Raw genomic sequence first — 56,305 nt, 5'->3', positions numbered from 1 at the left:
ACCTCCTGCTCCGGCTGCGCCGCGTCTACGCCGCACTGGAGGAGGTCGTCGCCGAGCACCGCGCCGACGCGATCGTCGCCGCCGTCCACGACTCCGCGCTCGACCGGCTCGCCGCGATCGACGCCGACCTCGCCCACTGGGCCCCCGGTGTCGACCCCGCGCAGGTGGACTCCCCCGCCGCGACGGCGTACGTCGAGCGGATCCGCTCCGCCGGCGCCTGGGGCGGGCTGCTGCTCGCACACCACTACACGCGCTACCTCGGCGACCTCTCCGGCGGCCAGGTGATCGGCCGGGTGCTGCAGCGCACCTTCGACCTGCCCGAGGACACCGGCGTGAGCTTCTACGAGTTCGCCGAGATCCCGAAGCCGAAGCCCTACAAGGACGCCTACCGCGCCCGCCTCGACGCCCTCGACCTCACCCCCGAGGAGGTCACCCGGATCGTCGACGAGGTGCGCGCGGTCTTCAGCCTCAACCAGGCGCTGTTCGACGAGCTCGGCGGGCAGATCGAGCGCTACCGCGCCGCCTGACCCCACTCCGACCGGCCGCTTCGCGCCGTTGGGCGGACCTGGCTAGCCTCTGGCCCCATGGTGGGGTTCGGGGGCACCGGGGTCATGCTGCTCGGGATCGGGGTCGCGGCACTCGGCTGCGGGCTCCTCGCCCTGGTCCTGGTCCGCCCGCTCGGCTGGGTGTCGGCGGTCGCGATCGCGGGCCTCCTCTGGTCCGTCGCGGTGATCGCCCTGGTCACCCTGGTGCCGACGTCGGCGGACACCGGCATCGTCCCCGCCGAAGGCCGACTGACGACCTGCTCCTGGGACATCGGCGGTCCGGCGCCCGACGGCTTCTGGATCTTCGAGTCCGGCCAGCGCACGCTCAACACCGCACTGTTCGTACCCTCCGGGACCTTCCTGGTCCTCGCCGTCGCCCGCTGGCGGGCGGGCTGGCTGCTCGGCCCCCTCGGCCTGGTGGGGCTGGCCGGCTACTCCGCGCTGATCGAGGCCACCCAGCTCGAGCTCGCCCGGATCGACCGGGCCTGCGACGTCACCGACATCATCGACAACACGACCGGGGCGGTGTTCGGCGCCGCCGTCGGCGTCGTCCTGGTGCTGGCCCTGCGCCCCTGGCGACACCGGCAGCGCAAACGGTCCGCCCGTCTCGACTGATCGACAGCGATCCGATCAAGCAGGTTGATCGGATCGCTGTCGATCACGCCCGCTCGGTGAGGGCCACCGCCAGCCCGGCACGGCAGCCGGCCATCATCCGACCGTGGTTCCACAGCATCAGCGGCCGGGCGACGTACGACGCCAGGGCGAGCGTGCCGCGGACCGACACCTCCTGCGCGAAGTCCAGCCGGGTGCCCCGGCCGGCGGCGGTCAGCGTGAACCGCGCGAACCCGTCGAGGTCGCCGCCGATCGCCACCTCGACGACCGGCGGGGTGCGCGAGACGGCGTCGAGCACCAGGTCGAGCGCGAACGGCAAGGTGGACCGACAGCACACCCACGCGGTGTCGGGGCCGAGCCGCGCGACGGCCCGCACCTGCGGCCACCAGCAGGGGTAGTGCTCGAGATCGACCAGCGTCGCCGCGACCGCGCCGAGCGGGGCGTCGACCACCCAGGCGTCGGAGAAGGCGAACGACCGGCGCACCGCTCCATCATGCCCCGAGCAACACTGGGGGCATGCCGAGCACCGGACAGACCATCGCCGACGCGGCCGCCGCCCTGGGCCTCACCGCCGACACGCTGCGCTACTACGAGAAGGACGGGCTGCTGCTGCGCCCGGTCCCCCGCGACGCCAGCGGTCACCGGCGCTACGAGATCACGGACCTGCGCTGGATCGAGCTGGTGACCCGGCTGCGCTCGACGGGCATGCCGATCCGCGACGTGCGCCGCTACGCCGAGCTGGTGCGCGCCGGCGAGGGCAACGAGCCGGAGCGGCTGGCCCTGCTGCAGGCCCACCGTGAGGAGGTGCTGCGCCAGCTGAGCGAGGTGACCGCGCATCTCGGCGCGATCGAGTACAAGATCGGGATCTACGAGGACCGGCTGGCCCAGCTGGAGCGGATCGCCTGACCGGACTTGACCTGGAGCGCACTCCAGGGTCTTCGATGAGGACATGACGAACCCGACCCGCACCCTCGGTACGACGTCCCCGCTGACCGTCTCCGCCCTCGGCCTCGGCTGCATGGGCATGTCCGACTTCTACGGCACCCCCGACGAGGCCGGCGGCATCGCGACCATCCACCGCGCCCTCGAGCTCGGGGTGACCTTCCTCGACACCGCCGACATGTACGGCCCCTTCACCAACGAACAGCTCGTCGGCAAGGCCATCGCCTCCGGCCCGCACCGCCGCGACGAGATCCAGCTGGCGACGAAGTTCGGCGTCCAGCGCGATCCCGACGGCACCCGGCGCGGCATCAACGGCCGCCCCGAGTACGTCCGCTCCGCCTGCGACGCCTCGCTCCAGCGGCTGGGCGTCGACCACATCGACCTCTATTACCAGCACCGCGTCGACCCCGACGTTCCGATCGAGGAGACCGTCGGCGCCATGAAGGAGCTCGTGGAGACCGGCAAGGTGCGCCACCTCGGGCTGTCGGAGGCCTCGGCCGAGACCATCCGCCGCGCGCACGCGGTGCACCCGATCACCGCACTGCAGACCGAGTACTCCCTGTTCAGCAGGGACCTCGAGGACGAGATCCTGCCGACCCTGCGCGAGCTCGGCATCGGCCTGGTCGCCTACTCGCCGCTGGGCCGCGGGATCCTGACCGGCACGGTCGGCGCGCAGGGCTGGGAGTCGACCGACAGCCGCGCGACGGGCTACTTCCCGCGGTTCCAGGGCGACAATCTCGCCACCAACCTGTCGCTGGTCGATCGGGTCCGCGCGCTCGCCGACCAGCACGGCTGCACGCCCGGTCAGCTGGCGCTGGCCTGGGTCCTCGCGCAGGGCGAGGATGTGGCGCCGATCCCCGGCACCAAGCGGGTCGCCTATCTCGAGGAGAACGCCGACGCCCGCGCGGTCACCCTGAGCTCCGACGACCTCGCCGCCCTGACCACCGCGGTCCCGCGCGACGCCGTCGCCGGCGAGCGGTACGGCGACATGAGCACGGTCAACGGCTGAGCCCCGCTACCGTGGGCCGGTGACCACGCCTGACACCGACGTCCTGCTCGCCCGGGCCCAGTCCTGGCTCGCCGAGGATCCCGACCCGCAGACCCGCGACGAGCTCGTCCGGGTGATCGCCACGGTCGAGGCGGGCGACGCGGGCGCGCGCGCCGACCTCGCCGACCGCTTCCGCGGCACCCTCGAGTTCGGTACGGCAGGCCTGCGCGGGGCCCTCGGTGCCGGTCCCAACCGGATGAACCGGATCGTCGTGATCCGGGCGGCGGCCGGGCTGGCGGCGTACCTCCGCGACACGGGGACCGCCGCCGGCACCCCCGTCGTCATCGGGTACGACGCCCGCCACAACTCCGACGTGTTCGCGCGGGACACCGCCGAGGTGATGGCGGGCGCCGGCCTCAAGCCGCTGCTGCTCCCCCGGCCGCTGCCGACGCCGCTGCTGGCGTTCGCGATCCGGGAGCTCGGCTGCGCGGCCGGCGTGATGGTCACCGCGAGCCACAACCCGCCGCAGGACAACGGCTACAAGGTCTACCTCGGCGACGGCAGCCAGATCGTGCCGCCGGCGGACAGCGAGATCGCGGCACGGATCGCGGCCGTCGGCAGTCTCGAGTCCGTGCCACGCCCGCCGCTGGAGACCACCGGCGGTCGGGTCCTCGACGACGGCATCGTCGACGCCTACCTCGACACCGTCGCCGCGATCGCCGGCGACGGCCCGCGGGACCTCACGATCGTCTACACGCCGCTGCACGGCGTCGGCGGCGGCGCGCTGCCGACGGTGCTGGAGAACGCCGGCTTCGCCGCGCCGCAGGTGGTGGCCGAGCAGGAGGAGCCGGACCCGGACTTCCCGACCGTCGCCTTCCCGAACCCCGAGGAGCCGGGGGCGATCGACCGGGCGGTCGCGCTCGCCCGGCGCACCGGGGCCGACCTCGTGATCGCCAACGACCCCGACGCCGACCGGTGCGCGGCCGCCGTACCCGACGCGGCGACGGAGGGCGGCTGGCGGATGCTGCGCGGCGACGAGGTCGGCGCGCTGCTGGCCGACCACCTGCTCCGTGCCGGGCGCTCCGGCGTCTACGCCACCTCGATCGTGTCGTCCTCACTGCTCGGCACGATGGCGCGCGCGGCGGGTCAGCGGTACGCCGAGACGCTCACCGGGTTCAAGTGGATCGGCCGGCTGCCCGAGCTGGTCTTCGGCTACGAGGAGGCCCTCGGCTACTGCGTCGACCCGGCACATGTCTCCGACAAGGACGGCGTCTCCGCCGCGCTGCTGCTGTGCGAGGTCGCGGCCGAGGCGAAGGCCGCGGGTCGGAGCCTGCTCGACCTGCTCGACGACATCGCCGTCGCCCACGGGCTGCACGCGACCGACCAGCTCTCGGTCCGGGTCACCGACCTCGGCGAGATCGCCGCCGCCATGGAGCGGCTGCGCGGCACCCCGCCCGCGACCCTGGGCGGATCAGCGGTCAGCGCCGCCGACGACCTGAGCGCCGGCTCCGCCGACCTGCCGCCCACCGACGGCCTGCGCTATCGCACCGAGGACGGCAGCCGGGTCGTCGTCCGGCCGAGCGGCACCGAGCCCAAGCTCAAGTGCTATCTCGAGGTGGTCGTCCCCGTCCTCGGCGGGGACGTCGCCGTCGCGCGCGCCGAGGCCGCCACCCGGCTCACCGCACTGCGCGCCGACATCGCGGCGGCCGCGGGGATCTGAGCGTCGTCCCCGTCAGCTGACGGAGACGGCGTCGACCACGAACACCAGCGTCTCGTTCGGCTCGATGCCCTGACCGCCCTGGCCGTAGCCCAGGTCCGGCGGGACGACGAGCAGGCGGCGGGTGCCCTGCTGGATGCCGATCAGGCCCTGGTTCCAGCCGTCGATGACCGGGGCGTTGCCGAGGTCCTCCAGCGGGAAGGTCTGACCACGCTCGAAGGAGCTGTCGAGGACCTGCTTGTCGGACCAGGTCACCAGGTGGTAGTTGGTCTCGACCGTGTCCCCGGCCTCCGCGGCCGGGCCGCTGCCGGTCACGAGGTCCTTGGAGAGCAGGGTGCTCGGCGGCGTGCAGTCGTCGGGGACGGTGATCGTCGGCGCGCTGCCGAACTCGCCCTCGACCGCGATGTCGTCGACGGTGCACTCCTCGCCCGCGACCGGAGCGTCCGAGGTCGGAGCGTCGCTCGTCGGGGCGGCCGACGAGGAGTCGGATGCCTTGTCCTCTCCCGAGTCGCCGCACGCGCTGGTGGCGAGCACGGACAGGGACACGACGGCGGCGGCGACGAGCCGGGCTGGGGTCTGCATGCCGTGCAGCCTACGAACCGTCCGAAAGGGTCAGCCGACGAGGGCCAGCACGACCGTCGCGACGAGGAGGACGACGAGGGCGCCGATCTCGGGCCAGGCCCAGGCGTGCCGGACCTCGCGCGCCCCGTCCAGGCCCGTGCGCGCGGCCAGATCCTGCCCGGCCACCATCCGCCGGCGCAGCTTGTCCTCGATCAGCCACGCCGTGGACCGCTTCTCCAGGGGCGCGTCGTCGGCGGCGGACTCGTCGCGGCGGATCGTCCGGCGGCTGCGGCCGAAGCCGCTGCCGACGTACCGCGTCTCGCCGACCTGGACGACGGTCACCTGGCCGATCTCCACCGACGTGATCAGCGCGAACGGGACCCAACGGGTGTGCAGGGCGTTGCGCAGCTCCAGCTCGTCGTGGTGCAGCCGCAGCGCGGGCCGGATCAGGATCACCCAGATCAGCACGCCGAGCAGCAGGCAGAACGGGTAGGCCCACGGCGCGAAGCCCGCCTCCGGATCGAGCAGCCCGTAGCCGATCGCGACCACCACCAGCACCAGACCGATCACACCGACGGTCAGGCCGCCCGAGCTGTAGCGCTCGGCCTTCTCGACACCTTCGTTCTGCACGCTCCCAACCCTATGCTGGGCAGATGTCGACCACCGCCCCCACCGATCCCGCTCCGGGACTCGCGGCGTACTCCGAGGTGACCGCCGGTGAGGCCTCGCTGCGCCGGTTCCTGCACGGCCTGCCCGGCGTCGACCAGGTCGGTGCCGAGGCCCGCGCCGCCGGGCTCGGGACCCGCTCGATCAAGACGACCGCCAAGGCGTGGGCGCTCGACCTCGCGATCCGGATGGTCGACCTGACGACCCTGGAGGGCCAGGACACCCCCGGCAAGGTGCGGGCCCTGGCCAACAAGGCGCTGCGGCCCGACCCGGCCGACCCGAGCTGCCCCTCCGTCGCGGCCGTGTGCGTCTACGGCGACCTGGTCGGCGAGGTGAAGGCGATCGTCGGGTCCGCGGTCAACGTCGCCGCGGTCGCCACCGCGTTCCCGAGCGGCCGGGCGTCGATGGACGTCAAGCTCGCCGACACCCGCGACGCCGTCGCCAACGGGGCCGACGAGATCGACATGGTGATCGATCGGGGCGCGTTCCTCGCCGGGCGCTACCTCCAGGTCTTCGAGGAGATCGTCGCGACCCGCGAGGCCTGCGCCCGTCCCGACGGGTCCCACGCCCACCTCAAGGTGATCTTCGAGACCGGCGAGCTGCAGACCTACGACAACGTGCGCCGCGCGTCCTGGCTGGCGATGCTGGCCGGCGCCGACTTCATCAAGACCTCGACCGGCAAGGTGCAGCCGGCGGCGACCCTGCCGGTCACGCTGGTGATGCTCGAGGCGGTGCGCGACTTCCGTGAGGCGACCGGCGTCCAGATCGGCGTCAAGCCGGCCGGCGGCATCCGCACCGCCAAGGACGCGATCAAGTACCTCGTCATGGTCAACGAGATCGCCGGCGACGACTGGCTCGACCCGGACTGGTTCCGCTTCGGCGCCTCGACGCTGCTCAACGACCTGCTGATGCAGCGCACGAAGATGACCACCGGCCGCTACAGCGGTCCCGACTACTTCACCCTGGACTGAGGGGTCACGACATGGCCTTCGAATACGCACCGGCTCCCGAGTCGCGGAGCATCGTCGACATCAAGCCCTCCTACGGACTGTTCATCGACGGCGAGTTCGTCGACGGGCGCGGCTCGTCGTTCAAGACGGTCAACCCGGCCACCGAGGAGACCCTCGCCGAGGTCGCGGAGGCGTCCGACGCCGACGTCGATCTCGCGGTGAAGGCGGCCCGGCGCGCGTTCCGCGGGTGGTCGCGGATGTCGGGCCGGGAGCGGGCGAAGTACCTCTTCCGGATCGCCCGGATCATCCAGGAGCGCGGGCGTGAGCTCGCCGTCCTCGAGTCGATCGACAACGGCAAGCCGATCAAGGAGAGCCGCGACGTCGACGTCCCGGTCGTCGCCGCGCACTTCTTCTACTACGCCGGGTGGGCCGACAAGCTGGAGTACGCCGGCCTCGGACCGAACCCCCAGCCCCTCGGTGTCGCCGGCCAGGTGATCCCGTGGAACTTCCCGCTGCTCATGCTGGCGTGGAAGGTCGCCCCGGCGCTGGCCTGCGGCAACACGGTCGTCCTCAAGCCCGCCGAGACCACGCCGCTGACCGCGCTGCTGTTCGCGGAGATCTGCCAGCAGGCCGACCTGCCGCCCGGTGTCGTCAACATCGTGACGGGCGCGGGCGGCACCGGCCAGGCCGTCGTGTCCCACCCCGACGTCGACAAGGTCGCGTTCACCGGCTCCACCGCGGTCGGCAAGGCCATCGCCCGCGCCATCGCGGGCACGGACAAGAAGGCCACGCTCGAGCTGGGCGGCAAGGCCGCCAATATCGTCTTCGACGACGCCCCCATCGACCAGGCGGTCGAGGGCATCGTCGGCGGCATCTTCTTCAACCAGGGCCACGTCTGCTGCGCCGGGTCGCGCCTGCTGGTGCAGGAGTCGGTGGCCGACGAGGTGCTCGCCCGGCTCAAGCGCCGGATGGGCACGCTGCGCGTCGGCGACCCGCTCGACAAGAACACCGACATCGGAGCCATCAACTCCCGCGAGCAGCTCGACCGGATCCGCGAGCTCTCCGCCGTCGGTGAGGCCGAGGGCGCCGAGCGCTGGGCGCCGGAGTGCGACCTGCCCGCCTCCGGCTTCTGGTTCCCGCCGACGATCTTCACCGGCGTCACCCAGGCCCACCGGATCGCCCGCGAGGAGGTCTTCGGCCCGGTGCTGTCGGTGCTGACCTTCCGCACGCCCGCCGAGGCCGTGGAGAAGGCCAACAACACGCCGTACGGCCTCTCGGCGGGGGTGTGGACCGAGAAGGGCTCCCGGATCCTACACATGGCCTCACAGCTGCGGGCCGGCGTGGTGTGGGCCAACACGTTCAACAAGTTCGACCCGGCCAGCCCGTTCGGCGGCTACAAGGAGTCCGGCTACGGCCGCGAGGGCGGGCGCCAGGGCCTCGCCGCCTACCTGAAGGGGGCCGAGGCCTGATGGCTCGGATCGACGTGCGCAAGACCTACAAGCTCTACATCGGCGGCGCCTTCCCGCGCTCGGAGTCGGGCCACTCCTACGAGGTCGCCGACAGCAAGGGGAAGTTCGTGGCCAACGCCGCCCTCGCCTCGCGCAAGGACGTCCGCGACGCCGTCGTCGCGGCTCGCAAGGCCTTCGGTCCCTGGGCGGCGCGGACGGCCTACAACCGCGGCCAGATCCTGTACCGGATCGCGGAGGTCATGGAGGACCGCCGCCCGCAGTTCGAGGAGGCGGTCAAGCAGTCCGAGGGTGGCACCGCTGTCGCCGCTCGGGGCCAGGTCGACGCCGCCGTCGACCGCCTCGTCTGGTACGCCGGCTGGGCCGACAAGCTCGCCCAGGTGATCGGGAACGCCAACCCTGTCGCCGGCCCGTTCTTCAACCACACCGCGCCCGAGCCCACCGGCGTCGTGGGCGTGCTCGCGCCGCAGTCGTCCTCCCTGCTGGGCCTGGTGTCCGTGGTGGCGCCCGTCGTCGTGACCGGCAATGTCGCGGTGGTCGTCTCGTCCTTCGCACGCCCACTGCCCGCGGTCACCTTCGCCGAGGTGCTCGCCACCTCCGACGTGCCCGGCGGTGTCGTCAACATCCTCACCGGCGACGCGGCGGTGCTGGGACCGTGGCTGGCATCGCACATGGATGTCAACGCGATCGACCTGTGCGGGATCGCCGGCGCCGACGGATCCGGCGAGCTGGCGACCTCCCTGGAGGTCGCGGCGGCCGACAACCTCAAGCGGGTACGCCGCGCGCCGGATGCCGAGCCGGACTGGTCGGTCGAGCCCGGCCTGTCCCCCATGACCGCCTTCGTCGAGCACAAGACGGTGTGGCACCCGATCGGGATCTGAGCCGGCGCGCGCACCGATGGCGACCGGTGACTTCGAGCTGACCCTCGAGGAGCTGCGTGAGGTCGCGCGCTTCGCGCTGAGCGCGGCGCAGCCCGTCCTGCCGGTCTTCGAGGAGGCCCGACCGGACGATCCCTCGCCACCGGGCCACGGCCGACGCCCCCACCGAGCCGGCCCGCCTCGCCGCCCAGGCCGCGGGCGACGCCGCCTCCGCGGCATACCTGCACCCGCTCGCTCGGGCCCACCAGATCGGGCACATCCTGCGAGCCTCGGCCAATGCAGCCCGGGTCGCCGAGCTCGCCGCCGGTGACGATCCGGCTGTCGGGCTCGCCTCGATCGACGCCGCGCGTGCTCGGGCGACGCCGGTACTCGTCGACGTGCTGGGGCGCTACCCGGCCGCCCCGATGGGGCGGAGCCGGCCGGCGGTGCTGATGGCAGCGCTCGACGCGGCACTGCGGGACTCCGCCCGCTGACCGGCGGTCTGGCCCGTAGCGGTCCCTTGCTCCTGCTGTCCGGGACTGTCCTTGGGCTTGGGTTTGGTGGCCGGTTGCGTTCCGAAAGGCAGCGACGAGAGCGTTGAGGAGGTGGCTGGGTTCGGCGGTCGGGTTGCGGTTCGCGGGTCGGCTGGTCGGGCACTTCTGTCACCGATCGTGACGTTGATTGTCCACACCCCCGGGATCGGGTTTCGCCTGTCCACAGGCGGGTTTGCGACACTTTGAAGTGTCGTGGGTGGGTGGGAGAATCCAGTCATGGATCTCGCCACCGACGCCCGTTCGACAGCAGTGTTGCTGTCGCGTGTCGGTGAGCGGATCCGGTCCCGCGAGACGTTGATCGTCGAGGAGTGGGAGGACATCACCGCCTGGGCCAGCGACCACGTGATCGCCGGGCCCAAAGGGGGCGCGACCATCACCGAGGGCTACCTCGACACCGGGGTCCCGATCGCCGGGCCCGGTGCACCGTTGGTGTCGGAGTTCGCGTTGATGGAACTCGTCGCGGTCCTCGGACGCTCCCCGGACGGTGGGAAGGCGTACGTCGGGCGAGTGATCGAGTGCGCCTGGCGACTCCCGAACGTCTACAACGCCGTCACCTCGGGCCGGTTGGCGCCGTGGCGGGCCGAACGGATCGCCGACCTCACCCACCCCCTCTCGGCTGAGGCAGCGGCGTTCGTGGACCGGCAACTCTGGGATGCCTCCGGCGTCGGGTGGGCCCAACTCGAACGCCTGGTCGCCGAAGCGATCATCCGGTTCGACCCCGACAAGGCCGAGACCGAACGGAAGGCCGCAGCTGATGGTCGGCACTTCGACATCAGCGACACCGACGAGCACGGCCTGGTCCACCTCGACGGCCTCCTCGACGCCGCCGACGGGCACGACCTGAACCTGGCGGTGTCTCGACGGGCCGAGGCCCTCGGGCGGCTGGGCGACGAGTCGTCGCTGGACGTGCGGCGCTCGAAGGCCGCCGCCGAGCTCGCGAGGCAGGACCTCGCCCTCGACCTGCTGATCCCCGACCCCGACACCGGAGAAGTCGTGGACACGGTCCCGGGACGCAAGGTGGTCCTCAATGTCCACGTCACCGACACCACTTTGACCGGCCAGGACCCGTTCGCGAACCCGGTCGGCCGGTGGGAGGAAGGCCGCTGCCCGATCACCTCCGCGCAGATCCGGGAATGGCTCCGCGCCCGGCACACCACCATCATCGTGCGACCCGTGATCGACCTGGCCGACCATGTCCCCGTCGGGTCCTATGAGATCCCCGACCGCCACCGCACCCGGGTGATCCTGCGGGACCAGACGTGTCGGTTCCCGCACTGCACCCGACCCGCCCAAGCCTGCGACCTCGACCACCACCGCCCCCACGCCGAGGGCGGTCCCACCTGTCCGTGCAACGAGGTCGCGTTGTGCCGGCGGCACCATCGTGCGAAGACCCACTCCACCTGGCGCTACGACATCCCGATGCCGGCGACCTATGTGTGGACCAGCCCCAACGGCCACCGGTTCCGGGTCGACCACCGCGGCACCCACCCCCTCCGCACCACCACAGGGCGGGCGAGTGACGCCGACCCACCCGACGAGTAGCCACCCCGCCCCACACCCCGCGAGCCTCCGAGATCGCGGGGGCACAGGCATGCCCGACGCGTGAGATACGCTGCGCGACGCCGTCGCGGGACAGGTTGGGGCGAATTCCCAGACCTGTGTGCGGAGAATCGCGAGTATTTGTCGGTCGTGACACAAAGTGCCCGCAGCACGGCGAGCTTTCCGGCGAGGACCCCGGCGACCCGCGTCGTGCCCGGTCAACATGAGGATCCGCTGCCGACCGGCGCGGATCCCCCAGGAAGGCCGAACGTCCATGAAGCGCAAGCACCTCACCGTCGCGGCCGCGTTCCTCGCGGTCCTCTCCTTCGCCCTGCCCGCCCAGGCGGCGGGCCCGATCAACGACGTGGTCGTCGATCCCGGGCCGAGCACCCGTCCCTACCAGGACTACGCCATGACAGCCGTCAACGCCAGCGCCGTGATCGCCACCATCGGAGCCGTGACCCTCAGCTGCACCAGCGCCAGTGGCGGTGGCCTGTTCCACAGCAGACTGTCGACCGCCGGCCCGTTCCCTCGGTACCTCACCCTCAACAGCCTCGCCGTGTTCGGCTGCCTCGACCCGCTCGGCAGGCCCATCACGATCACGCAGAACTGCGCCATCACGGTCAGCGCCCGTCCGGCCACCCAGACGGTCAGTGCCGGTCTCACCGACACCAACGTGACCGGCGTCCTCGACGCAGGCCCCATCGGTGGGCCCTGCGTCTCCGCGTCCGGGGCCTGCTTCTTCGACATCTACGGCCAGACCGCGGCCAGCTTCGACGAGACCGTCAAGCTCGGCGGCGTCCAGGAGCTGACCATCGGCGGCAGTGGTCTCGCCGTCAGAAACGTGGGCGGCTGCCTCGGCATGATCAACGACGGCGATGCGATCACGCTCTCGATCGCCTTCGACGTCGACATCACCCAAGCCGGCCTGGGTGGCCCGATCGACTTCCGCGACTGACCTACTGCGGCAGCGTCGCCCGCAGCACCCGCAGCGTGTTGCCGCCCATGATCGCCGCGATCGCCGCGTCGTCGTACCCACGGTCGACGAGCTCCTGGGTGATCGCGGCGAGGTGGGTGGTGTCCCAGCCGACGGTGGTGGCGCCGTCGTAGTCGCTGCCGAGGGCGGCGGTCGCGATCCCGCCGACCTGGACGACGTGGTCGATGGCGTCGACGACGGCGGCGGTGCTCAGGGTGCAGACGGCGGCGTCCCAGTAGCCGACGCCGACGACGCCGCCGGTCGCGGCCACGCCGCGGATCTCGTCGTCGGTGAGGTTGCGGTTGACGTCGCAGGTGGCCTGGACGCCGCCGTGGCTGAGCACGACCGGCTTGGTGGCCAGCGCCAGCATCTCGGCGACCGCGTCGTGGCTGGCATGGGCGATGTCGACGACGATGCCGCGACGCTCCATCTCCCGGAACACGCGACGTCCCAGGTCGGTGAGCCCGCCCTTCTCCTCGCCGTGCATGGAGCCCGCGACCTCGTTGTCGAAGAAGTGGGTGAAGCCGGCCATCCGCATGCCCGCGTCGTAGAGCCGGTCGAGGTTGTCGAAGTCGCCCTCGAGGTTCTGCAGGCCCTCCACGGAGAACAGCGCGCCGGTGACCTGCCTGCCGCCCTCGCGGTCCTCGATCAGGCCGTCGAGGTCGCGACGGGTGCGGATCAGGCGGAGCGAGCCGCGCGACTCGCGGGCCGCCTTCTGGAGCTTCTCGGCGTGGTAGAGCGAGCGCTGCAGCAGGGAGGTCCAGGTCCGTGGCGGCTGGAGCTGGGCGAAGGTGAGCAGCGTGATGTTGTCGCTGTCGGCGGAGTTGCTGTCGTAGTTCTGCCCCTTGGGGGACTTCGACACCGACGAGAGGACCTGCAGCGCGACGTTCCCGTCCTCCATCCGCGGCAGGTCCAGGTGGCCGCGACCGGAGCGGTCCAGCAGGTCGCGGTCCCACATCAGGGTGTCGGCATGCATGTCGACGATCTGCAGTGAGTCGTGCAGCCGCTGCGTCTCGGGGGTCACCGAGGGTAGCTGCGCCGGGGCGACCTTGTTCATGCCGCTCTCGACGATCCGCGGCGCGAACGTGAAGAACCCGATCGCGGCGACGAGCACCACGGCCAGCAGCGACAGCACCGTGACCTTGAGCCAGCGGCGCGGACGCCGTCCTCCCTCTCCCATGGGGCGAACCTACTGCGCCGTCTCGCACGCCCGCGGCCGGTACGGCAGACTCGACCCCCATGACCGCCGCCCGCGCCCGCGTGATCGTGCTCGCCGGCCCGTCCGGCTCCGGCAAGTCCCGGCTGGCGGGACGGCTCGCGAAGGCCTACGGCTGGCCGACGCTGCGGCTCGACGACTTCTACCGCGACGGCGACGAGCCGGAGCTGCCGCTCATCGCCGAGGGCGCGAACGCCGGGTTGGTCGACTGGGACCATCCCGGCAGTTGGAACCACGAGGACGCCTTCGCGGCGCTGCGCGAGCTCTGCGCGACCGGCAGCGCCGAGGTGCCGGTGTACTCCATCTCCGCCAGCCGCCGCACCGGCACCCAGCGCCTCGACCTGGGCACCGCCCGGCGATTCTGCGCGGAGGGGATCTTCGCGACCGAGATCGTCGAGGAGTGCCGGCGCGCGGGCATCCTCGCGGCGGCGTACTGCGTCACGCATCATCCCGCGGTCACCTTCTGGCGCCGGCTGACCCGCGACCTGCGGGAGCACCGCAAGCCGCCCCTGGTGCTGGTACGCCGCGGCCTGGCGCTGGCCCGCGCGCAGCGGCAGATCGTCCGGCGCGCGACCGCGGTGGGCTGCCGGGTGGCGACCGGCGACCGGGCGTTCGCCGAGATCCGCGACCGGCGCGACCAGGAGGGCGACCATGCGGTGGCCCGCTGATCTCGCGCCGGACCTGCTCCGCCAGCCCGACGCCCGCAGCTGCGGCGCCGCGAGCGTCCTGGGCGCCCGCGCCCTGCTGACCTCCTGGCGGCCGGAGAGCCCCACCGAGGACATCCTCGGCGAGCACCGGATGCTCACCTCGTCCCGCAGCCCCCGCGACCGCTTCCAGATGCCCTGGCCGCGGGCGCTCGGCACCCCGCCCTGGGCGGTCGCCAACGCGCTGCGCGCCCTGACCGACGAGCACATCGCGACGGTGTTCGTGCGCCCCCGTCCCGTGATCGGGTACGACGTCCTGCGCGAGCAGTTGCGCAGCCGGCCGGTCGGCGTCTACCTCGGCAGCCGGTGGCTGCCTCGGCACGTGGTGCTCGCGGTGGGCGCGGTCGAGGGCGGCGTCGAGGTGTTCGACCCGGCCCAGGGCCGGCTGGTCACCGTCCGGGAGCAGCATTGGACCGAGCAACGGGTCGACGTCGCGGGCTGGTCCCACGCCTGGTTCGTCGTGTGACCCCTCAGCGACCGGCCTGCTCGGCGTACCACGGCTTGATCGTCTCGGTGATCAGCCGGTAGCGCTCGTCGTAGGGGATGAAGGCCGACTTCATCGCGTTGACCGTGAGCCACTCCATCTCGGCCCAGCCGTAGCCGAAGGTCTCGGCGAGCAGCCCGAACTCCCGGCTCAGCGAGGTGCGGCTCATCAGCCGGTTGTCGGTGTTGACGGTGACCCGGAACCGCAGCGAGGCGAGCAGCCGGATCGGGTGCTCGGCGAGCGAGGGCGCCGCGCCGGTCTGCACATTGGACGACGGGCACATCTCCAGCGGGATCCGCTTGTCCCGGACGTACGACGCCAGCCGGCCCAGCCGCGCCACCCCGGCCTCGTCCACGGTGATGTCGTCGACGATCCGCACGCCGTGACCGAGCCGGTCGGCCCCGCACCACTGCACGGCCTCCCAGATCGACGGGAGGCCGAAGCCCTCGCCGGCGTGGATGGTGAAGTGGGAGTTCTCGCGCTGGAGGTACTCAAACGCGTCGATGAACCGGGTGGGCGGGTAGCCCGCCTCCGGCCCGGCGATGTCGAAGCCGACGACGCCACGGTCACGCCACTCGATGGCCAGCTGGGCGATCTCCATGGCGCGGGCGGCCTGGCGCATCGCGGTGAGCAGGTGCCGGACGATGATCCGGCTCCCGGCCGCCGCGGCCGCGGCCATGCCCTCCTCGAAGCCCTGCTGGACGGCGGCGACGACCTCCTCGAGCCCGAGTCCGGACTCGACGTGCAGCTCGGGGGCGTAGCGGATCTCGGCGTAGACCACGCCGTCGGCGGCCAGGTCCTCGACGCACTCACGGGCGACCCGGGTGAGCGCCGCGGCGGTCTGCATGACGCCGACGGTGTGGGCGAAGGTCTCCAGGTAGCGCTCAAGGGAGCCCGAGTCGGCGGCCTCGGCGAACCAGCGTGCGAGCGCCCCGGCGTCGGTCTCGGGCAGGGCGTGGTCGATGCCGGCCGCCAGCTCGACGATGGTGGCGGGACGCAGCCCGCCGTCGAGGTGGTCGTGGAGCAGCACCTTGGGCGCCGCCCGCAGCAGGTCCTCCGGCAGGCCACGTGTAGGTTCCATGACCGAATACTAGAGAGCATCAGGAGCAGAGCTTGCGGACCTTCACCACCTTCGACGAGCTGATCGCCGCCAACGGGGAGGTCCTCGGCACGGGCGACTGGGTCGAGATCACCCAGGAGCGGGTCGACGGGTTCGCCGAGGCGACCGGTGACCACCAGTGGATCCACGTCGACGTCGAGAAGGCGAAGGACGGCCCGTTCGGGGGCACCATCGCGCACGGCTACCTCACCTTGTCGCTGATCCCGTGGCTCGGTCAGTCGATCTTCGGCCTCGAGACGCCGGGCGCCAAACTGAACTACGGCGTCAACAAGGTGCGCTTCCCCCACCCGGTCCTCGTCGGGCGCCGGATCCGGCTCACGGTCACCCTGGCCGACGTCGCCGAGCTGCCCAGCGGCTACCAGGTCACGCTCAAGCACGTCATCGAGATCGACGGCGAGGACAAGCCCGCCGCCGTGGCCGAGACCGTCGTGCTGCTCCTGCCCTGATCGAGGCACATCTCTTGGCAGAACCTGCCATTCTCGGGGCTTGCTCTCGTCAATAGTGTCGGCTCCATGACCGCGCCTCTCGACGACGTACTGGTCCTCGACCTCACCCGCGCCCTCGCCGGCCCCCATGCGGCGATGATGCTCGGCGACCTCGGAGCCCGGGTGATCAAGGTCGAGAGCCCCACGGGCGACGACACCCGGACCTGGGGACCGCCGTTCGTGGACCCGGCGGAGGGCGAGCGCGAGTCGACGTACTTCCTCTCGGCGAACCGCAACAAGGAGTCGATCACCCTCGACCTCAAGGACCCCGCCGACCAGGACGTCCTGGCCCGGCTCGTCGAGCGCGCCGACGTGCTGATGGAGAACTTCCGGGTCGGGGTCCTCGATCGGCTCGGCTTCCCGATCGAGCGGCTGCACGCCCTCAACCCGCGGCTGATCGTCCTGCAGATCACCGGCTTCGGCCACGACGGTCCCGAGGCCAAGCGGTCCGGCTTCGACCAGATCGCCCAGGGCGAGGGCGGCCTGATGTCGCTGACCGGCCTCTCCGAGCCCACCAAGGTCGGCGTGCCGATCGCCGACCTGCTGGCCGGCATGAACGGCGCGTACGGCGTGGTGTCGGCCCTCTACGAGCGCGAGCGCACCGGCCGCGGCCGCGTGGTGCACACCTCGCTGCTCGCCGGCATGGTCGGCGTCCACGCCTTCCAGGGCACCAAGTGGACGGTCGCCAAGGAGGTGCCCGGCCTGGCCGGCGGACACCACCCCTCGATCGCGCCCTACGGCATGTTCGCGACCAAGACCGCGCCCGTGCAGATCGCCTGCGGCTCGGAGAAGCTCTGGCAGACCTTCGCCACCGAGTTCGGCATCGACCCGGCCGCGCCGGGTTTCGCGACCAACCCCGAGCGGGTGACCAACCGCGACGCGACGATCGCACTCGTCGAGGGCGTGCTCGCCGACCTCACCGCCGAGGAGGCCCTGGCCCGGCTCGACGGCGCGGGCGTGCCGGCGGGCAAGGTGCGCACCCTCGACGACGTCTACGCCTGGGAGCAGACGCTCTCGCAGGGCCTGCTCATCGACGTCGAGCACACGACCCTCGGCAACATCCAGCTCCCCGGGCCGACGCTGCGCTTCGACGACAACGCGTACGCCGGCGGCCGTGAGCAGCACGTCGCGCCGCCCACGCTCGGGCAGCACAACGACGAGATCCGGGCCTGGCTCGACACCGACCAGGGCTGATCCGGACCGGACAGCCGACCCGTCAGGGTGTCCAGCCCTGGTCGTGGGCGAGCCGACGGACCACCCGCAGGACCGCGGCGACGGCCGGCGAGTCCCGGAGGCTGTCCTCGCGGTAGGTGAGGAACCACGGCACCGAGCGGGCCGGTGACATCGGCCGCCAGACCAGCCCGTCGAGGTGGTCGCGACCGACCGACTCGAGCGTGAGCATCACGGTGTCGGCGTCGTGCAGGATGTCGCTGCCCGTGCTCAGCCCGAAGACCACCTCCTTGGACCACCGCGCCGTGACGCCGTGGTCGTCGAGGTAGGACGTCACCCAGGCGTCCCAGGAGCTCATCTCGGGGTCGATGGAGAGGATCGGGTGGTCGGCCAGCTGCGCGGGCCCGACGACGTCGACGCCGGCCAGCGGGTGCCGCTCGCCGACCAGGACGCCGATCCGCTCGTCGCGGACCTTGACGCTCTGCAGCCCGGCGCGGCGGATCGAGCCGGCGACCGCGAGGGTCAGCTCGCCGTTGAGCAGGTTCTCGGCGACGTCGCGCCGCGGCAGCGTGGTCTGGTGGATCGCCGCGCCGGGGACGTGTGCCCGGGCGGCGGCGAGGATCCGGCGGGGAGTGATCAGCGACGACTCGCTGACGTGGACCCGCAGCACCTCGGGGAGCCCGCCCGCGACCCGGGTGCGCACGATCGCCTGCTGCACCGAGGCGAGGAGGTCGCGCGCCTCGGCGGCGAGGACGTCGCCGGCCGGCGTCGGGGCGAGGTGCCGGCTGGTCCGCTCGAAGAGGCGCACGCCCAGTCGGCGCTCGATGCGCTGCAGCGACTGGCTCAGCGCCGGCTGCGCCATGTGCAGCCGGGCCGCGGCCCGGGTGATGCTCCGCTCCTGGGCGATCATCTCGACATACTCGAGATCCCGCAGCGTCAGATCCATCATCTGAACATGCTAGATCGACGATGATCTTGGACGTGGGCAGACCGTCGCTCCGCGCACCACGATGGAGGCTCCCGACGAGAAGGAGCACCCCGTGCGCGTAGGGCTCACCCTGGAGATGAAGGCGTCGCCGTACCGGAAGCAGTCCTGGACCGACCTGTGGGAGGACTGTCTGTGGACCTTCACCGAGGCCGAGCGCCTCGGGTTCGACTCGCTGCTGGTGCAGGAGCACTTCTTCAGCGCCGACGGCTACGCGCCCTCGGTGCCGATCTTCCTGTCCCAGCTGATCAGCCGGACCACGACGGCCCGGATCGGCTCCTACATCTACGTCGCCCCGCTGCACCACCCCCTGGCCCTGGCCCAGGAGACCGCGGTGCTCGACCAGCTGTCGGGCGGCCGTCTCGACGTCGGCATCGGCATCGGGCACCGGATCGCCGAGTACGCCGCCTTCGGGCTCGACCCGCGCACCCGGCCCTCCCGCATGGAGGAGGCGATCGAGCTGCTCAAGCTGGGCTGGTCGGGCGAGGAGATCGAGTACGACGGCCGGTACCACCGCATCCCCGGCCTCCAGGTGCAGCCGACCCCGGCCCAGGAGCCGCACCCGCCGCTGTGGGTGGCCGCCACCACGGTCGCCGCGGCGGCCCGGGCCGGCCGGCACGGCGCGAACCTCGCCGGCGCTTCCGTCGACCCCGAGGTGCACGCGGCCTACCACGCCGCGCTCGCGGAGGCCGGCCACGCGCCCGGCTCGACCCGGGTCTCGAACCCGTGGAGCATCACCGTCACCGACGAGGACCCGGAGCAGGTCTGGGAGCGCAACCAGCACCTCTACTTCGAACGCTGGGACTACTACCGCCGCATCCGCAGCGAGTTCGGCGACCCGGACCTGGACTACGGCCTCGCGCCCGCGCACGACACCTACCGCGCCAACGAGCTGATCGGCGACCCGGAGACCGTGCTCGCCGTGCTCGAGCCGTTCGTCAAGGACCTCGGCCTGACCGATCTCGTGCTGTTCGGCCCGCACCCCGGCATCGACCTGCGCGGCGAGGGCATCGAGAGCCTGCGCCGGTTCGCGGCCGACGTGCTCCCGACGCTCCAGTCCTGGTGACCGCGCTCCCCGGCCGGGTGCTGGTCACCGGCGCGGCCGGCGACGTCGGCGCGGCACTGGTGCACCTGCTGGCCCGGGACGGCACCGCGGTGGTCGCGGCCGACCAGCGGCTCGACCGGCTCGACGAGGTCGTCGCCGCGGCGCCGGGTCCGGTCGCGGCGCTGCCGCTCGACCTGACCCGGGACGCCTCGATCCGCGCGGCGGCCGCGGCGGTGTCGGACGGGTCGGGCGGGTCGAGCTCCGCTCCGCTGAGCCTGGTGCACTGCGCCGGGGTCACCCGGCTGGCGCCGTTCGCCGACTCCGACCCCGCCGACTGGGACCTGATGTACCGGGTCAACCAGCGCGGTCCCCTGCTGTTGACCCAGCTGCTGCTACCGGCCCTCACCGCGGCACCGGGCGCGGTCGTCTTCGTCGCCTCCGACTCGGCGCGGGCGGGCGCCGGCCACGAGGTGGCGTACGCCGGCACCAAAGCCGCGCTGCTGGGCGCGGCGAAGAGCCTGGCCCGGGAGCTCGCCCGCCATCGGACCCGGGTCAACGTGGTCAGCCCCGGCCCGCTCGAGGGCACCATGTCGGCTGCCGCGACCGCCGGCGACCCGGCGTACCTCGACCGCCTGCTACGCGGCATCCCGCTCCGCCGGCTCGGCGCCCCCATCGAGGTGGCGGCCTGCATCGCCTGGCTGCTCGGCCCCGGCGCCGGCTACGTCACCGGTCAGACGATCAGCGTCTCCGGCGGCATCACCATGCACTGAACCGTCCCCGCACGCCCCATCCACGAGGAGGAACCATGAGAGTCGTCGACTCCCACATGCACCTGATCGACATCACCGCGCACGACTGGTACCCCGGCCTGTCGGCCTGGGCGGAGAGCCTGCAGAAGCCCGATCTGTACCGCGACTTCTCGCTGGACGCCTACCGCGCGGCGGCCGGGGAGCTGGTCGTCGACGCCTTCGTCCACGTCTCCGCGACCACGAAGCCGGGCGCCCACCTGGCCGAGGCGGCCTGGTTGGACGAGACGGCCGACGCGCACGGCCTCGACCTCGCCGTGGTCGGCACCGTCGACCCCGGGGGCAGCGCCGCCGACATCCGGGCGGAGCTGGAGGCCCAGGCCGCGAGCCCCCGCTTCCGCGGGGTCCGCGTGCTCTACGGCTTCGACCCCGACTCCCCCGCCGCCGACACGGTGCTCGGCTGGCTCGACGAACGGGGCCTGGTCTTCGACCTGGTGATCAACCCCGAGGCGATGACGCCCTGGCTGCGGCGGCTCGAGCGCTTCCCGGAGCTGTCGGTGGTGCTCGAGCACACCGGCTGGCCCAGCAGCATCGACGCCACCGGCCGCGCCGAGTGGCAGGAGGCGGTCCGGGCCTTCGCCGCGGCGACCTCGGCGCCGTGCAAGCTGTCCGGACTCGGCATGGCCACCCTGGACGTCACCGAGCCGAGCCTGCGCCCGTGGCTGGAGTTCGCCGTCGACCAGCTCGGCTGGGAGCGCGTGATGTTCGGGTCGAACATGCCGATCGAGACGATGGGCGGCTCGTTCGCGCAGCTCGTCGCCTCGCTGCGGGCGGTCGTCGGCGAGGCGTCCCCCGCCGACCAGGCGCGGTTCTGGGGCGAGAACGCCGCCGCGGCGTACCGGATCTAGCCGAGGATCCCACGCTCGTAGGCCACCGCGACGGCGGCAGCACGGTCGGCGACGCCGAGCTTCTCGTAGACGTGGGCGAGATGGGTCTTCACCGTCGCCTCACTGACGAACAGCTCGCGGGCGATCGCCCGGTTGGCGGTGCCCCGGGCGACCAGAGTCAGCACCTCCCGTTCGCGCGCGCTGAGCGCCGCGGTCCGCGCGGGCCGGCGCACGTGCGAGGCGAGCCGGGTGGCGACCGCCGGCGAGAGCACCGTCTCCCCCGCCGCCGTGGCCCGCACCCCCGCGACCAGGGTCTCGACCGGCGCGTCCTTGAGGAGGTAGCCGGTGGCGCCCGCCTCGATCGCGGCGACCGTGTCGGAGTCCGTGTCGTAGGTGGTGAGCACGAGCACGGCGGCGGACAGGTGCCGCCGCCGCATCTCGCGGACCGCGTCGACACCGCTGCCGCCCGGCATCCGCAGGTCGAGGACGACGACGTCGGGCCGCAGGGACGCGGTGAGCTCCACGGCCGCCGGCCCGTCGCCGGCCTGGCCGACGACCTCGAAGTCCGACACGGCCGCGAGGGTGGCGGCGACCCCGTCGCGGACGACCGGGTGGTCGTCGACGACCAGGATCCGGATCACGCCGCGCCCCTCTCGAGTGCGGGCAGCCGGACGGACACGGCTGTGCCGCCGCCGGGCTCGGCCTCCACGTCGAGGAAGCCGGCGAGCCGCTCGGCCCGCTGGCGCATCCCGCGCAGGCCGAACGACGTCGGCCCGGAGGGGGTCCCGGGGTCGAAGCCGGCGCCGTCGTCGCGTACGTCGAGCACGATCTCGTCGTCGAAGTAGCTCAGCGTGACCGCGACCCGGCGGGCGCCGGCATGCTGGGCGACATTGGACAGCGCCTCCTGGGCGATCCGCAACACGGTGGCCTCCAGCTCGGCGTGCAGCGGTCGCACCTCACCGGTGACGACGGCGTCGGCGACCACGGGCGCGTCGGCGGGACGGTGGGCTGCCCAGTCCTCGACGAGGAGCGCGACGGCGTCGGCGAGCGGGCGCTCCGCGAGTGGGGCGGGCACCAGGTCCAGCATCGAGCGCCGGGCCTCGACCAGCGCGTCGCGGGCCAACGCGGCCGCCCGGTCGACCCGGCGGCGGCCGGCCGCGGGATCCTCGTCCTCCCGGGCCGCCTGCAACTGCGCGACCACGCCGGCGAGGGCCTGCGCGATGGTGTCGTGGATCTCCCGGGCCAGGCGCTGCCGCTCGTCCTGGACGCCGGCAGCTCGGGCCTGGGCGACGACGGTCTCCTGGAGCTCCGTGTTCTCCGCGAGGGCCCGCTCCAGGCTGGCGTTAACCCGCTCCAGCTCGACGATCGCCTCCTTGCGCTCGATGCTCGTGCGCTCGGCATGCACGGCGTAGCGCCCCATCAGGTAGGCCAGGCCGAAGTTCACGAGGACCAGGAGGACGAAGAACACCGTCTGCTGGGTCGAGCTCCACGGCGCGCCACCGGACTGGCCGAGTGCCATCGTCACGGCGGTCGCACCGATCCCGAGCCACAGCCCGCGACGGGGGAAGACCTCGACGGCATCGGCGAAGCCGATCCAGGCGAAGATGCAGAACAACGGGTCGAGCAGGGTCAGCCCGAGCGCCAGCAGCCCGCGGACGGCGTACGACAGCAGGGTGGGCGCACGGTGCAGCCACCACAGGAGCCAGCCGGTCGTCAGCACCAGCAGCACCAGCAGGGGGACCAGGTCCGGCCAGGACGTGGCCCCGCCCCGGGCGGGACCGGTGGCCAGGGCCACCGCGGCGGCCACGCCGAGCAGACCCAGCGGCAGGTAGCCGAGCCGGCGCTCCCAGCTCCCCTCCGGCACGACGCTCACACCACCCACCCTCTCACCGTCCCGGCCCCGCCGCTCACTCCCAGCGGAAGGTCCGCACCGAGACGAGCCACAGCACACCCGCCCACGCCGCGACGACGAGCAGGTGCCGCAGGTCGGGGAAGTCGCCCGCCATCGCCTCGGCGAGCGCCTCCGAGGCGGCGCCGAGCGGGGTCAGCACGACGATCTCCCGCAGCGCGTCCGGCATCACCTGCACCGGCAGCCACACGCCGGCGGTGAACAGCATCGGGAAGAAGACGACGGTGCCGACCGCCGTGCCGACCCGGCTGTTGGGCACCAGCGAGGTGATGACCGCGCCGACCGAGAACGCCGCCACGAGCGCGAGCGCGTAGGCCGCGAGGTAGCCGAGCGGCGACTCCGGCAACGGGGTGTCGTAGGCGACCCGCCCGATCGTGAGCACCAGCGCCGAGGCGCCGACGACCGCGGCGGCGTGCAGCAGCGCCTGGGCGAGCAGGACGGCGCCGGGGCCGACGGGTGTGGTCCGCAGCCGGCGCAGCACGCCCGCCTCGCGGTAGGCGAAGACCGCCGCGGGCATCGCCATCACGGCGGCCATGCACATCGACATGAGGATCGCGATCGACACGTAGAGGTCGATGGTGCGCAGCCCGCCGGTCCCGTCCACCGGATCGCTGAAGCTCGGGACGGAGCCGAGGAGGGCCACGAGCGCGGCTGGGAACACGACCGTCCAGAAGACCGCGCCGATCTCGCGGCCGAACAGGCGCGCCTCGGTGCGGATCACGGCGGCGGTGGCGGTGACGGTGGCCATCAGACGTTCTCCTCGATCGGGCCGGCGGTGAGATCCAGGTAGGCGGTGTCGAGCGAGCCCGCCTCGACCCGCAGCGCGTGCGGGACGACGCGCTGCCGCTCGAGTGCGGGCAGCAGGACCAGTACGGTGTCGTCGGCTCCGGTGACGACCACGCGACCGCCGTCCGCGTGCACGGAGGCGACGCCCGGCAGCTCGCGCAGCGCCTCCAGGTCGAGGGGGGCGGAGGGCCGGAAGGTCGTCGTGGTGGCCGCTCCCGCGGCGGCGACCAGGCCGACCGGGGTGTCCAGGGCCCGGATCCGGCCGCCGTCGACGATGGCGATCCGATCGCAGAGCTCCTGGGCCTCCTCCATCGCGTGGGTGACCAGCAGCACCGTCGTCCCCGCGGCCCGTACGTCGCGCACGAGCTGCCACACGTCGCGGCGCGCTCGCGGGTCGAGCCCGGTGCTCAGCTCGTCCAGGACGACCACCCGCGGTCGCCCGACCAGTGCCAGCGCGATCGAGAGGCGCTGCTGCTGGCCGCCGCTGAGCTTGGCGTAGCGCCGCGGGAGCAGCTCGGTCAGCCCGAGCCGCTCGGCGAGGCCGGACCAGGCGACGGGGTCGTCGTAGAGCGCCGACCACAGCTCCAGCGCCTCGCGAACGGTGATCTTGGCCTGGAGCCGGCTCTCCTGGAGCTGGATGCCGAGGACCCGGGTGAGGGCGGCACGGTCGGTCCACGGATCGATGCCGTGCACCCGGACGCTGCCCTCGTCACCGGTCCGCAGACCGGCCACGCACTCGACGGTCGTGGTCTTGCCGGCGCCGTTCGGGCCGAGGATCCCGAAGATCTCGCCCTCCTCGACGCGCAGGCTGATCCCGTCGACCGCCACCTTGTCGCCGTAGCGCTTGCGCAGGTCGTCGACGATCACCGCGGGAGAAGTCATGGTCCCAGCCTGGCCCGGGCGCGCCGGGCGCACATCGGACAGCGGGCGGCGCGGGCATCATCCGATCGGATGATGCCGGGCTCAGGTGTCGGCGACGGCCAGGCGGGCCTTGAGCAGCGGGATCGCCGGGTGGCGCAGCCGGCCGTGGCGGCCCAGCTCGGCGAGGCAGGCCTCCAGCACGGCGGTGTCGTACGGCGCCAGCTCGCTGTAGTGCAGGACGGCGTCGGGCTGCGGATCGGCCAGCAGCGCCTCGCGGACCGCGACCGCGACGTACTCGCCCATCTCGACGAGCGCCGGGCTCTCGGTGCCGGGGAGCAGGTCCCCGCCGTAGGCCTCGACGGCGGCGGCGACCTCACCGCGGCGCAGCAGCGCGATCACATGGTCGACGTCGGTGGCGATCGGCATGAGCAGCCGGTAGGGGCGCGACGCGAGCTGACCCGCCAGCGCCTGCCGCAGGTGGGACACCTCTGCCTTGAGCGTGGAGAAGGTGACCGCGTGGTCGCCGTAGAGCATCGCGTGCAGCTGGTCGAGGGAGAGCCCGTCGGGGTGCAGCGCGAGCAGCGAGAGGATCTCGGTCTGGCGCCGGTTGAGCAGCAGCCGCTGTCCGTCGACCCGCGCCTCGGCGGTGCCGAGCAGGCTCAGCACCAGGCCCGGCTCGGCGATCTCCTCCGGCGACTCGTCGACGTACTGGTGGGTGCGCGGCAGGGCCTGCTCCACCAGCCGGGCGAGCACGCGGGCGGTCGCGAGGCCGATCGGGTGGGTGCGGTCCCAGGTGGTCGAGATGTCGAGGACGCCGAGCTTGGTGCCGCTGACCGGGTCGTGCACCGGGGCGGCCCAGCAGACCCAGTTGTGCACGATCGGGGCATAGTGCTCGGCGCTGAACACCATCGACGGCCGGTCCAGCCGGTTGGCGAGGTCGAGGGCGTTGGTGCCGATGGACCGGTCGTCCCAGCGCCCGCCGGGCACGAAGTTGACACTCTCCGCCTTGCGCCGCATCACCCGGCCGCCGTAGGTCCACAGCACGCGGGTGTCGGGGTCGGTGACGGCGAGGACCAGGTCGCCGTCCTCGGCGGTGCGGCGCAGCTCGTCCTCGACCCGCTCGACGGCGATCTGCAGGGGCGAGCCCTGCCAGAAGGAGCGGGTCTCGGACTCGTCGGCGAGCGGTGCCCGGCCGAGGTCGCGGGCGACCGAGGCACCGGAGCGGGTCCAGCTGTCGAGGATCTCGGGCCGGACGGTCGTCAGCGCGCCGTCGCCCTCCTCGACCCAGGTGGTCCAGGCGGCCAGGGCCAGCCGCCGACGCTGGTCGAGCTCGTCCATGACCGCACCCTACCCCGCGGGTGTGAGGCGGATCACGCGTGGATGCGACCGGATCGGGCGGCCAGCGGCTCCCCCGACCCACCCCAGCGGCCGGCGACGATCTCCGCGGCGATGCTGATCGCCGTCTCCTCGGGCGTGCGGGCGCCGAGGTCGAGCCCGATCGGGCTGTGCAGCAGCGCCAGCTCCGCCTCGGTGAGACCGGCCTCGCGCAGCCGGTCCATCCGGTCGTCGTGGGTGCGCCGGGAGCCCATCGCGCCGACGTACCCGACCTCGGGCAGCCGGAGCGCGACCTCGAGGAGGGGGACGTCGAACTTGGGGTCATGGGTGAGCACCGTGATCACGGTGCGCGTGTCGACCCGACCGGCCTCCTGCTCGGCGGCGAGGTAGCGGTGCGGCCACTCCACGACGACCTCGTCGGCGCCCGGGAAGCGGCTGGTCGTCGCGAACACGGGCCGGGCGTCGCAGACGGTGACGTGGTAGCCGAGGAAGCCCCCGACCCGCGCGACGGCGGCGGCGAAGTCGATGGCGCCGAAGACCAGCATCCGCGGGGCCGGCGCGAAGGCCCATACGAAGACCCGCATGCCCTCGCCGCGACGCTCCCCGTCGGGGCCGTAGGACAGCGTGCCGTTGTGGCCGGCCGCGAGCAGGCCGAGCGCGTCGTCGCGCACCGCGTCGTCGATGCGTGGGCTGCCGAGGCTGCCCGTGCGGTGCGCGTCGTCGGGACGGATGACGGTGCGCCGGCCGACGTACGCCGGGTCGGGGTGGTCGACCACGGTCGCGACGGCCACGGGCCGGCCGGCCTCGATGTCGGCGGCGATCTCGCCCAGCTCGGGGAAGGTCGCGCGGCTCACCTTCTCGACGTAGACGTCGAGGATCCCGCCGCAGGTGAGGCCGACGGCGAAGGCGTCGTCGTCGGAGACGCCGTAGCGCTGCAGGATCGGTGTGCCGGAGGTCGTCACCTCCTGGGCGAGGTCGTAGACCGCGCCCTCGACGCAGCCGCCGGAGACCGAGCCGACGGCGGACGCGTCCGGGCCGACCAGCATCGAGGCACCCGGCGGCCGCGGCGCGGAGCGGAAGGTCGCGACGACCGTGCCCATGCCGATGGTCTCCCCGGCCTCCCACCAGGCGAGCAGCTGCGGCAGCACCTCACGCATCACGCATCATCTCCCAACCTCCTCGAGCAGTGCGCCGAACGTCGCCAGGGAGTGCCCGGCCAGGAACGCGTCGACGTGGGGCAGCACCGCGACGATGCCCTGCTGCACCGGGGCGTAGCCGTCCTTGCCGCGGTGCGGGTTGACCCAGACGACCTTGTGGGCGAGCCGGTGCAGCCGGTCGACCTGCTCTTCCAGCAGTGCGGTGTCGCCACGCTCCCAGCCGTCACTGAAGATCACCACGACCGCACCGCGGGCCATGCCGCGGCGGCCGTGGCGGTCGACGAAGGCGCGCAGGGTCTCGCCCAGCCGGGTGCCGCCGGACCAGTCGGGCACGACATCTCCGGCTGCAGCGATCGCCCGGTCGGGGTCGCGCCGCTTGAGGGCACGGGTGAGGTGCGTGAGCCGGGTGCCGAGGCTGAACACCTCCACGCCGGGTCCGGCGTTGACGACCCGGTGCGCGAGGCGCAGCAGTGCGTCGGCGTACCCGCTCATCGAGCCGGACACGTCGACGAGCAGCACCACCCGGCGCGGCCGGGTGGTGCGCCGGCGGCGGTGGATCTCGGCCGGCTCGCCCATCCGGCGCAGGCTCGACCGCAGGGTCCGGGAGGCGTCGACGTCGCCCCGACGGTGTGGCGTACGGCGCGCGGTCGGTCGCGTCGGCAGCCGGACCGGGAGGCCGGCGAACATGGACGCGAGCCGGGCCCGCTCAGCCGGCTCCAGGGTCGCGACGTCACGGTGCCGCAGCACCTCCGCGGTGCTGGCGGCCGCCCGGACCGGGTCGTCGTCGGGGTCCGGTCCGCCCGCCCCGGCATCCTGGTCGTCGGGCAGCAGCGTGGCCACCGCCTTGGGCTGGGTGGCCCGGGGCCGGCTGACCGGCGTGCTGAGGTCGCGCTGGAACCACTCCTCGAAGATCCGGTCGTGGCGCTCGAGGTCCTCCGGGGTCGCGCAGAGCGTGGCCCGGCCCGCCGCCCGGGTGGCCGACCGGTCGCCGAGGCCGACCAGCGCGACGGCGTCGAGGTAGGCCCGGGTGCGGTCCTGGGTCACCGGCACGCCGGCCGCGCGCAGGGCGGTGGCGAAGCCCAGCAGGACCTCGTCGGGCTGGTGCAGCAGGTCGGTCGCCAGGGTGGTCATCTCGCCAGCATCCGGTCGAGCGCGGCGCGCACCCGCTCGGCGTCGTCGCGGTACTTCACGAGCGCACCGAGGGTCCGCGCCGCCGTCTCGACGTCGAGGTCGGCGGTGCCGAGATGGTGCAGGGCCCGTGCCCAGTCGAGCGTCTCGGCGACACCCGGCGGCTTGAGGAGGTCGGCGTCGGAGCGCAGCTGCTGGACGACCTCGACCACCTGGCGGGCCAGGGTCGCGCTCACCTCGGGCGCCCGGGAACGGACGATGGCGACCTCACGCTCCAGGCCGGGGTGGTCGATCCAGTGGTAGAGACAGCGCCGCTTCAGCGCGTCGTGCAGCTCGCGGGTGCGGTTGGACGTCAGCACCACGGTCGGCGGCGTCGCCGCCTGCACGGTCCCGAGCTCGGGGATGGTCACCTGGAAGGTCGAGAGCACCTCCAGCAGGAACGCCTCGAACTCGTCGTCGGCCCGGTCCACCTCGTCGATGAGCAGCACTGCCGGGCTCTGCTGCAGCGCGGCCAGCACCGGCCGCGCGAGCAGGAACCGCTCGTCGTACAGGCTCTTCTCGGCCTCCTCCACCCCCTCGACACCGCCCTTGGCGCCGTCGGAGAGGGCCTCGAGCGCGCGCAGGTGCAGGATCTGGCGCGGGAAGTCCCAGTCGTAGAGCGCCTGCGTCGCGTCGATCCCCTCGTAGCACTGCAGCCGGATCAGCGGCCGGTCCAGCGACTCGGCGATCGCCTCCGCCAGCGCGGTCTTGCCGGTGCCCGGCTCGCCCTCCAGCAGCAACGGCCGCGACATCTCCAGGGACAGGAAGAGGACCGTCGCCAGCTCCTCGTCACAGAGATATCCGGTCTCCTCCAGTCGGCGAGCGAGATCGGCGACGCGGGTGTCCATGCCTCCAGGCTAGGGGGCGGTCGTTGGCACGAGGTTGGCAACTCCTGCCGAATCAGCGCGGTGTGTAGAGACGACGCAGGATCGTCCGGCTGAGGTAGTAGCCGCCCACGGTGCCCACGAGCTGCAGGACGCCGAGGACGGTCCGGCTCCCGCCGAACGCCATCCCGACCAGGATGCCCGCCCCCGAACAGGCGGCGAGGCTGACGATGACCACGAGGGCCACCAGCCAGGGTGGCACGTTCCGGACCTCGACGGTCGGGGAGCTCATGGCGCCATCATCGCCGATCGACGTCGGCTCCCGTGGCGAGATCGCCGCACTCGACGAGCGCGACCTCGCGGGCGGCGAGATAGGTCCGCGCGCCCCGGTCGCCGACCGCACTCCGCGCGATCCCCGACCAGTGGTCGCGGCCGAGGAGCACGGGGTGACCGGGCACCCCGTCGTACGACGCCCGGGCGAGGGCCGCGGCACCCTCGCCGGCCGCGGCGAGGACCCGGGCCACCACCGCGGCGGTGACGTCGGGCAGGTCGACGAGGTGCACCATCGCGGCGCCGGCATCGTCGCGGGGGGCGAGAGCCTCGAGCCCGGCGGCCAGGGAGGCGCCCATCCCCGACGCCCAGTCGGTGGAGCGGACGACGGTGACGCCGGGCAGGCCCTCGAGCAGCGGCTCCGCCTCGTCGGCTCCGGCACCGAGGACGACGGTGACCTCCGGGCAGCCGCCGTCGAGGAGGACCCGCACCGAGCGGGTCAGCCAGGGCCCGCCTGCGTCATCGGGGTCGCGCACCAGCGCCTTGGGCATGCCCATCCGGCGACCCGCACCGGCGGCAAGGAGGAGTCCGTGCACCACGGGTCGAGCCTGCCACAGCAGACCTGTGGAGGAGCGGTTGCTGCGGCTGCGGCGGCGGGCGATCCTGAGGCACATGACAGATCTCGGGACGAGGAGGCACGATGGGTGTCATGGTGGAGACGGAGCTGATCCCCGGCGGCTGGACCTACGCCGATCTCGAGACGCTGCCCGATGACAGGCACCGCTACGAGATCATCGACGGGATCCTGCTGGTGAACGCCTCCCCGATCCCCGACCACCAGGAGGTTGGGCTCCGGCTGTGGCGGCTTCTGGACGAGACTGCCCCCGACGACCTTCGGGTCCTGGCCGCGCCGCTCGACATCGTGCTCGCCGACGACACCGTCGTCGAGCCGGACGTCCTGGTGGCGCGCCGCTCCGACTTCACCGACAAGAACCTGCCCGCGGTCCCGCTCCTGGTCGTGGAGGTGCTCTCCCCCAGCACCCAGGTGATCGACAGGAACATGAAGCTGGAGCGCTACCAGCGCGCCGGCATCCCGTCGTACTGGATGATCGACCCGAGGTCGCTCCGGCTGATCGCCCGCGAGCTGGTCGACGGCGCGTATGTCGTCGTCGCGGACGTCTCCGGGAGCGAGTCGTGGAGCGCCGAGCGCCCCTTCCCGGTCACGGTCACGCCCCGGGACCTGCTCAGTTAGCGACCGTCAGCAGCACCGCGGCATCCGTGAGCGCCTCCAGGTCGTGGCGCTGCGGCGGGATGACGAGATGGTCGCCCGACTCGCCGCGCCAGGTCTCGCCGCCGGCGTGCAGGGCGACCTCGCCCTCCAGCACCTGGAGGGTCGCCTCCTCCGGCGCATCGTGCTCGCCGAGCCGCTCGCCCGCCTTGAGCGCGATCAGGGTCTGGCGCAGCCGGTGCTCCCGGCCGCCGTACACCGTCACGGCGGCACGGCCGCTGCTCGCCGCGCGGGCCGCGTCGACCTGCTCGCGGACCAGGGTGGTCAGACTCGTGGACTCCATGGCGTGCTCCTCCCGGGCTGCGCATCGCGGCTGCGGTAGACGATATAGGGGCGGGTGAGGTACCCGAGCGGGGCGCTGAAGACGTGCACCAGACGGGTGAACGGCCACAGCGCGAACAGCCCGAAGGCGACCAGCGCGTGCAGCCGGAACCCGATCGGCGCGTCGGCCATCAGCGAGGCGTCCGGGGTGAACGCGAGGAACGAGCGGTACCAGACCGAGACGCCCTCGCGGTAGTTGTACTCCCCGCCGAGGGTGAAGATCGACCCGGCGATGGTGTTCCACATCCCCAGCGCGATGACCACGCCGAGGAAGGCGTACATCACCTTGTCCATCGGGGTGGTGGCGGAGAAGACCGGCCCGACGGTACGCCGGCGGTAGATCAGGATGACCATCCCGACGAGTGCCATCGCCCCGGCCACGAGGCCGCCCACGACGGCGACGACGTGGTAGGCGTGGTCGGAGATCCCGATCGCGTCGGTCCAGCTCCGCGGCACCAGCAGCCCGATCACGTGGCCGCCGACGACGCCGAGCATGCCGAAGTGGAAGAGCGGCGAGCCCAGCCGGAGCAGCCGGCTCTCGTAGAGCTGCGAGGACCGCGTGGTCCAGCCGAACTTGTCGTAGCGGTAGCGCCACACGTGCCCGATCACGAAGGTCGCCAGGCACAGGTAGGGCACGATCACCCAGAGGAAGACGTCCACGTCAGCTCCTCACCGCGAGGGTGGCGGGCGCGATGAGCGCCGGCCCCGCGCCGTAGCCGTCGAGACCGACCTCCTCGGCCGGTGGGCCCTGCTCGACCAGCCGGCGGACGGCGTCGGCCTCGTCGCCACGCAGCTCGGGCAGGGTCGCGCAGATCGCGCGCAGCGCGCCCGCCCAGGGCGACCCGGTGGTGCCGTCGTCGTTGCGCCACCCGCTCAATGCCAGCCGCAGCATCTCCACGCCGGCGCGGTGCTCGGCGAGGAGTCGCCCACCGGCTGCCGGGTCCACGGTCGCCCCGAACTGCAGGACGGCGCACAGGTGGTCCGGCAGCTCGCCGGTCGTCTCGTCCCAGGCGACGCCGGCGGCCCGGTAGGTCTCCTTGAAGCGCACCAGCGCCTGGCCACGGCGCCGGGTGTCGCCGTACGCGAAGTAGGTGAGGTAGAGCGCACACTTGCGGGTGTGGTCGAAGGTCGCGACGTACTCCGCCTGCAGGTCCGCAGGTGGCGAGCCGCGCAGGTGGTCGATCAACCCGGCCAGGTCGGGATGCGCGGGGACCAGCGCCTCGATGTCGTCGAGCGCGTCGAGCAGGGCCGCGGTCGGGTAGTCGAGCAGGGCCGCGCACGCCGCCCACACCGGCCGTACGTCGACCCGCGCGCGCCGCCTCACGACGACTCCCCGTCCGGGGTGCCCGGGCGCGGCGGGAAGAGCCCGTCGGGCACCCCCTTCCCGTCCCAGCTGAGCAGGTTGACCCGGCTGCTCTTGTCGACAGGAGCGGCGAGCGTGTCGCTGGTCTGCCGCTCCTGCAGCATCCGGAAGTTCTCGACCGCGACGGGCGTGGGATAGCCGGAGCCCTCGCCGAACAGATCGTTCTGGCCGCCGCCGTACTCCGAGACGGGGCAGTCGGTGGCGAGCTCCTCCAGCGCGTGCGCCTGCTCGACGTGCGCGGTCGGGATGACGTAGCGCTCGTCGTACTTGGCGATGGCGAGCAGCCGGAACATCTCGTAGAGCTGCTCCCCCGTCATCCCCACCGCGGCGGGGATCGTCTCGTCGACATCGCGGCCGAGGTTGATGTCGCGCATGTACGAGCGCATCGCGGCGAGCTTGTGCAGCACCCGGTCGACAGGGCCGGTGTCGCCGGCGGTGAACAGGTTGGCGAGGTACTCGACCGGGATCCGCAGCGCGTCGATCGCGGCGAACAGGTTGCCGCGGTCCTCGGCGTCCTCGCCGGTGTCCTTGACCGCGTCGACGACCGGCGAGAGCGGCGGGATGTACCAGACCATCGGCATCGTGCGGTACTCCGGATGCAGCGGCAGCGCGACCTGGTACTCGTTGATCAGCCGCCACACCGGCGAGCGCTCGGCGGCCTCGATCCAGTCGTCGGGGATGCCCGCCTCGGCCGCGGCGGCACGCACCGCCGGGTCGTGCGGGTCGAGGAAGCAGGCCCGCTGGGCGTCGTACAGCGCGTGCTCGTCCTCGACGCTCGCCGCCTCGAGCACCTTGTCGGCGTCGTAGAGGACGAGGCCGAGATAGCGCAGCCGGCCCACGCACGTCTCCGAGCAGACGGTCGGGATGCCGACCTCGACGCGCGGGTAGCAGAACGTGCACTTCTCGGCCTTGCCGGTCTTGTGGTTGAAGTAGACCTTCTTGTAAGGGCAGCCGGAGACACACATCCGCCAGCCGCGGCAGCGGTCCTGGTCGACGAGCACGATGCCGTCCTCGGCCCGCTTGTAGATCGCGCCCGACGGGCACGACGCCGCGCAGGACGGATTGAGGCAGTGCTCGCAGATCCGCGGCAGGTAGAACATGAAGGTCTGCTCGAACTCGAGCTTCACCTTGTCCTCGATACCGCGCAGCATGACGTCGCGGGCGGCGTGCTCCTGGGAGCCGCCGAGGTCGTCGTCCCAGTTGGCCGACCACTCGACGTTCATGTCCGCACCGGTGAGCAGGCTCTGGGGGCGCGCCACCGGGAAGGTGTCGGTCTGCGGCGAGCTCAGGAGCGTGTCGTAGTCGTAGGTCCAGGGCTCGTAGTAGTCCTCGATCGAGGGCAGCTTGGGGTTGGAGAAGATCGTCAGCAGCTTCTTGATCCGGCCGCCGCTGCGCAGCGCGAGCCGGCCGTTGGGCTTGCGCACCCAGCCGCCCTGCCACTCGTCCTGGTCCTCGTAGGTGCGCGGATAGCCCAGCCCGGGGCGGGTCTCCACGTTGTTGAACCAGACGTACTCGGTGCCGGTGCGGTTGGTCCACGCCTGCTTGCAGGTGACCGAGCAGGTGTGGCAGCCGATGCACTTGTCGAGGTTCATCACCATCGCCATCTGGGCCATGACTCTCATGTCAGTACTCGACCTCCGTCCGGCGCTTGCGGATCATCGTGACCTCGTCGCGGTTGTTGCCGATCGGCCCGATGTAGTTGAAGAAGTACGCCAGCTGGGCGTAGCCGCCGACGATGTGGTTGGGCTTCATCAGGATCCGGGTGAGGCTGTTGTGGATGCCGCCGCGCTTGCGGTCGCGCTCGGTCAGCGGGACGTCGATCAGCCGGTCCTGCGCGTGATGCATGTAGACGGTGCCCTCGGGCATCCGATGGCTCACGATGGCCCGGGCGGCGACGACGCCGTTGCGGTTGACCATCTCGATCCAGTCGTTGTCGCGGATCCCGACCTTGGCGGCGTCGCGATCGGAGATCCACACCGACTGCCCGCCGCGGGAGAGCGAGAGCATGAACAGGTTGTCCTGGTACTCGCTGTGGATCGACCACTTGTTGTGCGGCGTCAGGTAGCGGACCGAGACGCCGAGCTCGGATCGCGAGCCGATCGGCGCCTCGCCGAACAGCGTCGTCATGTTCAGCGGTGGTCGGTAGACCGGCAGCATCTCGCCCATCCCGAGGAACCAGTCGTGGTCGACGTAGAACTGCTGGCGGCCGGTGAGCGTGTGGAAGGGCTTGTGCCGCTCGATGTTGATGGTGAACGGGCTGTAGCGCCGCCCGCCCGACTCGGAGCCCGACCACTCGGGTGAGGTGATCACCGGCACCGGCGCGGCCTGGGTGTCGCGGAAGGTGATCTGCTTGCCCTCGTGCTCGGCTGCGAGGTCGGCGAGCTGCGTGCCGGTGCGCTTCTCCAGGTAGCGGAAGCCCTGGGTGGCGAGGTGGCCGTTGGAGACGCCGGCGAGGTGCAGGATCGCGTCGGCCATCTGCACGTCGGTCTCGACCTTCGGCTGCCCGGCGCCCGCACCGGCGTCGGCGGTGCCGTGCCGCTTGCGGAGCAGATCGACCTCGCGTCGTACGTCGTAGAGCACGCCCTTGGTGGTCATGCCGACCTTCTCGAGCAGTGGCCCGATCGTCGTCAGCTTGTCGTAGATGGCGGTGTAGTCGCGCTCGGCGACGGCGATCACCGGCATCGTCTTGCCGGGAACCGGATCGCACTCGCCGGTCCGCCAGTCCTGGACGACGCCGTGCTCGGCCGCCATCGCCTCCGGGGTGTCGTGCCACAGCGGCTTGGCGACGACGTCGCGGCGGGTCCCGAGGTGGTCGACGGCGAGCTCGGAGAAGCGCTGCGCGATGAGCTTCCAGGTGTCCCAGTCGGACTTGGTCTGCCAGGGCGGGGAGATCGCCGGGTTGAACGAGTGCACGAACGGGTGCATGTCGGTGGTCGACAGGTCGTGCTTCTCGTACCAGGTCGCGGCGGGCAGGACGACGTCGCTGAGGATCGTGCTGCTCGTCATCCGGAAGTCGAGCGTGGTGAGCAGGTCGAGCCGGCCCTCTGCGGCCTGCTCGGCCCACACGACGTCCTGGGGCCGCAGCTCGGGCGGTGCCTCCTGCGCGGTGGCGGCGCTGTCGGTGCCGAGCAGGTGGCGCAGGAAGTACTCGTTGCCCTTCGCGGAGGAGCCCAGCAGGTTGGAGCGCCACAGTGAGAGGACCCGCGGGTGGTTGTCCTCGTGCTCGGGGTCCTCGACGGCGAACCGCAGCCGGCCCTCCTTGAGCTCGCGGGCGACGTACGCCGGCGCCTCCATGCCTGCCGCCTCCGCGTCGTCGGCCAGTGCGAGGGAGCTGCGGTCGAAGGTCGGGTAGCTCGGGCTCCAGCCCAGCCGGACGGACTGCGCCAGCAGGTCCATCACCGTCTTCCCGGCGAAGACGCCGGTGCCGGCGTCGAGGTCGTCGGCGCTGAACGTGTCGTAGCGGTACTGGCTGGTGTTCACGTACCAGTAGGCGGTCTGGTTCATGTGCCGCGGTGGGCGGTGCCAGTCGAGCGCGAAGGCGAGGTGCTGGAAGCCCATGATCGGGCGGACCTTCTCCTGGCCGACGTAGTGCGCCCAGCCGCCGCCGTTGCGGCCCTGGCAACCGGTGATCGTGGTCAGCACCAGCATCGCGCGGTAGATCTGGTCGGAGTGGAACCAGTGGTTGACCCCGGCACCCATCAGGATCATCCCGCGGCCCTCGGTGTCGATCGCGTTCTGCGCCCACTCCCGAGCCAGGCGGCGGACCTGAGCGGCCGGTACGCCGGTGTGCTGCTCCTGCCAGGCCGGGGTGGCGACGCCGTCGGGGTCGTCGCCGCTCTCGGGCCACTGCCCGGGGAGGCCGTCGCGGGCCACGCCGTACTGGGCGAGCATCAGGTCGAGCACGGTGGTGACGATCCGGTCGCCCACCCGCTTCACGGGCACGCCGCGGCGGTGGAGGCGGACCTTGCCGTCGGGGGCGTCGAAGCGCGGCAGCTCGACCTCGACGGCGTCCTCGCCCCGACTGTCCGCGTCGTACAGGCTGAGGGCGGGGTCGAGGTCGCCGAGCTCGAGGTTCCAGCGGCCGAGGCCCTCGTCGCCGAAGCGGTGGCCGATCGCGCCCTGGGGGATGCGCACCTCACCGGTGGTCGCGTCGAGGACGGCGGGCTTCCACATGGCGTTCTCGGCGCCGCCGTCGGGGTGGCCGATGTCGCCGGCGACGAGGAACTTGCCCGGCTTGTAGCCGCCGTCGCCGGTCGGCTCGAGGCAGATCAGGTGCGGCAGGTCGGTGTAGCGCTTGTTGTAGTCGGTGAAGAAGGGCACCTGCCGGTCGACGAAGTACTCCTGGAGCACGACGTGCCCCATCGCCATCGCCAGCGCGCCGTCGGTGCCGGGCGCGGGGCTGACCCACTCGTCGGCGAACTTCACGTTCTCGGCGTAGTCCGGCGCGACCGCGAGCACCTTCTGCCCGCGGTAGCGGGCCTCGGTCATCCAGTGCGCGTCGGGCGTGCGGGTGAGCGGGACGTTGGAGCCCCACATGATGAGGTAGCCGGCGTCCCACCAGTCCCCCGACTCGGGGACGTCGGTCTGGTCGCCGAACATCTGCGGCGAGGCGTTGGGCAGGTCGGCGTACCAGTCGTAGAAGGAGAGCATCGGCGCCCCGATGAGCTCGAGGAAGCGGGCACCCGAGGTGTAGGAGACCGGCGACATCGCGGGGATCGGCGAGAAGCCGGCAATCCGGTCGGGGCCCCAGCGCTTGACCGTGTAGACGTGCGCGGCGGCCACGATCTCGGCCGCCTCCTCCCACGTCGCGCGCACCAGACCACCCTTGCCGCGGGCCTTCTTGTACGCACGGGCCTTCTCGGGGTCCTGGACGATCGACCCCCAGGCGACCACCGGGTCGCCGTACTGCTGCTTGGCGGCGCGGAAGAGCTCGAGCAGCGTGCCGCGCACGTAGGGGTAGCGGACCCGCGTGGGGCTGTAGGTGTACCAGGAGAAGGCGGCTCCGCGCGGGCAGCCGCGCGGCTCGTACTCGGGCCGGTCGGGTCCGGCGCTCGGGTAGTCGGTCTGCTGCGCCTCCCAGGTGATGATCCCGTCCTTGACGTAGACCTTCCACGAGCACGAGCCGGTGCAGTTGACGCCGTGGGTGCTGCGCACGACCTTGTCGTGGCTCCAGCGGTCGCGGTAGAAGACGTCGCCCTCGCGGCCGCCCTTCTTGAAGAGCGCGCGGTCGTCGGCACTGACCTCCGCCTTGGTGAAGAAGCGGCGCGACCCGATCGCCGCCTGCTGCAGCCGGGACTCGAGGTCGGTCATGCGGGCTCCGTTCCCCGGGCACCGGCGGTGCGGTTGACGACGGTGTAGGTGAGCACGAGGGTGGCCGCGGCGGTGATCGCGAGCAGCCACAGGCCGATGGCGTAGGAGTCGGTGTGGCCGTAGACGTAGCCCATGATCAGCGGGGGCACGAACCCGCCCAGGCCGCCGGCCGCACCGACCAGTCCGGTCACGCCGCCGACCCGGCTCGGCTCGGTGACCTGCGCGACGAGGGCGAAGGTCGCGCCGCTGCCCATGCCCAGCGCGGCCGCCATCGCCAGGAAGGCGACGGTGCCGCCGGCGTGGAGCGGCGGGGTCCCGGCAGCGATGGCGGCGCACACGGTGACGACGGCGAAGCCCGTGCCCAGCACGGAGATCGCGCCGATCCGGTCGGCCAGCCAGCCGCCGACCGGCCGCATCACGACGGCGACGACCACGAAGCCCGCCATCCGGTTGGAGGCATCGGCCGCGGTGAGGCCGTGGGCGGTCTTGAGGTACGCCGGGAGATAGACCGAGAAGGCGACGTACCCGCCGAAGGCGACGGCGTAGAGCACGCAGGCCTGCCAGGTGATGGGCAGCCGGGCGGTGCTCAGCAGGCGTTGTCCGAGCGGGGTCGTCGGCACGCTCCGGCCGGGGGCGTCGCGCAGGACCAGCCAGGCGAGCACGCCGTACGCCGCCAGCGCAGCGGCAGTGATCAGGAAGGGAGCGCGCTCGCCGAGGCCGTCGTACAGCTTGACGGTGGTGAGCGCGCTGATCGCCGTACCGCCCATGCCGGCACCGAAGATGCCGACCGCCAGACCCCGCTTCTCCGGCGGGAACCAGGCGTTGACGAAGGGCACGCCGACCGCGAAGGCCGTCCCGCCGATGCCGAGGAAGAAGCCGCCGACCAGCAGCAGGGCGTAGGAGTCGAGCGCGAAGAAGGCGACGAACAGGATCGGCACCACCGTCGCCAGCGAGACCAGCGGGAACATCACGCGCCCGCCGAAGCGGTCGGTCAGCGCGCCGACCACGATCCGGCCCAGCGAGCCCACCACGACCGGCACCGCGACGAGCAGAGAGACGTCGGACTCGCTGAGCTCGCCCAGCACGCCCGTGTCGCGGAACAGCGGTCCCAGCGGGCTGAGCAGGGCCCATGCCCAGAAGTTCACGACGAAGCCGAGGGTGGCCACCGCGAGCATCAGCCAGGCGGTCCCGGAGGACGTCGTCTGTCGGTCCTCGCTCGTCGTATCGATCGATCCGGCCACGGACATCCCCTCCCGCTCCGGGCCACGCTGCCCGCAGTTTGGTGGTCGTTCCCTGGACCTCACCATGCCGCAGGATGGTCCTGGGCGCCAGGGACGAAGGTCCCCCGGGCGGCGGACCAAGCGCGGTTTCCACAGCATTCCGGCGTCGGGTCGGGTTCTGTCGGGGGTGGGTGGTGTGGTGGTCCCATGGCTCGGGACCTCGACGAACTGTCAGCAGCGGAGCTGCTGGCTGCCGCCGAGTCCAACCTGACCGCGCGACGCCGGGCCGAGGTCGACCAGCTGCTCCTGGTCCTGGCCTGGTGCGACCGCAACGGCGACGACCCACGGCGCGTGCCCGGTGCGGTGCCGCCGGCGAGGGGTGGGGACCGCCTGGTCCGGCTCGGTGGCGACGGCACGCCCGACGTCGCCGAGCTGTGCATCGGCGAGCTCGCAATCGCCCTCCAGTCCGGGCAGATCAGCACCCGTCACCTCGCCGCGGCGGCGCTCGACCTGCGCCACCGGCTGCCGCGGGTGTGGGACCACGTGCTCGACCTGGCGATGCCCGCCTGGCTGGCCCGCAAGGTCGCGGCGATGACCCGCGACCTCGACCGCGACGCGGTGCGGCTCGTCGATGCGGCGGTCGCGGCCGCTGCCGGCCAGTCCCCCGGCCGGATCCTGCGGATCGCCGAGGCCAAGGTGATCGAGGCCGACCGCGCCGCCCACCACGCCCGGGTCGAGGCCGACGCCCAGAAGACCGGCTGCTGGCTCTCCCGGCCCCGGCCCGGCGACCTCCTCGATCCGTGCGCCGTGGGCGGTGGTGAGGCCGCCACCCGCCGGATCTCCGCCAAGCTCCCCGCCGGTGCCGCCGTCGAGCTGGACGCCGTCATCGACGACCTCGCCGACGCGCTCGCGGCCCACCAGCAGCGCGCCGAGGACGAGCAGCCCGCGACCCGGGCGCAGCTCCGGGCGGAGGCACTGGTCCTGCTGGCCGACCCGCACGCCGCGGCCGCCTTCCTCGACGGCCTGGGCGAGCCCACCCCTCCCCCGGCACCAGAACCGACACCAGAAGAACCGACACCGGCCCCGACGCCGAGGAAGGCCGCCCGGCCCCGCAAGGCCGTCATCCACGTCCACATCTCCGCCCTGGCCCTGACCGGAGTGCTGTCAGGTGTGGCTCGGGTCGAGGGCCTGGGCCCGTTCCTCCTCGAGCAGCTGAGTGACCTCCTCCGCCGTCGCGACATCACCCTGCAACCCGTCCTCGACCTCGCCGGCGTCACCAGCGGCAACGCCTACGAGCACCCCACCGTCGTCCGCGAGCGCGCCATCCAGCGCATGTGCGGCGACGTCTTCCCCCACTCCACCAATGGAGCGGGAGTCGGCGACCGGTTCGACCTGGACCACCCCACGCCGTACGTCCCCACCACCCGCGACGGCCCGCCCGGCCAGACCGGCGACCACAACGCCGCACCCCTCACCCGACAACACCATCGGATCAAGACCCACGGCCACCTCCCCGACGGAGGCGGCGGCTACCAGGTGCGCCAACTCGCCCTCACGGCGTACCGATGGGTGTCTCCGCACGGCCTCGGTCGGGTGGTCACACCTCGCGGCACCACCTGTGTCGAGCTGATCCGGGACCGGGACGGCACCGTCGTCGGTGAGTGCTACCCGCAGCCGCCAGGGCTCGAGATCGACCTCGATTTCCACACCATGGCGTGACGCGTGTCTCCCGTCGGCAGCAAGCCGGCAACGACGCCTGGCTGTTCGGGCGCGCCGCGTCGAACCGCCCAGATAGACGCACGGTCGAACCTCCCAGGATGGCGGGATCCTCCAACCAAGAAGGCCAAACTCAGAACGGCGCGACCCGAGTGCCGTAGCGCCGCCCCCTCACCTGAGGCGCCTAAGGGGAAACAACTCCTTCGCCTCCACCTAGCTGGGACAGCGCGGTCTCAGCGTGTTTGCGAAGCTTCAACAGCGCCTCTGGATCGCTGCCATGAATACGGAGTGCACGAAGATTGGTGCTCAAGCCTAGTGCCCACGACTGGTACGGCTCGACCCGCTTCACACGCTCCTCGAGCGACTCCGACGGCTGGGCACTTCCCATGACCTGCTGTCCAAGCGTCGCACCCAATAGGCGCTCGGCATCCAACCACTCGCCGAGTCCATCCCATTCCAGTTCGTCGATCAAACTGATCATTGCACTTCTGAGATTGCTCAATCGGTCCTCGACTGGCTCCGTCGCCGGATCAAACCCTACGAACCTTTGAACGGCCTTCTGAATATCAGGCCAAGATGAGCCGCCAGCCAGCTGCTGCTTGAGGTGCGCGTCGCCCCCATCGTTAGCCGCCAGAGGAATGACCTGGCTCAACAACCTCGCCGACCGCTCGCGCAGGACGACAGCCGGAGACATCAGAGCCGCGGGGACAAGCCCCTGCGACGCCCAAATCTCCGCAGCTTGATCAGTTCGCGAGGCGCACTCTGCGAACGCATCCGCAAGTGAGGCCTCCTTACGGAGGGTCCGCCACTCGACCGCGTCCCTTGGGCTCAACAAAACGACGTTGGCCAACGGCCCGCCGGCGGGTACGGCGAGCCCATGGCTACGTGCATCGGCCAGTTCCTGCCGACTGAACAAGAATCCATGGAGTCCCTCACGGACCGCGATCTCGTCACCCGACAGAAGCGACCGTGCCCCCATTCGTCGAAGCAGAAGATCGAACCCAGTGGCGACCGCCGAGCCGGCCCTCCGACTCCTGAGAGCCAATAGGTCTGGATCGACTGGCTTCCGGACCTCTAGGGCCGGCTCGGCATCGCCTTCCCGCATCGCCTTCACGAGCCGCGTGGTGTAAGACTCAGGTTTGCTCTGATGCTCTTCCGAGAAAGTCGAGCGCCAAAACCAATCCTCCAAGATATCGTCGTTCACCTTCGTCTCGTACAGCTTGAACGAGAACAGCAAGAGCCTTTGAACCTCATACGGAACCTCACGTATCCCGTTGACGTTCAACCTGCTGAGGAACAGGGAGACGCTCTCAAGGGCCGACTCCATCGCTGATATCTCCTCGGAGAGACCCTCTTGGCGCCCGGACAGTTCCTTCAGTTGCGGCACGTCGCGGCTATCCAGGGACAAGCCAGCGGCAATCGAAAGGCAGCGAACCAGGAAATCCTCCGAAAAGCCCTCCAGTGGGGTGGCTTGGAACCGCTCGACCAAAGCATCGAAAGTCTCCTCAAGGTCAAAGCTTGAGTGCCATGTAAGCGCCCGGACGAAGTCGACGGACGACAGCGGAGTGCCACTGCTGTTCACCCTTCGGAACACTTCGACGACATCTTCCAGAACGGCGTTCGAGATGGCGATGATCGGGATCTGATAATCCTGAAAAATGGAGTACAGGTCCAAAGCCCGAGGTAGCAGAATCTCGGAATCATCAAGCGCGGAAAGGCTTGCTTGCACATCGAGAAACCGACGGCTATCGAAGAGCGTATCCATCGGGATCTGCCAAGGCTCGGCGACTTTGTCGCCCGAGTGCTTAAACAACTCTTCTCGAGTATCGAACACCACACTATAAATGGGATCCGACGCGGCGTTCCTCAGGCAGCCAAAGAGCGTTGATAGTCTTTGAGCGCCATCGAGAACGACCTCGAACGTCTTTACATTTTGATCCGCCGGAGGAAATGGATCATGGCGGAAACCCGAGAAGTACTCATCGCTGGCCTCAACCCGCCAAGTAAGAACACTTCCGATCGGGTAGCCCTTGTGGATGCTTCCCAAGAGTTCGACAACGTCGCGCTGGTCCCATACGAAGTGCCTCTGAAAGCGCGGGATCCGCAGCGACGTGCGTGAGATTTGGCGCAGAACAACATTCAGGTACTGGGATCTGGGCTCTGGATTATCCATTGACGATTCCCTCGAATCCTTGCAATCTTTGCTTCAGGTCGACAATTGAGGCCTCGATGAAATGTCCGGTGTGGCCGACGTACGACGCCGCGAAGTCCGGTGAGTCAAAGAGCCAAGCCAGTTTTCTCTTCTCTTCCTCCGGGAGTCTCCCCGTACGCTTCAATTCATATAGCAAATGGGTCAATTCACCCAGCGTATCCTGGAACTTTGTGAGTATCTTCACCTCAACACATACGGTGGCATCCTGCCCATCGTATCCCGGAACGCTAATCAAAATGTAGTGGTGACGCGCGTGGTAGCCAGAGTCCTTCGCGTGATATCTCTTGTACCGCCGCAGACCGCAGTCATTGATTGCCGCGTCTACTCGCTCGCTTACATCGATCACGCCATCCGCGAAAGGAACTACAAACTTCGTGCGGATCAAATCATCTGCGACTTCGTGGGCAATGCGAGGAGTCACCCACCGCTGTTGAGCCGAAGTCCGAGTTCTTGCGGCACGCTCATAGATTGTCGGCACAATGGGCGGGTAGGAAAACTGCTTGTTGTCTTCAATATTGATTCTGTAGAGCTTGTCAATCACAGAGGGCCATGACTTTGGGACCATTCGAAAGTTGTTCTCTCCGTCGGCCCACGCTTCCACGCCTCGAATCTTTCCCAGGACGCGCTCCTCGGTGAGGCTCGCGTGAAGGTCGTACAACTCCTCAAACAAGGTCGACTCTTGAACGCCTGACTCGACACCAGTCATGAACGTCCGAAAGGACGTCTCAGCGCCCGCAAAGTCCTCGCCCGTCGCATCGCTCAGCCTTTTCAGCATGGCGTCGAGGCTGTCCTGCTCGGCGGCCGGATCTCGGTCTTCGGGCGGCTCGGCGTCAACGGCCGGCTCGGGAGTTCCCGTTGGCTCCGAGTTACCGGTTGCGTGGGTCACCTGCGCAGTGTGCCCGCAATCTCCAGAACGCGGGCGGATTCGACGACATGTGTCGCGCATCGAACCTCGTCTTCCGTCCGTACCGTGGCGCGTACCGCGGCAAACTTGTGACGCCGGGCTTACGACTCGCGATCGTCCGCTGCGCTTCCCGCGGCGTGGCAATGCGCCGTTGAAGGGGGACGTGCGACCTGTGCAAGCTCTCCCTGCGCCCCACCCACCACCCGCGTCATAGCGCCGCGTTTGGCGTGCGTCGTCAAGCCCTCTTGGCGACCACCTTCAGCCCTCGGTTCGGCCCTCTACCTGGCCTCGCCGCGACGGGAGCTGCGAGCGGCCTACGCTGTGATCCGCTGGGGTCGCTGACGGGAAGCCACACGGCCCCCGCCCAAGGACGGGGGCCGTGCAGTCTGACGAGAGCCGGCTCTCAGACCCCGAAGGCAGGCGCGTACCGGATCTGACCGTCGGGCACCGGCCTCGACGGGTCGAGGGCGAGCGCCATCAGGTTCTCGTCGGGCACCTCGAAGGTCGCCGTGATGCCGAACCGCGATGCGCGCTCGAAGCCGAACCGCGGGTAGTACTCGGCGTGCCCGAGGACGACGACCAGGTTCTCGCCGCTCCGTCGCGCCGCGTCGAGACCGGCCCGGATCGCCGCTCCCCCGGCTCCCTGCGACTGGTGCTCGGGGGGCACGGCGCAGGGACCGAGCGCGAGGGCGGGGGCACCGCCCACGTGGCACCGGGTCAGCAGCGAGTAGCCGACGACGCTCCCGTCGTCGGCGACGGAGACGACGGACAGGTCCGGCAGCCAGGCTTCCGGATCGGCGCGCAGGGCGTCGACGAGGTCGGCCTCGAGACTCGTCGGGAAGGCGGCCAGCAGGACCTCGCGGATGGCCGCCCGGTCGGCGTCGGACTGTTCCGGACGGGTCGTCCAGGTGGCAGCCGTGGTGGATCGATTCGCATCAGGTGTTGATGACAACGGATTGCTCCCTTGAAGCAAGGGGCCTCGTCCGACAAGTCGAAGGCGACAGGGCTCCGCCGGCCGCACGGAGCAGCGTCAGCGGAGGGGTCGGAGTCGGACGGAGACCGATGAAAGTGGGTTGGTTCCAGGCGCGCCGACAGCGGCGCACTGCGCTGCGGTCATCAACCCACACTCCCTTCCGTCTCGATCCGATCGCGGCGCGACCATGCTACCCAGGCCCGACGCTCGAGGCGACCGAAAAACACACGACCCCCGCCCGGGGGCGGGGGCCGTGTGGTGGTTCTGCGGGAGCTGGGCTCCTGATCAGTCGATCAGAAGTCCATGCCGCCCATGCCACCGGTCGGGTCGCCGCCCATGGGCGCGGCCTTCTCCGGCTTGTCGGCCACGACGGCCTCGGTGGTGAGGAACAGCGCGGCGATCGACGCGGCGTTCTGCAGGGCCGAGCGGGTGACCTTGGCCGGGTCGATGATGCCCTCGGCGAGCAGGTCGACGTAGTCGCCCGTGGCCGCGTTGAGGCCCTGGCCGGCGGGGAGGTTCGCGACCTTCTCCGCGACGACGCCGCCCTCGAGGCCGGCGTTGATGGCGATCTGCTTCAGCGGAGCCGAGACCGACGCCTTGACGATCGAGGCACCGGTGGCCTCGTCGCCCTCGAGCTCGAGCTTCTCGAACGCGGCAGCGGCGGCCTGGACCAGCGCGACGCCACCACCGGGGAGGATGCCCTCCTCGACGGCCGCCTTCGCGTTGCGGACGGCGTCCTCGATGCGGTGCTTGCGCTCCTTGAGCTCGACCTCGGTGGCCGCGCCGACCTTGATGACGGCCACGCCGCCGGCCAGCTTCGCGAGGCGCTCCTGGAGCTTCTCGCGGTCGTAGTCGGAGTCGCTGTTCTCGATCTCGGCGCGGATCTGGTTGACCCGGCCCTCGATCTGGGCCTGGTCGCCGGCACCCTCGACGATGGTGGTCTCGTCCTTGGTGATGACGACCTTGCGGGCCTGACCGAGCAGCTCGACGCCGGCGGTCTCCAGCTTGAGGCCGACCTCCTCGGAGATGACCTGGCCGCCGGTGAGGATCGCGATGTCCTGCAGCATGGCCTTGCGGCGGTCGCCGAAGCCCGGGGCCTTGACAGCGACGGACTTGAAGGTGCCGCGGATCTTGTTGACGACCAGGGTCGACAGCGCCTCGCCGTCGACGTCCTCGGCGATGATGACGAGCGGCTTGCCCGACTGCATGACCTTCTCGAGCAGCGGCAGCAGGTCCTTGACGTTGCTGACCTTGCTGTTGGCGATGAGCACGTAGGCGTCCTCGAGGACGGTCTCCATGCGCTCGGGGTCGGTCACGAAGTAGGCCGAGATGTAGCCCTTGTCGAACCGCATGCCCTCGGTGAGCTCGAGGTCGATGCCGAAGGTGTTCGACTCCTCGACCGTGATCACGCCCTCCTTGCCGACCTTGTCCATCGCCTCGGCGATGGCGTCACCGACGGTGGCGTCGCCACCGGCGGAGATGGTGGCGGTGGCAGCGATCTGCTCGCGGGTCTCGACGTCCTTGGCCATGCCGAGCAGCTGCTCGGAGACGGCGGAGACGGCGGCCTCGATGCCGCGCTTGAGGCCCATCGGGTTCGCGCCGGCGGCCACGTTGCGCAGGCCCTCCTTGACGAGGGCCTGGGCGAGGACGGTCGCGGTCGTCGTGCCGTCACCGGCGACGTCGTCCGTCTTCTTCGCGACCTCCTTGACCAGCTCGGCGCCGATCTTCTCGTAGGGGTCCTCGAGCTCGATCTCCTTGGCGATGGAGACACCGTCGTTGGTGATCGTGGGGGCGCCCCACTTCTTCTCCAGCACGACGTTGCGGCCCTTGGGGCCCAGGGTGACCTTGACGGCGTCCGCGAGCGTGTTCATGCCACGCTCGAGCCCGCGGCGGGCCTCCTCGTTGAAAGCAATCAGCTTCGACATAACTCCTGCGATTCCTTCGCGATGTCCGTTGTCACTCTCAAGGCGAGAGTGCCAGCATCATGTTTAGCACTCGACCATGGCGAGTGCAAGGAGAAGCCCGGTTCGAGACGGGTTCAGGACCGGTCCAGGCGCCCCGCGACCAGGTCTGCGAACCGTCCGGCGTTGTCCGGGTCGACGTCGAGGTAGAGCCCCGGCTCGATCAGCTCGAGCTCGCTGACGACCCACCGGCCCTCCCAGGACATCAGGTCGACCCGTGCGTACGCCAGATCCGCTCCCCGCATCCCGGCGACCGCTCGGACCGCGTCGGCCGCCCCCGCCGCCCGCTCCGGGTCGAGCGGGACCGGGCGGCTCGCACCGCCGTAGAGCTCATGGACCCGGACCTCGTCGCCGGCCGCGACCTTGTCGACCTGGGCCACCGCGACGCCCTCGAACACGTAGACCGACGACTCGCCCGTCGTACGGACGGAAGCGACGAGAGGCTGCGCGATCCACGGCCCGGCGACCAGGCCTTCGAGGCGCGGGTCGTCGAGCCGCTCGACGACGACCACGCCGACCCCGCCGGCGCCGGTGCGTGGCTTGACGATCACGCTCCCCCAGCGGTCGAGCGCCTCGGCCAGACCGCCGGCCAGGTCGGTGTCGTCGAGCAGCACCGTCGGCACCACCGGTACGACGCCCGCGAGCTCGGTCAGGTAGGCCTTGTCGGCGTTCCAGGCGATCACGTCGGCCCCGTTGAGCAGCGTGGTCACCGCGTCGACCTCCCGCGCCCAGTCGAGGAACGCAGGCAGCCGGCGGTGGTAGTCCCACGTCGAGCGGACCGCGACGAGGTCGGCGCCAGCCCAGTCGACGGCCGGGTCGTCCCAGCGAACCCAGCGGCTCTCGATCCCGCGCGCGTCGAGCGCCGCGGTGAGCGCGGCGGCACCCGGCTCGCCGTCGGGCATCAGGTCGAAGGTCGCGAGCAGGACGGTCGTCATGCGTCGAGGCTAGGCGTCGGGCGCGCGGTGCCCGAAGGGCACCCGCTCGGCATGCCCGAGAGCCAGCAGCACCGACGGCAGCAGCGCCTTGGCGGTGCGCTTGTAGCCCAGCGCGCTGGGATGGAAGCGATCCAGGCTGAACATCTCGTCGGGGTTGCTGATGAAGAACGGCCCGACCACGTGGGCCAGCGACACCGCGTGCGCCCCGTTGCGCACGGCGACCTCCGCCTGGGCCTGCGCGAGCTGGCGCGACATCCGCGACCCCAGCGAGCGCAGCGGCTGCGGGACCGGTCGCAGGGCCCCGAGATCGGGGCAGGTGCCGACGACGACCTCGGTGCCCTGCTCGCGCAGCCGGACCACCGCCTCCTCCAACTGCCCGGCGGCAGTCGCGGTCGGCACCCGGTGGGTCACGTCGTTGCCGCCGACCACGATCACGGCGACGTCGGCGTGGTAGCCGCTCGGCAAGCCGTCGAGCTGGCCGCCCAGTGCCGAGCTCTCCGAGCCGACGACGGCGACCGTCCGCAGCGAGACCGGGCGGTGCAGCTCCCCCGCGAGCCCCCGCGCGATCCGCGCGCCCAGGGTGTCCTTCGCCCGCTCGGCACCGAGTCCGGCGGCGATCGAGTCACCGAGCACCAGGAGGTGGAGCGGCGTGCCGTCGTAGGACTTGCGCTTCCAGACCTTGTCGGCCGGGATCGCGGCCTCTCCCAGCGGCTTCCCGATCCGGGCGCGGGCGACGGCGGCCTGGCGGCGCAGCAGCTCCCGGCCGCCGCCGGTCGTGACCCCGATCGCGGCCAGGGCGACGCCGGCGGCGAGCAGGACGGTGCGGGTACGGCGCGGCAGGCTGGTCATGGCTGCTTTGAACCAGACGGTCCTGAACGGCTCATGGCGCCCCGGTGGCGCCCGGATGTCAGCCCGCGACGACGCCGGCCACGAGAGTGGTGGGCTCGTGCCCCACCGGGAAGCTCACCGACGCGGCGATGAAGCAGTTGCGGCTCGCCTCGCCGTGGATCTCCCGCGCGACCTCGACCATCCCCGCCTCGGCGACGGTGACCCGCGGTCGGAGGGTGACGGAGGTGAACCGGCCACCCTGCCCCACCTGCGCCATGGTGCCGACCGGGCTGTCGTCGTACGCCGTCACGACGATGCCGTGGTTGACCGCGGAGTGCAGATAGGACAGCAGGTGGCACTGGGCCAGGGCGGCGAGGAGCAGCTCCTCGGGGTTCCATCGCCCGGCGTCGCCGCGGAAGGTGGGATCGGCCGAGCCGAGCAGCTCGGGCTTGCCGGCCGCGGTGAGCAGGACGGTGCGGTCGTAGTCGCGGTAGCCGCTCGTCCCGGTGCCGCGGTTGCCCTGCCAGACCAGGTCCAGGGCGTAGTGGTGGTCGGTCACCCGGCCATCATGCCGAATCGGACTCGGCCGAACCCTGGCGAGAACTTGTTCTAGTTTGGCACTCTTCTCCCTGTGACCCCCACCACATCCGCCGCCGATGCGGCCGCCGCGCCCGCCGCTCGCCCGCTGAACCTCGCCGACGTGCTCGAGGTGATGGCCGACACCGTGCCCGACCGCGCCGCGGTCCACACCGGTGACCGGGTCTGGACCTTCGCCGAGATCGACGAGCGGGCCACTCGCCTCGCCAACCACCTGGTCGGCCTCGGGATCCGGCCGGGCGAGCACGTCGCGGTGCACTCCACGAACCGGATCGAGTGGGTGGACGCGCTCTACGGCTGCCTCAAGGCGCGGGCGGTGCCGATCAACATCAACTACAAGTACCTCCACGACGAGCTGGCCTATCTCTACGACAACGCCGACTGCGTCGCGGCGATCATCGCCCCCGAGTACGTCGACGCGCTGGCCGAGCTCGACACGCCGGCCCTGCGGCACACGCTCGTCCTCGGCGAGGAGTACGACGCCGCACTGGCCGCCGCGCCCGCGGAGCGGACGATCACCGGACGCAGCGCGGACGACCACTACGTCCTCTACACCGGCGGCACGACCGGCAATCCCAAGGGCGTCGTGTGGCGCAACGAGGACCTGATCCGGGCCGCGCTCAACGCCGCGCGCTACGGCGCACCGCTCGACTCGGTCGAGCAGCTGGCCGAGGAGGCCGCCGCCGTCGAGAACCCCATGGTGCTGCTGGCCTGCGGTCCGATGATGCACGGCGGCAGCCAGTGGATCCTCGGCAACGGCCATGTCGCCGGCCAGACGGTCGCGCTCTTCACCGAGCCGCACTTCGACCCGGTCAAGATCCTCGACCTGGTCGAGAAGGCCAAGGTCGTCTCGATGACCTTCCTGGGCGACGCGATGGGACGCCCGGTCGCCGAGGCGATCCTGGCCGAGCCGGACCGCTGGGACCTGTCCAGCCTGGCCGCCGTCTCCAACGGTGCCGCTCCGTTGTCCGACGGAGTGCGCGAGGAGATCCGCCAGGCCCTGCCGGGCCGCTTCATCCTCGACTCCTACGGCGCCTCGGAGTCCGGCGCGACCGGCTCCCGGATCGACGACGGCACCGACGGCGGCCAGAGCGCGCCGCGGTTCACCGTCACCGACCAGGTCGAGGTCTTCGACGCCGACCTCCGACCGTGCCCGGTGGGCGTCGACGGCATGCTCGGCCGCTCGGGCCCGGTTCCCCTCGGCTACTACAAGGACCCGGTCAAGACCGCGGCGACCTTCAAGGAGATCGACGGCGTGCGCTGGGCGATCCCGGGCGACTTCGCGCGGCGCGAGGAGGACGGCTCGGTCACCGTCCTGGGCCGCGGGTCGGTGTGCATCAACACCGGCGGCGAGAAGGTGCACCCCGAGGAGGTCGAGGCGGTGCTGCTGCGCCACGACGACGTCTTCGACGCGGTCGTCGTCGGCACGCCGCACGAGCGCTGGGGCCAGCAGGTCACCGCGCTGGTGCAGCGCCGCGACGGCACCGCCCTGTCCGAGGACGCCGTGCGCGACCACTGCCGGGCGCTGATCTCCAACTACAAGGTGCCGAAGACGGTGCTGTTCGTCGACGAGGTGCCGCGGACGCCGGTCAGCAAGGTCGACTACCCGGCCAGCGCGGCGCTGGCGGCCCGGCTCCTCGGCTGACGGGGGACGGATTCCGCGCGAGCTGTCGATTCGGCACCGGCTCGCCCGTCATCGGGGTGGAAGACTCAGCACACCCCACGAGGAGATGATCCCGATGACCGAGTACGTCGTACTGCTGACCGGTGACGAAGCGACCTGGGAGTCCGCGAGCGCCGAGGAGCGCGCCGAGACCTATGCCCGGCACGGCGAGTTCAGCCGGCTGCTGGAGGAGCGGGGCCACCGCGTCACGGGCGGCGCCGAGCTCGCCCACTCCCGCACGGCCAAGGTCGTGCGGCGCGCCGCGGACGACGTCGTCGTCACCGACGGCCCGTATGTCGAGTCCGTCGAGCAGCTCGGGGGCTTCTACATCGTCGAGAGCGACGACCTCGACGATCTGCTGCAGATCTGCGCGGTGCTCGCCGACACCGAGGACGGTGTCGAGGTGCGCACCTGCCTGCCCGCGCCGCCGGACTGACCGCTGCCGGTGGAGCAGCTCGAACGCGTCCTGCGTGACGAGTGGGGCCGGCTGTTGGCCCTGCTCGCCGCGTGGTGCCGCCGGGTCGACCTCGCCGAGGACGGCCTGGCGGACGCGTTCGAGGCGGCGGCGCGCACCTGGCCGGAGACGGGTCCGCCCGCCAACCCGGCCGGCTGGCTGCTGACGACGGCCCGCCGCCGGATCACCGACGCCCTGCGCACCGAGGCGGTGGCCGCCCGGAAGGAGCCGCTGCTCGAGGTCGAGGCGTCCCTGCAGCAGGAGGCCCGGCGGGTGCTGGCCGCGCCGCCGGAGAGGGAGGTGGTGATGGACGAGCGCCTGCGCCTGGTGCTGCTGTGCGCCCACCCGTCGCTGTCCCGTGAGGCGTCCGCCGCGCTGACCCTGCGGCTGGTCCTCGGTGTCGCGACCGAGGACGTCGCCCGGCTGTTCCTGGTGCCGACCGCGACCATGGCCGCCCGGCTGACCCGGGCCCGCAAGAAGCTGGCCGGTGCCCGCTTCGCCGTCCCGCCGCCGGACGAGCTGGACGCGCGGGTCGGCACCGTCGCCGATATCGCCTACCTCGCCTTCACCAGCGGCTACGCGCCCGGCTCCGGAGGCGACGTGCTGCGCGCCGACGTGGCCGGCGAGGCACTCCGCCTGGTCCGGGTGCTGCGCGCGGTCCTCCCGAGTCGGTACGACGAGCTCGACGCGCTGCTCGCCCTCATGGTCCTGCAGCACGCCCGCCGCGACGCCCGCGCGGTGGAGGGCCGGCTGGTGCTGCTGCCCGACCAGGACCGCGGCCGCTGGCACCACGACGAGGCGCTGGAGGCGCTCGACCTGCTGCGGCCGCTGGTGACCGGCCCGCCGGCGCCGTACCTGCTCCAGGCGCTGATCGCCGCCGAGCACGCGATCGCGCTGTCCGCCGGCGCGACCCGGTGGGACCGCATCGTCGAGCGGTACGACGAGCTGCTGACTCTGGGTGACTCGCCCGTCGTACGCCTCAACCGGGCGGTCGCCGTCGCCGAGCGCAGCGGACCGGCTGCCGGGCTGGCCGCGCTCGAGGGGGTCGCGCTGCCGGGACACCGGCTGCCCGCGGTCCGCGCGGAGCTGCTGGCCCGGCTCGGACGGGACGCCGAGGCCCGCGTCGCCTACGACACGGCGCTCGCGCTGTGCCGCAACGACGCGGAGGCCGCGCACCTGCGCGCCCGGCGGGGATTCACGCGTGCGGGACGATCATCGGCGTCCCCGTGACCGGGTCGGGCAGCACCTCGCAGGCGAGCCCGAAGACCCGTTCGACGAGCGCGGCGTCCACGACCTCGCCCGGCGCTCCGGTGGCGACGACCGCGCCGTCGCGCATGGCGACCAGGTGGTCGGCGAACCGGCAGGCCTGGTTGAGGTCGTGCAGCACCGCGACGACGGTGCGGCCGTCGTCGACCAGGCGACGCAGCAGCCGCAGGAGCTCGTACTGGTGGGCGATGTCGAGGAAGGTGGTCGGCTCGTCGAGCAGCAGGTACGGCGTCTCCTGGGCGAGCACCATCGCGATCCAGACCCGCTGCCGCTGACCGCCAGAGAGCGCGGCGACCCGGCGGTCGGCGAGATCCGCGACCCCCGCCGCGGCCAGGGCGGCGGCGACCGCCTCGTCGTCGGCACGGGTCCAGGTGCCGATGGCCGGCTGCCGGGCGTAGCGACCGCGCCGGACCAGGCCGACGACCCGGATCCCGTCGGGCGTCGTGGTGCCCTGCGGCAGGAAGCCGAGCTCGCGGGCGACCGCCTTGGGCCGCCAGGTCGCGATCGAGCGACCGTCGAGGACGACGCTGCCCGCCTCGGGGCGCAGCAGCCGCACCAGCGAGCGCAGCAGCGTGGACTTGCCGCATGCGTTGGGTCCCACGATCGCGGTGAGGGCACCGTCGGGCACGGTCAGGTCGAGATGCTCGACCACCGTGCGCTCGCCGTACCCGAGCCGGAGGCCGTCGGTGCGCAGCCTGGTCATCGTTGGACCTCCTTGAACAGCAACCACAACAGGTAGACACCGCCGATGGCGCCGGTGACCACGCCGACCGGGAGCTGCACCGGCGCGACCACCTGGGCGAGCAGGTCCGCGGTCGCCAGCAGCAGCGCCCCGGTGAGCGCCGAGGGCAGCAGCGCGACCCCCGCCGTGCCGGCCAGCCGCCGGCCGATCTGGGGCGCCATCAGCGCGACGAAGACGATCGGGCCGGCGGTGGCGGCCACGATGGCGGTACAGCCGACGCCGACGGTCGCGATGAGCAGCCGCAGCCGGCCGAGCCGGATGCCTGTCGTCACCGCGACGTCGTCGCCGAGCGCGAGCTGGTGCAGCGGGCGGGCGAGGCCGGCGGCGCCGGCGCCCAGGAGGGCGAGTCCCGCGCCGGGCACGACCAGGTCCGACCAGTCCGTGCCGTTGAGATTGCCGGCCGACCAGCTGGCGGCGGCCATCGCGACCTCCAGGTCGGCGCGCAGGATCAGCCACGAGTTGATCGCGGTGAGCACGGCGTTGACGGCGATGCCGATGACGATCAGCCGGTAGCCGGTGTAGCCGCTGCCCATCGCGAGCAGCGCCACGATGCCCGCCGCAAGCAGGCCTCCGGCGAGCGCGGCACCGGCCAGGCCGAGCGCGAAGCCGCCGCCGTTGTCGGCCGCGGCGGCGAAGTGCGCGCCGCCGGCGACGGTGAGGACCAGCAGGACGCCGGTGTAGGCGCCCTGGTCGAGCCCGATCACGTCGGGTGCGCCGAGCGGGTTGCGGGTGAGGTTCTGGAAGAGCGCGCCCGCCAGCCCGAGCGCGAGTCCGAACACGACGGCCGCGGTCACCCGGGGCAGCCGCCACTCCAGCACGCGTCCGGCGAGGGGTCCGTCGCCACGCAGGCCGGCGATCACCCGGCCCGGCGCCGACCAGCCGTCGCCGTAGCAGAGGGCGACGAGGGACACCGCGAGCGTGGCGACGGCGACGAGCACGACCGCGAGGACGGTACGCAGCTCCGGACGCAGGAAGGTCAGGGTCGTCATGACGCCACCTCCGCACCCTGGCGGCGCACGACCCAGGCCAGCAGCGGGCCACCGAGCAGCCCCGTCACGATCGCGACCGGCGCGTCGCCGACGGGCAGGATCAGCCGGCCCACGGTGTCGGCCGCGACCAGCAGCACGGGGCCGCCGACGAGTGAGAGGAGCAGGAGCCAGCCCACCGAGCCGCGCGCGAACCGGCGGACCAGGTGCGGCACGATCAGCCCGGCGAACGCGATCGGGCCGGCGATGGCGGTGGCGACGCCGGCGAGGACGGTCGCGACGACCAGGACGGCGGTGCGGGTCGCGCCGACGCGGACGCCGAGCCCGTGCGCGACGTCGTCGCCCATCTCCAGGGCCGCCAGCGGCCGGACCAGCACCAGCGCGAGCCCGATCGCGACGACCACCACGACCGTCGGCAGGGCCAGCGGCTGCTGGTCGCGGCCGGCCAGTGATCCGACCGCCCAGAACCGGTGGTCGTCGAAGGCGTCGGGGTCGAGCAGCCGGATGCCGAGCGAGAGACTGGCGACGAGCGCGCTGAACGCCGTGCCCGCCAGCAGCAGGCGCAGCGGGTCGGCGCGGCCCACGGCGTACACGACGGCCGTGGCGATCGCGGCGCCCAGCGTCGCGACGACGAGCTGCGCACTCTGCCCTCCGGCGACGCCGAGTGCGGTCGCCACGACGACGGCGAAGGACGCGCCGAAGGTCACGCCCAGCACGCCCGGCTCGGCGAGCGGGTTGCGGGTCAGCGCCTGGACGAGGGCGCCGGCCAGCGCGAGCGCGGCGCCGACGAGGATCGCGAGCAGGGTCCGGGGCAGCCGGACCTGGCGCACGATGATGTGCGCGGCGTCGTGGTCGTCGTACCGCAGGAGCGCGGGGACCACCGAGCCGGCCGGGATGTCACCCTGCCCGATGGAGAGGCTCCAGACCACCGCACCGGCGAGGGCCGCACCCAGCGCGGCGAGCGCGACCAGGGGGCCGGGGTGGCGCAGGGTCAATCGTCCAACCCCGCGACCCCGCGCTTCCAGTAGCCGGTGATGCTCGCCGGCAGCTCGCGCTCGGCGACCCAGCGACGGACCTCCTTGAGGTCCTCGGCCTCCCCCGCGCCGAACACGAAGGTGTCCTCCGGTACGTCGAGCGCCCGCACCTGCGCGCCGAGCTGCGACCCCGCGGCGCGCGGGAGCCAGCGCACCTCCACACTCTCGCGCGCGGTCAGCGGGTAGCCGGTCTCGTCGGCGTGGTCGTACTCGACCAGCACGTGCGCGGTGACGCCCGCCGGGGCGAGCCAGTCCGCCTCGTCGAGCCAGCGCGCGACGGCGGGCAGGCCGGTCATGTCGACCGCGAACACGTAGTGGCGGTGGGTGTGCGCGAACGCCTTCGCCCCGGGCGGCCCGGCGATCACGGCGGGGTCGCCGATCGCAGCGGCCTCCGCCCAGTCACCGGCCAGGCCGCCGGAGTGCAGCACGATGTCGAGATCCACCTCGCGGGCCGCGACATCGACGCGGCGGATCGTGTAGGTCCGCGTCGGCGGGAGCGGCTTGGGCCAGTCGAGCAACTGCCGGTCGTTGGGCATCGGGTCGGTGCGCGTGCCGTCGGCGTGCGGGAAGACGATCTTCACGTGGTCGTCGGCCACATAGCTGTGGAAGCCGGCCAGGTCGTCGCCGCTCAGGGTGAGCCGCAGCATCCGCGGGGTCACCAGCTCGCGGCGCGCCACGGTCGTGCGGCAGATCCCGATCGGGTAGCCGATCCGACGCATCCCCCGCCCGGCGTCGTGGTGCTCGGCGACGCGCTCGGCCGGCCGGTCGCGCTCGCCGATCACTTCAGCTCGTCCGCGAAGGCCTCGGCGAAGGCGCTGTCGATCTCGTCCAGCGCACGCTCGGCGGTCGGGTAGGTGGCCGCCTCGGTGTAGCGCAGCGGGATCACCGCACCCTCGCGGACGGCGGGCAGCGTCTGCCACAGGGCGTGGTCGAGGACGTACTGCACCGACTCCGACGGCTTGCCCTCGTCGTCGACGGTGTAGGTGATCACGTCGGCGTCGGCGAGGC

56 protein-coding genes (2 of these 56 cut by a window edge) are annotated in these 56,305 nt (G+C 71.8%); 22 read left to right on the top strand and 34 right to left on the bottom strand.

Going from position 1 to position 56,305, the window contains the following annotated elements; all coding sequences use genetic code 11:
- Both QJ852_07790 and QJ852_07785 read left to right on the top strand, forming a co-directional pair.
- Positions 1–527, top strand: the 3' portion of a protein-coding gene (locus tag QJ852_07790; protein ID WGX98339.1) for a biliverdin-producing heme oxygenase. Its footprint begins 148 nt before the window's first position; 527 of the gene's 675 nt are visible here — the last part of the coding sequence; its start codon lies beyond the left edge, outside the window; its stop codon occupies positions 525–527.
- A gap of 57 nt (positions 528–584) precedes the next feature.
- Entirely contained in the window at positions 585–1,160 is a 576-nt protein-coding gene (locus QJ852_07785; protein WGX98338.1) for a VanZ family protein, read from the top strand.
- A 43-nt stretch (positions 1,161–1,203) separates the two neighbouring features.
- Here QJ852_07785 and QJ852_07780 read toward each other — a convergent pair whose 3' ends face one another.
- Positions 1,204–1,641 (bottom strand): polyketide cyclase, encoded by a 438-nt coding sequence (locus QJ852_07780; protein ID WGX98337.1) that lies wholly within the window; start codon positions 1,639–1,641, stop codon positions 1,204–1,206.
- Positions 1,642–1,673: 32 nt separating this feature from the next.
- On the opposite strand from QJ852_07780, the gene QJ852_07775 reads away from it, so the two are divergent.
- The 3 genes from QJ852_07775 to QJ852_07765 are packed head-to-tail and all read left to right on the top strand — an operon-like array spanning position 1,674 to position 4,807.
- Entirely contained in the window at positions 1,674–2,063 is a 390-nt protein-coding gene (locus QJ852_07775) for a MerR family transcriptional regulator (protein ID WGX98336.1), read from the top strand.
- Positions 2,064–2,106: 43 nt separating this feature from the next.
- Complete coding sequence (locus tag QJ852_07770) at positions 2,107–3,108, top strand: aldo/keto reductase (protein ID WGX98335.1); 1,002 nt, start codon at positions 2,107–2,109, stop codon at positions 3,106–3,108.
- A 19-nt stretch (positions 3,109–3,127) separates the two neighbouring features.
- Complete coding sequence (locus QJ852_07765) at positions 3,128–4,807, top strand: phospho-sugar mutase (GenBank protein ID WGX98334.1); 1,680 nt, start codon at positions 3,128–3,130, stop codon at positions 4,805–4,807.
- Positions 4,808–4,819: 12 nt separating this feature from the next.
- On the opposite strand, the gene QJ852_07760 is transcribed toward QJ852_07765, so the two are convergent.
- Together QJ852_07760 and QJ852_07755 are read right to left on the bottom strand one after the other, a co-directional pair.
- Positions 4,820–5,386 carry an FKBP-type peptidyl-prolyl cis-trans isomerase gene (locus QJ852_07760; protein ID WGX98333.1) on the bottom strand — a complete coding sequence of 189 codons (567 nt, stop codon included), beginning with the start codon at positions 5,384–5,386 and terminating at the stop codon, positions 4,820–4,822.
- 30 nt (positions 5,387–5,416) lie between these two features.
- The gene (locus tag QJ852_07755; protein WGX98332.1) at positions 5,417–5,995 is read right to left on the bottom strand and encodes a hypothetical protein; all 579 of its coding nucleotides are present in this window, start codon (positions 5,993–5,995) and stop codon (positions 5,417–5,419) included.
- 23 nt (positions 5,996–6,018) lie between these two features.
- Between QJ852_07755 and deoC the strand changes: the two genes are divergently transcribed.
- From deoC to QJ852_07730, 5 genes are all read left to right on the top strand, one after another.
- Positions 6,019–7,002, top strand: a complete 984-nt coding sequence (deoC, locus tag QJ852_07750; protein ID WGX98331.1) for a deoxyribose-phosphate aldolase — start codon at positions 6,019–6,021, stop codon at positions 7,000–7,002.
- An 11-nt stretch (positions 7,003–7,013) separates the two neighbouring features.
- Positions 7,014–8,450: an aldehyde dehydrogenase family protein gene (locus QJ852_07745; protein ID WGX98330.1), complete on the top strand. Its 1,437-nt coding sequence runs from the start codon at positions 7,014–7,016 to the stop codon at positions 8,448–8,450.
- Positions 8,450–9,328 (top strand): aldehyde dehydrogenase family protein, encoded by an 879-nt coding sequence (locus QJ852_07740; protein WGX98329.1) that lies wholly within the window; start codon positions 8,450–8,452, stop codon positions 9,326–9,328. Before QJ852_07745 ends, QJ852_07740 begins: the two co-directional genes overlap by 1 nt.
- Positions 9,329–10,074: 746 nt before the next feature.
- Positions 10,075–11,400, top strand: coding sequence for an HNH endonuclease (locus QJ852_07735; protein WGX98328.1), 1,326 nt, complete (start codon positions 10,075–10,077; stop codon positions 11,398–11,400).
- A 271-nt stretch (positions 11,401–11,671) separates the two neighbouring features.
- Positions 11,672–12,355 (top strand): hypothetical protein, encoded by a 684-nt coding sequence (locus tag QJ852_07730; protein WGX98327.1) that lies wholly within the window; start codon positions 11,672–11,674, stop codon positions 12,353–12,355.
- A gap of 1 nt (position 12,356) precedes the next feature.
- Here the strand turns inward: QJ852_07730 and QJ852_07725 are convergent, their stop codons facing one another.
- A complete protein-coding gene (locus QJ852_07725) occupies positions 12,357–13,553 on the bottom strand; it encodes a dipeptidase (protein WGX98326.1) in 1,197 nt (398 codons plus the stop codon).
- Positions 13,554–13,612: 59 nt separating this feature from the next.
- Between QJ852_07725 and QJ852_07720 the strand changes: the two genes are divergently transcribed.
- The gene (locus tag QJ852_07720) at positions 13,613–14,257 is read left to right on the top strand and encodes an ATP-binding protein (protein ID WGX98325.1); all 645 of its coding nucleotides are present in this window, start codon (positions 13,613–13,615) and stop codon (positions 14,255–14,257) included.
- Positions 14,241–14,759, top strand: coding sequence for a hypothetical protein (locus QJ852_07715; protein WGX98324.1), 519 nt, complete (start codon positions 14,241–14,243; stop codon positions 14,757–14,759). Before QJ852_07720 ends, QJ852_07715 begins: the two co-directional genes overlap by 17 nt.
- Positions 14,760–14,763: 4 nt before the next feature.
- Here the strand turns inward: QJ852_07715 and QJ852_07710 are convergent, their stop codons facing one another.
- A complete protein-coding gene (locus QJ852_07710; protein ID WGX98323.1) occupies positions 14,764–15,858 on the bottom strand; it encodes an adenosine deaminase in 1,095 nt (364 codons plus the stop codon).
- Positions 15,859–15,890: 32 nt separating this feature from the next.
- Between QJ852_07710 and QJ852_07705 the strand changes: the two genes are divergently transcribed.
- Together QJ852_07705 and QJ852_07700 are read left to right on the top strand one after the other, a co-directional pair.
- Complete coding sequence (locus tag QJ852_07705; protein ID WGX98322.1) at positions 15,891–16,343, top strand: MaoC family dehydratase; 453 nt, start codon at positions 15,891–15,893, stop codon at positions 16,341–16,343.
- Positions 16,344–16,409: 66 nt separating this feature from the next.
- On the top strand, positions 16,410–17,576 hold the full coding sequence (locus tag QJ852_07700) for a CoA transferase (GenBank protein ID WGX98321.1): 1,167 nt from the start codon (positions 16,410–16,412) through the stop codon (positions 17,574–17,576).
- 22 nt (positions 17,577–17,598) lie between these two features.
- On the opposite strand, the gene QJ852_07695 is transcribed toward QJ852_07700, so the two are convergent.
- Positions 17,599–18,501: a LysR family transcriptional regulator gene (locus QJ852_07695; protein ID WGX98320.1), complete on the bottom strand. Its 903-nt coding sequence runs from the start codon at positions 18,499–18,501 to the stop codon at positions 17,599–17,601.
- A gap of 91 nt (positions 18,502–18,592) precedes the next feature.
- On the opposite strand from QJ852_07695, the gene QJ852_07690 reads away from it, so the two are divergent.
- Genes QJ852_07690 through QJ852_07680 form a run of 3 tightly spaced genes read left to right on the top strand, consistent with a single transcriptional unit; the run spans position 18,593 to position 21,236 of the window.
- Positions 18,593–19,603 (top strand): LLM class flavin-dependent oxidoreductase, encoded by a 1,011-nt coding sequence (locus QJ852_07690; protein ID WGX98319.1) that lies wholly within the window; start codon positions 18,593–18,595, stop codon positions 19,601–19,603.
- Positions 19,600–20,352 (top strand): SDR family oxidoreductase, encoded by a 753-nt coding sequence (locus QJ852_07685; protein ID WGX98318.1) that lies wholly within the window; start codon positions 19,600–19,602, stop codon positions 20,350–20,352. The genes QJ852_07690 and QJ852_07685 overlap by 4 nt, the downstream gene beginning before the upstream one ends.
- Before the next feature lie 35 nt (positions 20,353–20,387).
- Positions 20,388–21,236 (top strand): amidohydrolase family protein, encoded by an 849-nt coding sequence (locus QJ852_07680; GenBank protein WGX98317.1) that lies wholly within the window; start codon positions 20,388–20,390, stop codon positions 21,234–21,236.
- Here QJ852_07680 and QJ852_07675 read toward each other — a convergent pair.
- The 10 genes from QJ852_07675 to QJ852_07630 form a co-directional block, all read right to left on the bottom strand.
- Positions 21,233–21,856: a response regulator transcription factor gene (locus tag QJ852_07675; GenBank protein ID WGX98316.1), complete on the bottom strand. Its 624-nt coding sequence runs from the start codon at positions 21,854–21,856 to the stop codon at positions 21,233–21,235. The two genes, QJ852_07680 and QJ852_07675, sit on opposite strands and share 4 nt — an antisense overlap.
- Positions 21,853–23,088, bottom strand: a complete 1,236-nt coding sequence (locus QJ852_07670; GenBank protein ID WGX98315.1) for a sensor histidine kinase — start codon at positions 23,086–23,088, stop codon at positions 21,853–21,855. The genes QJ852_07675 and QJ852_07670 overlap by 4 nt, the downstream gene beginning before the upstream one ends.
- 34 nt (positions 23,089–23,122) lie before the next feature.
- Positions 23,123–23,872, bottom strand: coding sequence for an ABC transporter permease (locus QJ852_07665; protein ID WGX98314.1), 750 nt, complete (start codon positions 23,870–23,872; stop codon positions 23,123–23,125).
- Complete coding sequence (locus QJ852_07660) at positions 23,872–24,792, bottom strand: ABC transporter ATP-binding protein (GenBank protein ID WGX98313.1); 921 nt, start codon at positions 24,790–24,792, stop codon at positions 23,872–23,874. Before QJ852_07660 ends, QJ852_07665 begins: the two co-directional genes overlap by 1 nt.
- Before the next feature lie 81 nt (positions 24,793–24,873).
- Positions 24,874–26,109, bottom strand: a complete 1,236-nt coding sequence (locus tag QJ852_07655) for a transcriptional regulator (protein WGX98312.1) — start codon at positions 26,107–26,109, stop codon at positions 24,874–24,876.
- A gap of 32 nt (positions 26,110–26,141) precedes the next feature.
- Positions 26,142–27,263 carry an XdhC family protein gene (locus tag QJ852_07650; protein ID WGX98311.1) on the bottom strand — a complete coding sequence of 374 codons (1,122 nt, stop codon included), beginning with the start codon at positions 27,261–27,263 and terminating at the stop codon, positions 26,142–26,144.
- Positions 27,264–27,269: 6 nt separating this feature from the next.
- Positions 27,270–28,394, bottom strand: coding sequence for a VWA domain-containing protein (locus tag QJ852_07645; protein WGX98310.1), 1,125 nt, complete (start codon positions 28,392–28,394; stop codon positions 27,270–27,272).
- Positions 28,391–29,278: a MoxR family ATPase gene (locus QJ852_07640; protein ID WGX98309.1), complete on the bottom strand. Its 888-nt coding sequence runs from the start codon at positions 29,276–29,278 to the stop codon at positions 28,391–28,393. The genes QJ852_07645 and QJ852_07640 overlap by 4 nt, the downstream gene beginning before the upstream one ends.
- A 52-nt stretch (positions 29,279–29,330) precedes the next feature.
- Positions 29,331–29,546: a hypothetical protein gene (locus tag QJ852_07635; GenBank protein WGX98308.1), complete on the bottom strand. Its 216-nt coding sequence runs from the start codon at positions 29,544–29,546 to the stop codon at positions 29,331–29,333.
- A 7-nt stretch (positions 29,547–29,553) separates the two neighbouring features.
- Positions 29,554–30,123, bottom strand: coding sequence for an NTP transferase domain-containing protein (locus QJ852_07630; protein ID WGX98307.1), 570 nt, complete (start codon positions 30,121–30,123; stop codon positions 29,554–29,556).
- Positions 30,124–30,233: 110 nt separating this feature from the next.
- Here QJ852_07630 and QJ852_07625 point away from each other — a divergent pair, with 110 nt between their 5' ends.
- Complete coding sequence (locus QJ852_07625) at positions 30,234–30,776, top strand: Uma2 family endonuclease (GenBank protein WGX98306.1); 543 nt, start codon at positions 30,234–30,236, stop codon at positions 30,774–30,776.
- On the opposite strand, the gene QJ852_07620 is transcribed toward QJ852_07625, so the two are convergent.
- The 6 genes from QJ852_07620 to QJ852_07595 are packed head-to-tail and all read right to left on the bottom strand — an operon-like array spanning position 30,769 to position 39,047.
- On the bottom strand, positions 30,769–31,095 hold the full coding sequence (locus QJ852_07620; GenBank protein WGX98305.1) for a cupin domain-containing protein: 327 nt from the start codon (positions 31,093–31,095) through the stop codon (positions 30,769–30,771). The two genes, QJ852_07625 and QJ852_07620, sit on opposite strands and share 8 nt — an antisense overlap.
- On the bottom strand, positions 31,077–31,793 hold the full coding sequence (gene narI / locus QJ852_07615; GenBank protein WGX98304.1) for a respiratory nitrate reductase subunit gamma: 717 nt from the start codon (positions 31,791–31,793) through the stop codon (positions 31,077–31,079). Before narI ends, QJ852_07620 begins: the two co-directional genes overlap by 19 nt.
- A gap of 1 nt (position 31,794) precedes the next feature.
- Positions 31,795–32,457 carry a nitrate reductase molybdenum cofactor assembly chaperone gene (narJ, locus tag QJ852_07610; protein ID WGX98303.1) on the bottom strand — a complete coding sequence of 221 codons (663 nt, stop codon included), beginning with the start codon at positions 32,455–32,457 and terminating at the stop codon, positions 31,795–31,797.
- Positions 32,454–34,118 (bottom strand): nitrate reductase subunit beta, encoded by a 1,665-nt coding sequence (gene narH / locus QJ852_07605; protein ID WGX98302.1) that lies wholly within the window; start codon positions 34,116–34,118, stop codon positions 32,454–32,456. Before narH ends, narJ begins: the two co-directional genes overlap by 4 nt.
- Position 34,119: 1 nt before the next feature.
- Complete coding sequence (locus QJ852_07600; protein ID WGX98301.1) at positions 34,120–37,806, bottom strand: nitrate reductase subunit alpha; 3,687 nt, start codon at positions 37,804–37,806, stop codon at positions 34,120–34,122.
- Positions 37,803–39,047: an MFS transporter gene (locus QJ852_07595; GenBank protein WGX98300.1), complete on the bottom strand. Its 1,245-nt coding sequence runs from the start codon at positions 39,045–39,047 to the stop codon at positions 37,803–37,805. The genes QJ852_07600 and QJ852_07595 overlap by 4 nt, the downstream gene beginning before the upstream one ends.
- 186 nt (positions 39,048–39,233) lie before the next feature.
- On the opposite strand from QJ852_07595, the gene QJ852_07590 reads away from it, so the two are divergent.
- Complete coding sequence (locus tag QJ852_07590) at positions 39,234–40,745, top strand: hypothetical protein (protein WGX98299.1); 1,512 nt, start codon at positions 39,234–39,236, stop codon at positions 40,743–40,745.
- A 181-nt stretch (positions 40,746–40,926) separates the two neighbouring features.
- On the opposite strand, the gene QJ852_07585 is transcribed toward QJ852_07590, so the two are convergent.
- The 7 genes from QJ852_07585 to QJ852_07555 form a co-directional block, all read right to left on the bottom strand.
- Complete coding sequence (locus QJ852_07585; GenBank protein ID WGX98298.1) at positions 40,927–42,915, bottom strand: DUF262 domain-containing protein; 1,989 nt, start codon at positions 42,913–42,915, stop codon at positions 40,927–40,929.
- The gene (locus QJ852_07580; protein WGX98297.1) at positions 42,908–43,840 is read right to left on the bottom strand and encodes a hypothetical protein; all 933 of its coding nucleotides are present in this window, start codon (positions 43,838–43,840) and stop codon (positions 42,908–42,910) included. The genes QJ852_07585 and QJ852_07580 overlap by 8 nt, the downstream gene beginning before the upstream one ends.
- 421 nt (positions 43,841–44,261) lie before the next feature.
- Positions 44,262–44,810: an N-acetyltransferase gene (locus QJ852_07575; protein ID WGX98296.1), complete on the bottom strand. Its 549-nt coding sequence runs from the start codon at positions 44,808–44,810 to the stop codon at positions 44,262–44,264.
- Positions 44,811–45,124: 314 nt separating this feature from the next.
- The gene (gene groL, locus QJ852_07570) at positions 45,125–46,756 is read right to left on the bottom strand and encodes a chaperonin GroEL (GenBank protein ID WGX98295.1); all 1,632 of its coding nucleotides are present in this window, start codon (positions 46,754–46,756) and stop codon (positions 45,125–45,127) included.
- Positions 46,757–46,869: 113 nt separating this feature from the next.
- Positions 46,870–47,727, bottom strand: coding sequence for a hypothetical protein (locus QJ852_07565; GenBank protein WGX98294.1), 858 nt, complete (start codon positions 47,725–47,727; stop codon positions 46,870–46,872).
- Between the two features lie 9 nt (positions 47,728–47,736).
- Positions 47,737–48,576, bottom strand: coding sequence for an SGNH/GDSL hydrolase family protein (locus tag QJ852_07560; protein WGX98293.1), 840 nt, complete (start codon positions 48,574–48,576; stop codon positions 47,737–47,739).
- Positions 48,577–48,634: 58 nt separating this feature from the next.
- A complete protein-coding gene (locus QJ852_07555) occupies positions 48,635–49,114 on the bottom strand; it encodes an OsmC family protein (protein ID WGX98292.1) in 480 nt (159 codons plus the stop codon).
- A 72-nt stretch (positions 49,115–49,186) separates the two neighbouring features.
- On the opposite strand from QJ852_07555, the gene QJ852_07550 reads away from it, so the two are divergent.
- From QJ852_07550 to QJ852_07540, 3 genes are all read left to right on the top strand, one after another.
- Entirely contained in the window at positions 49,187–50,797 is a 1,611-nt protein-coding gene (locus QJ852_07550; GenBank protein ID WGX98291.1) for an AMP-binding protein, read from the top strand.
- A 94-nt stretch (positions 50,798–50,891) separates the two neighbouring features.
- Complete coding sequence (locus QJ852_07545; protein ID WGX98290.1) at positions 50,892–51,251, top strand: YciI family protein; 360 nt, start codon at positions 50,892–50,894, stop codon at positions 51,249–51,251.
- A 9-nt stretch (positions 51,252–51,260) separates the two neighbouring features.
- On the top strand, positions 51,261–52,499 hold the full coding sequence (locus QJ852_07540) for a sigma factor-like helix-turn-helix DNA-binding protein (GenBank protein ID WGX98289.1): 1,239 nt from the start codon (positions 51,261–51,263) through the stop codon (positions 52,497–52,499).
- Here QJ852_07540 and QJ852_07535 read toward each other — a convergent pair.
- The 5 genes in view from QJ852_07535 to QJ852_07515 are tightly spaced (each overlapping or abutting the next) and all read right to left on the bottom strand, a layout consistent with a single transcriptional unit that may run on beyond the window.
- On the bottom strand, positions 52,465–53,238 hold the full coding sequence (locus QJ852_07535) for an ABC transporter ATP-binding protein (protein WGX98288.1): 774 nt from the start codon (positions 53,236–53,238) through the stop codon (positions 52,465–52,467). The two genes, QJ852_07540 and QJ852_07535, sit on opposite strands and share 35 nt — an antisense overlap.
- On the bottom strand, positions 53,235–54,266 hold the full coding sequence (locus QJ852_07530; protein WGX98287.1) for an iron chelate uptake ABC transporter family permease subunit: 1,032 nt from the start codon (positions 54,264–54,266) through the stop codon (positions 53,235–53,237). Before QJ852_07530 ends, QJ852_07535 begins: the two co-directional genes overlap by 4 nt.
- Entirely contained in the window at positions 54,263–55,258 is a 996-nt protein-coding gene (locus QJ852_07525; protein WGX98286.1) for an iron chelate uptake ABC transporter family permease subunit, read from the bottom strand. Before QJ852_07525 ends, QJ852_07530 begins: the two co-directional genes overlap by 4 nt.
- Positions 55,255–56,079 (bottom strand): siderophore-interacting protein, encoded by an 825-nt coding sequence (locus QJ852_07520; protein WGX98285.1) that lies wholly within the window; start codon positions 56,077–56,079, stop codon positions 55,255–55,257. The genes QJ852_07525 and QJ852_07520 overlap by 4 nt, the downstream gene beginning before the upstream one ends.
- Positions 56,076–56,305, bottom strand: the 3' portion of a protein-coding gene (locus QJ852_07515; GenBank protein WGX98284.1) for an ABC transporter substrate-binding protein. Its footprint extends 865 nt past the window's final position; 230 of the gene's 1,095 nt are visible here — the last part of the coding sequence; its start codon lies off the right edge, out of view; it ends in the stop codon at positions 56,076–56,078. Before QJ852_07515 ends, QJ852_07520 begins: the two co-directional genes overlap by 4 nt.

It is taken from the genome of Nocardioides sp. L-11A (assembly GCA_029961745.1).
GTDB lineage: Bacteria > Actinomycetota > Actinomycetes > Propionibacteriales > Nocardioidaceae > Nocardioides.
Note: the sequence above shows the minus strand (reverse complement) of the source record. Positions and strands in the feature narration are given on the sequence as shown.

What these genes read in the sequence shown, in the direction of transcription:
- QJ852_07785 (WGX98338.1), top strand. Translation starts at nt 585, where the DNA reads ATGGTGGGGTTCGGGGGCACCGGGGTCATGCTGCTCGGGATCGGGGTC.
- QJ852_07775 (WGX98336.1), top strand. Translation starts at nt 1,674, where the DNA reads ATGCCGAGCACCGGACAGACCATCGCCGACGCGGCCGCCGCCCTGGGC.
- QJ852_07770 (WGX98335.1), top strand. Translation starts at nt 2,107, where the DNA reads ATGACGAACCCGACCCGCACCCTCGGTACGACGTCCCCGCTGACCGTC.
- QJ852_07760 (WGX98333.1), bottom strand. Translation starts at nt 5,386, where the DNA reads ATGCAGACCCCAGCCCGGCTCGTCGCCGCCGCCGTCGTGTCCCTGTCC.
- deoC (WGX98331.1), top strand. Translation starts at nt 6,019, where the DNA reads ATGTCGACCACCGCCCCCACCGATCCCGCTCCGGGACTCGCGGCGTAC.
- QJ852_07745 (WGX98330.1), top strand. Translation starts at nt 7,014, where the DNA reads ATGGCCTTCGAATACGCACCGGCTCCCGAGTCGCGGAGCATCGTCGAC.
- QJ852_07740 (WGX98329.1), top strand. Translation starts at nt 8,450, where the DNA reads ATGGCTCGGATCGACGTGCGCAAGACCTACAAGCTCTACATCGGCGGC.
- QJ852_07735 (WGX98328.1), top strand. Translation starts at nt 10,075, where the DNA reads ATGGATCTCGCCACCGACGCCCGTTCGACAGCAGTGTTGCTGTCGCGT.
- QJ852_07730 (WGX98327.1), top strand. Translation starts at nt 11,672, where the DNA reads ATGAAGCGCAAGCACCTCACCGTCGCGGCCGCGTTCCTCGCGGTCCTC.
- QJ852_07725 (WGX98326.1), bottom strand. Translation starts at nt 13,553, where the DNA reads ATGGGAGAGGGAGGACGGCGTCCGCGCCGCTGGCTCAAGGTCACGGTG.
- QJ852_07720 (WGX98325.1), top strand. Translation starts at nt 13,613, where the DNA reads ATGACCGCCGCCCGCGCCCGCGTGATCGTGCTCGCCGGCCCGTCCGGC.
- QJ852_07715 (WGX98324.1), top strand. Translation starts at nt 14,241, where the DNA reads ATGCGGTGGCCCGCTGATCTCGCGCCGGACCTGCTCCGCCAGCCCGAC.
- QJ852_07710 (WGX98323.1), bottom strand. Translation starts at nt 15,858, where the DNA reads ATGGAACCTACACGTGGCCTGCCGGAGGACCTGCTGCGGGCGGCGCCC.
- QJ852_07700 (WGX98321.1), top strand. Translation starts at nt 16,410, where the DNA reads ATGACCGCGCCTCTCGACGACGTACTGGTCCTCGACCTCACCCGCGCC.
- QJ852_07695 (WGX98320.1), bottom strand. Translation starts at nt 18,501, where the DNA reads ATGATGGATCTGACGCTGCGGGATCTCGAGTATGTCGAGATGATCGCC.
- QJ852_07680 (WGX98317.1), top strand. Translation starts at nt 20,388, where the DNA reads ATGAGAGTCGTCGACTCCCACATGCACCTGATCGACATCACCGCGCAC.
- QJ852_07665 (WGX98314.1), bottom strand. Translation starts at nt 23,872, where the DNA reads ATGGCCACCGTCACCGCCACCGCCGCCGTGATCCGCACCGAGGCGCGC.
- QJ852_07660 (WGX98313.1), bottom strand. Translation starts at nt 24,792, where the DNA reads ATGACTTCTCCCGCGGTGATCGTCGACGACCTGCGCAAGCGCTACGGC.
- QJ852_07655 (WGX98312.1), bottom strand. Translation starts at nt 26,109, where the DNA reads ATGGACGAGCTCGACCAGCGTCGGCGGCTGGCCCTGGCCGCCTGGACC.
- QJ852_07650 (WGX98311.1), bottom strand. Translation starts at nt 27,263, where the DNA reads ATGCGTGAGGTGCTGCCGCAGCTGCTCGCCTGGTGGGAGGCCGGGGAG.
- QJ852_07645 (WGX98310.1), bottom strand. Translation starts at nt 28,394, where the DNA reads ATGACCACCCTGGCGACCGACCTGCTGCACCAGCCCGACGAGGTCCTG.
- QJ852_07640 (WGX98309.1), bottom strand. Translation starts at nt 29,278, where the DNA reads ATGGACACCCGCGTCGCCGATCTCGCTCGCCGACTGGAGGAGACCGGA.
- QJ852_07635 (WGX98308.1), bottom strand. Translation starts at nt 29,546, where the DNA reads ATGAGCTCCCCGACCGTCGAGGTCCGGAACGTGCCACCCTGGCTGGTG.
- QJ852_07625 (WGX98306.1), top strand. Translation starts at nt 30,234, where the DNA reads ATGGTGGAGACGGAGCTGATCCCCGGCGGCTGGACCTACGCCGATCTC.
- QJ852_07620 (WGX98305.1), bottom strand. Translation starts at nt 31,095, where the DNA reads ATGGAGTCCACGAGTCTGACCACCCTGGTCCGCGAGCAGGTCGACGCG.
- narH (WGX98302.1), bottom strand. Translation starts at nt 34,118, where the DNA reads ATGAGAGTCATGGCCCAGATGGCGATGGTGATGAACCTCGACAAGTGC.
- QJ852_07600 (WGX98301.1), bottom strand. Translation starts at nt 37,806, where the DNA reads ATGACCGACCTCGAGTCCCGGCTGCAGCAGGCGGCGATCGGGTCGCGC.
- QJ852_07590 (WGX98299.1), top strand. Translation starts at nt 39,234, where the DNA reads ATGGCTCGGGACCTCGACGAACTGTCAGCAGCGGAGCTGCTGGCTGCC.
- QJ852_07585 (WGX98298.1), bottom strand. Translation starts at nt 42,915, where the DNA reads ATGGATAATCCAGAGCCCAGATCCCAGTACCTGAATGTTGTTCTGCGC.
- groL (WGX98295.1), bottom strand. Translation starts at nt 46,756, where the DNA reads ATGTCGAAGCTGATTGCTTTCAACGAGGAGGCCCGCCGCGGGCTCGAG.
- QJ852_07565 (WGX98294.1), bottom strand. Translation starts at nt 47,727, where the DNA reads ATGACGACCGTCCTGCTCGCGACCTTCGACCTGATGCCCGACGGCGAG.
- QJ852_07560 (WGX98293.1), bottom strand. Translation starts at nt 48,576, where the DNA reads ATGACCAGCCTGCCGCGCCGTACCCGCACCGTCCTGCTCGCCGCCGGC.
- QJ852_07545 (WGX98290.1), top strand. Translation starts at nt 50,892, where the DNA reads ATGACCGAGTACGTCGTACTGCTGACCGGTGACGAAGCGACCTGGGAG.
- QJ852_07535 (WGX98288.1), bottom strand. Translation starts at nt 53,238, where the DNA reads ATGACCAGGCTGCGCACCGACGGCCTCCGGCTCGGGTACGGCGAGCGC.
- QJ852_07530 (WGX98287.1), bottom strand. Translation starts at nt 54,266, where the DNA reads ATGACGACCCTGACCTTCCTGCGTCCGGAGCTGCGTACCGTCCTCGCG.